A 55,193-nucleotide genomic window follows, 5' to 3' on the forward strand; every position below is an offset into this window, starting at 1 on the left:
CATAAACGTCCTGCCTGACCGGCTACTGCTGTTCAGCGGCGCTGACGGCGATCATCAGGTGGGGGAGTTTCAAGTGACCATACCCGGGGGATTTTGACCGACCCACGGGGTGACACGCCTGATGGACTGACCCGTGCGATCACCAAGCTCCAGCAGAGGATCTCGATGGCGCCGACGGGCGAAGCAACCGAAGGCCTGCTGCTGCGGATGCGCAAGATGGAGGATCTGAAGCCGTGGGGCTCGATCGTGTACGGGCCCGATAGCAGCAAATGGGGCATTTCGTGGAACCACGCCTCGCGGCGCGCGGCGGTGGCGGACGCGCGCGGCAATTGCGCCGGCGCCAAATGTCCGATCGAGCTCTCCTTCTACGGCAACCGCTGCGGCGCGTTCGCGATATCAGACAAGTCCTGGTCGCTGGTCCAGCGCGACAGCATCCAGCACGCCAGGGATGCCGCGCTTGACGAATGCGGCAAGGCTGGCAAAGCTTGCCGCATTATCGGATCCGTCTGCGCCGACGGCTCCGGCCGCTGATACCTTTTTCATTTCGGATTGTTTCCTCATGCCCAATGCCGTCGTCCGCAAGATCACCCTTGCGTCCCTCCTCAACCTCGCCCTCGCCTCGTCGTCCGCATTCGCACAGTCCGGCAGCGCCGGCGGCTCGATCGGCAACGACGAAAAGTCGTTGTCCGGCTCGCGCCAGGATACTTCTTCAGGCCGCTCGGCCGAACCGGCCGCGCCCTCACGCCGGAGCAAGCCGGCGACCGAGGAACGCTCGTCGCCTCGGCGAAGCGGAGGTGGCGGTGGAGGCGGCGGCGGTGGTTTCGACGGTGCCTGGGCGGTCGTCAGCGTTGGTTGCGGCGGCAGCACGAGCGGCGCTGTCGTCGTGAGCTCGGGCAAGATCATCGGCGAAGGCGTTCGCGGAACCGTCGGCCCGGGCGGCTCGGTCAGCACGTTCGGCCAGGGCCAGGGCGTGACCTTTACCAGCACGGGCCGACTCTCGGGCCGCAGTGGTTCCGGAACGTGGCGCCGCTCCGACGGCTGCGGCGGAACCTGGAGTTCGGCGAAGCAATAGCCCTCGAAAACGCCTGAATTCGCGGCGGAACGAACGCAGCGCAGGCCCGATTCAAGCCACATCCTCTCCGGATTTGCGGCTCATTGCCACCCAAGTCTTTGATGACAAAGGGAGGGTAAAGAGTTGCGTCATGCGTAATCGGGAGACCAGGATGGGCAACCGCACCGCGAAATTCATATCTGCGCTTGTCGGCAGCATCATCGCCGGCGCGCCACTGGCCGCCGTGTCGCAGAATGCGCCGGAGGCAACGAGCACGGCAAATGCCGCCAGCGACTGCCTCGCCTCGCCAAAGGGCGTCGCGCCGCAGGGCCAGCATTGGTACTATCGCGTGGAGCGCGGGACCAAGCGGCAATGCTGGTATCTGCGCGCCGGAGGCGGCAAGGACAGCGCCAAGGACAGCGTCAAGGCCGTGCAGACCGCGCAGGCTGCGCCCGATGCACCGACGGCAGATTCAGCAGCGCCGCAGCAGCGCCCGGTGCAGGACGCACGCGCGGAATATCTGACGCCGCAGGGCAATGCCGCGCCGGCGACGCCGAATGCGCCCGCGCCAGCGAAACCGGCGCCGACGCAACAAGCTGCAACTCCCTCCGCCGACAGCGACGCGCAGCAGCCCGCGGTCGCCACGCGCTGGCCCGATGCCTCCGCCGCGACCACGTCGCCCGAGCCGCAGACTGCGCCCGCTCCTGTTGCCTCGCCTGCACCGCCGAGCACAAAGCCGTCAAAATCCCCTGCCCCGGTCACGCTTGCCACGGCAGATGCCACCACCGACAAAGCGACCGGCTCGCTCCAGACGCTGCTGCTCGTGATCGGTGGCGCGCTGGCGCTCGCCGGCCTCCTCGCCAGCATCATCTATCGCTTTGCGGGCAGACGACGCGTCCGCGTCCAGGCCGCTGACCATCGCCGCGTCAACTGGGACAATCGGGAGCCGCACGACGACGGCCGCGCGCCCTGGCTTGAGGCGACGCCCGCTGCCGCGCCGCGCGCACAGCAGCCGCGCCCGGTGGATTTCGATGCCGCCCGTACCCAGGCGGCCGCGCGTCCCCAAGCTGCCCGGCGCGAAGCCGCGCAGCCCGAGGCCGCGCAGATCAAGGCCGCGCAGCTCAAGGCGATCGATCACGCGATCGATGCCGCCGATCAGCGAGCGCCCCAGGTCCGCCACGAGGTCGCAGAGCTCGACGAGGCCAACATGTTCAACGGAGAGTTCGAGATCGAGGCATCGGCGCCCCGGCTCGCGGCCAACGACATCAATGGCAAAGGGGCGGCCGATCGCGATGACGATCTGCAGATCGAGGACGCCGTCGACGTCGACGTGATCACGGCGATGCTGGAACGGCTGGCGGAGGAAGGACCGCGTCTCGCGAAGCCTAACCTTGAAGCTGGCCTTGCAAACCTCGTACGAAACCAACGAGGCCAGTCCGCCGCTCGCGCTTGAGGCGCTCGGCCTTCAGGATCGACTGCACCTCGGCAAACGCCTCGTCGACCGCGTGGTTGATGACGATGTAGTCGTACTCGGCCCAGTGGCTCATCTCGTGGCTGGCGCGGCTCATGCGCTTGCGGATCACCTCGTCGGAATCCTGCGCGCGCGAATGCAGCCGCTTCTCGAGATCGGCGGCCGAGGGCGGCAAGATGAACACGCTGACGACGTCCGCGCGCGCCTTCTCGCGGAGCTGCTGCGTGCCCTGCCAGTCGATGTCGAACAGCACGTCCTGCCCGGCCGACAGCGCCGCCTCGACCGGCGCACGCGGCGTGCCGTAGCTGTTGTCGAACACCGTCGCCCATTCCAGCAATTCGTCGCCCTTCACCATCGCGTCGAACCTGGCCTTGTCGACGAACAGATAGTCGCGACCGTCGACCTCGCCGGGCCTCATCGCCCGCGTGGTCGCGGAGACCGACATCCGCAGGCCAGTCATGCGCTCGATCAGCAGACGCGACAGCGTCGTCTTGCCCGCGCCCGACGGCGAGGACAGCACGAACATCAATCCACGCCGCTCGACACCGTCAGTTCCATGACCGCCCGTCGTCATCGATCACTCCAGATTCTGGACCTGCTCGCGGAATTGCTCGACCACGTTCTTCATGGCCAGGCCCGTATTGGTCAGCTCGATGTCGTTCGACTTCGAGCAGCAGGTGTTGACCTCGCGGTGAAACTCCTGTGCCAGGAAGTCGAGCTTGCGGCCGATCGGCCCGCCCTTGCCGATCAGCTCGCGCGCCTGCGCGATGTGGGAGGCGATGCGGTCGAGCTCCTCGCGGATGTCGGCCCTGGTGGCGATCAGGATCGCCTCCTGCATCAGGCGGTCGGAATCGAAACGGTCGGAGGTGTCGAGCAGGGTTGTGATCTGCTCGGCGAGCCTCGCCTTGATCGCCTCGGGCTTGCGGCCCGGCGCGGCTTCCGCCTTCCTCGCCAGCACCTCGACCTCGTCAACCCGCTGGGTCAGGATCTGCCCGAGCGACGTGCCCTCGCGCTTGCGCATCTCGACGAGATCGGCGAGCGCCTTGTCGAAGGCCTCCGCGGCCGCGGCACGCGCGGCCTTGTCCTCCTCCTCGTCACCCTCGGGCTCGGCGACCTCGACGACGCCCTTGATGGCGAGCAGGCCATCGACACTCGGCGCGACCGCGTCGACCTTGCCGGCGATCATCGCCGCGGCCTTCAGGACGGCGTTGAGTACGTCCTCGTTGACGCGGACGGAGGCTGCGGCGTTGGCGCGCTTGACGTTGAGATTGGCGTAGACAGTGCCGCGCGACAGAAGCTCACCGGCGCGCTTCTTGGCGTGGGCCTCGAGCTCGTCGAACCCCTGCGGCAACCGCACCCTGAGGTCAAAGCCCTTGGCGTTGACCGACTTCAATTCCCACTCGAACGTATACGGCCCGCTAGCGCCGTGGCTTCGGGCAAAGCCGGTCATGGACGACAGCGCCATCAGGTCAATTTCTCCGGACACAGGATTCGCGAGGCCCATCAGGCCACGCGAATCTTAAGACTATTTTGCAGGAAAGTGGAATCCGCAAAGTCCCGCAGGCAGGTCTGCGCGAACTAGCGCTGGACCACCGGCGGCGACGGCTGCACCGCGCCCTGGCGGGCGGGCGCGGGATTGGCGGGGCGAGTGGCTGGCGGCTTTTTCTGCTGATTGGGCCGCGCCGGCGTGGTCGCAGTCGGCGGATCCGCGGCAGCGCCGGGCGCGGCGGCCGCCGGCGGCTGCGCATCCTCGGCCGGCTCGACCGTGTCGTTCTGGATCTGCTTTTCCATCGCGCGGAGCTTGGCGACGTTCTTCTGATGCGCGTCGTAGGTTTCGGTGAAGGCATGCCCGCCAGTGCCGTCGGCGACGAAATAGAGGTCGCGGGTGCGGGCCGGGTTGGCGGTGGCTTCCAGCGAGGCGCGGCCGGGATTGGAGATCGGGCCGGGCGGCAGTCCCTCGATCACATAGGTGTTGTAGGGCGAAGGCTGCGTGATCTCGCTGCGCTTGATCGGTCGGCCAAGCGTACCCTTGCCGCCGACAAGGCCGTAGATGATGGTCGGATCGGACTGCAGCTTGATTTTCTGCTTGAGCCGGTTGGCGAATACGGCAGCGACACGGCTGCGCTCGTCCGGCTTGCCGGTCTCCTTCTCGACGATCGAGGCCAGCGTCACCAGTTGCTCCGGCGATTTCACCGGAATGTCCTGGCTGCGGCGCTCCCAGATCTCGGCCAGCACGCGCTTGTGCGCCTGTTGCATGCGCTGGATCACCTGATCGCGCGGGGTCCCGCGCGGGAACTTGTAGGTCTCTGGCAGCAGCGTGCCTTCGCGCGGCAACTCGCGCACGCTGCCGGTGAAGATGTCGTTGTCGGACAGCCGCGCCACGATCTGCTCGGAGGTCAGGCCTTCCGGGATCGTGACGGAATGCTGCACCACCTTGCCCTCGACGATGGTGGCGATGACGTCGCGCAAGGAGGCGTTCTTCTGGAACGAATACTCACCCGGCTTCAGGTCCGAGCTCGCCTTCAGCGCGGCGACGCTGGCGATGAACACCCACGGATTGACGTCGGCCACGCCTTCCCGGTTCAGCGTCTCGGCGATGTCGCGCTTGCCGGCCCGCTGCGGGATGTTGACGATCTTGTCTTCCTTCAGCGGCCCCGGCGCCTCGAGCAACTGCCGGCCGTAATAGTAGACGCCGCCGGCGCCCAGCATGGCGATCAGCAAAAGGGTGATGATGGCGTTGCCGACGATCACGAAGGGATTGCGCGCCCGGTCCGATCGCCTCGGCGGCGGCGGAACCTGCTCGGGCTCCAGCGCTGCCCGCGGACTCCGGGGCGAAATGGGCGGCCTTTCACTCATCGAAGCAACCTGAATCCTGCCGGTTCAATCGCGGCCAGACAATCGCTTGCCGAGCCAGATGCACGCGCCCACGGGGTATGACTATCGCTGAATACGGCAAAACGGTGGATTCGTTTCAAACGCAAACTAATGAATCAGGCGGCGGAAGATCACCGACGCGTTGGTACCGCCAAAACCGAAAGAATTCGACAACGCGACATTGACCTCGCGCTTCTTCGCAATGTGCGGCACGAGATCGATCGCAGTCTCGACCGACGGATTGTCCAGATTGATGGTCGGCGGCACGACATTATCGCGAATCGCGAGAATGGCGAAGATCGCCTCGATCGCGCCGGCGGCACCGAGGAGATGGCCGGTCGAGGACTTGGTCGAGGACATCGCGACCTTGGAAGCGGCGTTGCCGAGCAGCCGCTCGACCGCACCGAGCTCGATCTCGTCGCCGAGCGGTGTCGAGGTGCCGTGGGCGTTGATGTAGTCGAGATCGGATGCCGTGAGGCCGGCGCGCTTGAGCGCTGCCGACATGCTGCGGAAGCCGCCATCGCCATCGGGCGACGGCGAGGTGATGTGATAGGCATCGCCCGAAAGACCGTACCCGATCACCTCGGCGTAGATCTTGGCGCCGCGGCGCTGGGCGTGCTCGAGTTCTTCCAGGACGAGGACGCCGGCGCCCTCGCCCATCACGAAGCCGTCGCGGTCCTTGTCGTAGGGACGCGATGCCTTCTCGGGCGTTTCGTTGAAGCCGGTCGAGAGCGCGCGCGCGGCGTTGAAGCCGGCAATGCCGATACGGCTGATCGGCGACTCGGCGCCGCCGGCAACCATGACGTCGGCATCGCCCAGCGCAATCAGACGGGCGGCGTCGCCCACCGCATGTGCGCCGGTCGAGCAGGCCGTGACCACCGAATGGTTCGGCCCCTTCAGGCCGTGCGCGATCGAGACGTAGCCGGAGGCAAGATTGATGAGGCGGCCCGGAATGAAGAACGGCGACACCCGGCGCGGTCCGCGCTCCTTCAGGAGGATCGCGGTTTCGGCAATGCCGGTGAGGCCGCCGATGCCGGAACCGATCATGGTGCCGGTCGCACACTTGTCCTCTTCGGTCTCGGGATGCCAATTGGCATCATCGAGCGCCTGGCCGGCCGCGGCCATGCCGAAGATGATGAAGTCGTCGACCTTGCGCTGGTCCTTCGGCTCCATCCAGGTATCGGGATTGAACGTATCGTTCGTGCCGTCGCCGCGCACAACGGTGCAGGCGTATTTGGTCTGAAGATCGGAGACATCGAAGCTCTCGATCCTGCGTGCGCCGCTTTCGCCGTTGAGGATGCGTTTCCAGGTCGGTTCGACGCCGCAGCCGAGCGGCGACACCATGCCGAGACCAGTGACGACAACCCGCCTCATGTTCGAAAACTCCGCATCGAAAGATTCACGGCCAATAACAAGAAACCGGCTGACCGCTGGTCAGCGGCCCGTCCGGTTTCAATGTTGTCCCCGCGAAAATGAAGAGCCTTAGCTCTTCGCGTTCTTCTCGAGAAACTTCGTGGCGTCGCCGACGGTGAGAATCGTTTCCGCGGCGTCGTCCGGAATCTCGCAACCGAATTCTTCTTCGAACGCCATCACCAGCTCGACGGTGTCCAGACTGTCGGCGCCGAGGTCGTCGATGAAGCTCGCAGCGTCGACAACCTTCTCGGGTTCAACACCAAGGTGTTCGACCACGATCTTCTTAACCCGCTCGCCAATGTCACTCATTGCATAACCTCGTGTTGTTCCCTGTAGACCCGACCCCCCGGGACGATACGAGCCGTCGTGGTCGTTGACTGCCTTCGCTTAAGTACTTTGATTGGCCCCATCTTAACCGATGCAGGCCCGGCGAGACGGCCAAGGCTCCGCATCGCCAATATACAGGGTTTCAAAAACCTGCAATGGCGTTCTTTGCCCATCCGTTGAGCGTCCGGTTATCATACTTCAACTGCCTTGACTACAAGCCTCATTTCGCACCGGAAACGGCCGTTTGCCGCATCCCGCACTGCCCATGTGGGCAGTGCGGAAGGAGACGTCAGATCATGGCCATGCCGCCGTTGACGTGGATGGTTTGTCCCGTGACGTAGGCCGCTTCGTTCGAACTCAGGTAGACGGCGGCGGCTGCGATGTCCTCCGGCGTCCCCAGGCGGGCGGCCGGAACCTTGGCCAGAATCGTCTCGCGTTGCTTGTCGTTGAGCGCATCGGTCATCGGCGTCTTGATGAAGCCCGGCGCAATGCAGTTCGCGGTCACGCCGCGCTTGGCGTATTCGGCACCGAGCGTCTTGATCATGCCGATCAGGCCGGCCTTCGATGCCGTGTAGTTGCCCTGCCCGGGATTGCCGGTGACGCCGACGATCGACGTGATGGCAATGATACGACCGAAGCGCTTGCGCATCATCAGCTTGGTCGCGGCGCGCGCCAGGCGGAAGGTCGAGGTCAGATTGATGTTGATGACCTCCTCCCAGTCCTCGTCACGGAGCTGGACGAAGAGATTGTCACGGGTGATGCCGGCATTGGCGACGAGAATGTCGACCTGTCCCATCGCGGCTTCCGCAGCGGGCACCAGCGCCTCGACCTCGTCGGCCTTGGAAAGATTGCAGGGCAGCACATGGGTACGCTCGCCGAGCTTGCCGGCAAGCTCATCCAGCACTTCCTTGCGCGTTCCGGAAATCGCAACGGTAGCACCCTGCGCGTGCAGCGCCTGCGCGATCGCGCCGCCGATGCCGCCGGTCGCGCCGGTGACGAGCGCCTTTTTGCCAGTCAGGTCGAACATTGAAAAACTCCTTCAGGCCTGCTTCGTAGCGGCCAATGCATCCTTGGCAGCGGCAATGTCGTTAGGACCACCGACCGACACGCCGACAGCGCCGTCCGCAATGCGCTTGACGAGACCCGACAGCACCTTGCCAGCGCCGATCTCGAAGAAGCGGTTGACGCCCTGCCCTGCCATATAGGCAACCGACTCGCGCCAGCGCACCGTGCCGGTGACCTGCTCGACCAGGCGGCGACGGATCTCGTCGGGATCGCTGATGGCGCTCGCCAGCACGTTCGACACCAGCGGCGCCGCCGGCGCCTTGATCGTGACCTTCGCCAGCGCCTCCGCCATGGCGTCGGCGGCGGGCTGCATCAACTTGCAATGGAACGGTGCGGACACCGGCAGCAGCATTGCGCGCTTGGCGCCCTTGGTCTTGGCGATCTCGACGGCGCGATCGACCGCAGCCTTGTCGCCGGAGACGACCACCTGCCCGCCGCCATTGTCGTTGGCGGCCTGGCAGACCTGGCCCTGTGCCGCCTCGCCTGCGACCTCCATCGCGGCCTCGTAGTCGAGACCAAGGAGAGCGGCCATCGCGCCGGCGCCGACCGGCACGGCTTTTTGCATTGCGAGACCGCGGGTGCGAAGCAACCGCGCGGTATCCGAGATTGTCAGGCTGCTGGCCGCAGCCAGCGCCGAATATTCACCGAGCGAGTGGCCGGCGACGAAGGCCGCGTCCCGCCCCACGGAAAATCCGGCTTCAGCCTCCAGCACGCGCAGGGTGGCGACGGATACCGCCATCAGCGCCGGCTGGGCGTTCTCGGTAAGCTGGAGCGTTTCTGCAGGACCATCCCAGATGATCGCCGTCAGCTTCTCCCCAAGCGCGGCATCGACCTCGTCGAACACGGCGCGCGCCACCGGAAAGGCGTCGGCTAGGGCCTTGCCCATGCCAACCGCCTGGGACCCCTGCCCTGGAAATGTGAATGCTGCCGTCATCGGCGCTCCCTGCTTGTCGGGCATGATCCCTGCGAGAACCGGCAGCCGATGACGCACGGCCTTAGGCCATGGTTCCGGATCATACTCCAAAGGGGGCCGTAGACACTGTCCGGGCCCGGAATGTCAAGCCAAGATAGGAACTTCGCCCGGGATTCAACGGGGAATGCTGGCGCTAAAATCCACCATTGGTCTGATTGGCGTCGACCGCCGCCCCTGCCTGCGCGCGGCGCGCGCTGTTCACGAGTTGCCCCGGCCGGTCATCCCGGTCCGGCTTCGCGGTCGCCAGCCGCAGCACCGCGGCGTAGCCCGGCTGCACCTCCATGCGGCCGGCGTGCCGGCTCGCACTCAGCAGGCGATGCACCTTCGGCAGATTGTAGCAGGGCACGTAGAACAACAGATGATGCTCGAGGTGATAGTTCACGTAGTACGGCGCGATGAACAACCGCTCGAGGAAATTCGCATGCGTGGTGCGAGTGTTGCGCAAGGGATCGCTGCTGTCGGGCACGACGGCGTGCTCGGCGATGTTGCGGATGCGGGTGATGACCATCATCCAGGTCAACAGCGGCACCAGCCATAAAAGCGGATAGGCCCACCACACGCCGGCCGCCGCGAGCGCTGCGAACATCGCGGCATTGGCGAGGCATTGCGGACCGAGCTTCTCCCAGAAATGCGCCGCGCGCTGCCGCAACGTCCAGTCCTTCGGCCCGAGCGCATTGAGCAGTTGCGCCTTGCGCTGCTGGTAGCCGGTCTGCCCGGTGATGTCGCGAATGAACTTGCGGCGATAGCTCAGCCTGGTGATCGGAAACGGCGCCGACAGCACGAGATCGGGGTCGTCCTCCTGCTGGGTGCGTCCGTGATGCTGAAGGTGATAGCGCCGATAGCTGCGCGTCTCCGCGAAGAGAGGATAGGCGCAGAACCATTGGCTCAGGGCCAGATTGGTCTTCTCGTCAGCGGACAGGCAGCCATGCGCGCCGTCATGCATCAGGATTGCGAGCCCGAGCTGGCGCGAACCGATGATGGCAACGGCGAGAATGTAGGTAATCGGGTTGGGCCACCACGCCACCAACACGATCGATGCGATAATGAGTGCCCAGGCGTGGGCGATCAGCGCGACGCCTTTCCAGGTCACGCGCTGGCGCACGTCGGCGAGCTGGTCGTCGGTCAGGAAATCGCGGGCACGCATGCGAAGTGCGGTCATGGCCTAACCCTCCTCATTCGGACTGCCAGATGCGTCGCGCTCGTCGACCAGACGGAGCCGCGCCGTGTCGCTGGCTGATTTCGCCTGCTCGCCGAGCACACGCAGCATCTCGGCGCATAATTCATCCGGCGACCGGCCCATGGCGTATCCCTCGAGAATGACGCCGATGGCGACGGCCCAGAACCGCCGCGAGCTTTCGTCGGGCGCACGCAGGGAGCGCCAGCCGTGCCGCGCGACCTGGCTCGCATAGGCGCGTGCGCCTTCACCGTGCAGGCGCTCGATGGTGCGCTCGACCAGCGGCGCAAGATCCTGGCGCCGCCGGGTCAGCGTCAGCGCCTCGGCGAAGAAGGCGACCGAATCGCTTGCCGTCACGGTCTCTGCCAGCGCACGGGTGTAGTCCCGCGGCGTGCGCGCTTTCAGCGCCGCCTGCTCCGTCGCCCGCGCCAGATACAGCAGCTCGCGGCAGGCGCATTCCACGAACAGCGCCTCCTTGGTGCGGAAGTAATAGGTGATCTGGCTCGGGAACGCGTCCGCGGCGGCGGCGATGTCGGTGATGGCCGTGCCGGACAGCCCCCGCTCCCTGAACAGCGGGCTCGCCGCATCCAGCAGCAGCGACCGCATTTTGCGGCCGGCCGAACGTGTGGCCCGTGCAGCATGCTTGGGGTCGCCAGCCGCCTCTAACGGCTCATGGACCGACTTTTCCGCCATTGGGGTCCTCTGCGTTGATTTCTTTGTATGCTATACAAACAAATAAATCAAGCTGATGTGGTGCGGGGGATCGGTCCCGCTCCCCGCACCGGAACCATCCGGGGCCGAAAGCACGGCCTCCAACCTTGCAAAGCCGGCCAAAATCCGTATAAGCGCGCCATCCGCAGACCCCGGCCGGGAGCTGAACGGACGGTCTCAGCAAATCATTCGTGATTTTGATATGGCAGGGCCAGTCGGCCCGTCGTCCCGTGTTTCCGCCTTCTGAGCTTAATCCCAGAGTCCTTTCCGAAGGCCTCTTAAGGGCTTGACGCCGGGCGATGCGCCAACATGAGGAAAGGACCATTATGGCTCTCTATGAGCATGTTTTTCTCGCGCGCCAGGACGCGAGCACGCAGCAGGTCGAAGAGCTGACTGCGCAGATGACCGGCATCGTCGAGGGTCTCGGCGGCAAGGTCACCAAGACCGAGAATTGGGGCGTTCGCTCCCTTACCTACCGCATGAACAAGAACCGCAAGGCGCATTTCGTGCTGCTCAACATCGACGCGCCGTCCGCGGCGATCGCCGAGATCGAGCGCCAGGAGCGCATCAGCGAAGACGTGATCCGCTATCTCAGCGTCCGCGTCGAGGAGCTCGAGGAAGGCCCGTCGGCGATGATGCGCAAGGCCGACCGTGACCGCGAGCGTGACGACCGTGGCGGCGGCTTCCGCGGCGATCGTGAAGGCGGTGGCTTCCGTGGCGACCGCGAGGGTGGTTTCCGTGGCGGCGATCGCGACGGTGGTGGCTTCCGCGGTGACCGCGGTCCGCGCCGTCCGCGCGACGAAGCTGAAACGACAACGCCGGATGCGGAGTAAGATCAATGGCTGAAGCTGGTGCACGCCGTCCGTTTTTCCGTCGTCGCAAGAGCTGCCCGTTCACGGGCGCAAATGCTCCGAAGATCGACTACAAGGACTCCAAGCTCTTAATGCGCTACGTCTCCGAGCGCGGCAAGATCGTGCCGAGCCGCATCACCGCGGTGTCGGCCAAGAAGCAGCGTGAGCTCGCCCGCGCCATCAAGCGCGCGCGCTTCCTGGGCCTGCTGCCCTACGTCATTCGCTAAGACGAATTCGGCCGGCGGCGACATCGCCGCCGGCCGCGCTTTTTTGGTTTCATAAGGCTTCCGGGTCGTCCGGTCGCCGATGGTTGGGGCGAGATGCCTCTAACCGCTCGAAGGGAGCGGGACAGCTGATGATGACTCTTGGACTGATAGCCCTGATCGCCGGCGCTGCGTCGGCCCTGATGTTCGCCTCGATCGTGTCGGGCGCGCTGATCTCGCTCGTCCTGTTCTATCTCGCGCCGCTGCCGCTGATGGTCGCCTCGATCGGCTGGGGCCCGCTTTGCGCGAGCCTCGGCGGCATCGCCGCTGCGATCGGCCTCGGCGCCCTGTTCGGCCTGCCCTACTGCATCGCCTTTGCCGTCACCGTCGCGCTGCCCGCGTGGTGGCTTGGCCATCTCGCCCTGCTCAGCCGGCGTCTTGGACCCGTCGCGCCGGAAGCCGCCACCGAGCCGCCGGCCGAGCCCGAACTCGAATGGTATCCGGTCGGCCGCATCCTGCTGTGGATCGCGGGCTTCGCCGCGCTGACCACGATCGCCGCCCTGCTCACGCTCGGCACCGATGCCGAGACCATCACCGCCACGCTGCGGCGCGGCTTGATGCGCCTGCTCCGCACCGCCGACCCGCAGACATCAGGCGAAGCCGGTCAGTTCGTCGACGCACTGGTGCTGATCGCCCCGGCCGCCGCCACCATCGTCGCGATGATGACGCTCACCCTCAATCTCTGGCTCAGCGCCAAGATAACGGCGACATCGGGCCGCCTGCTGCGTCCGTGGCCGGACATGATGACGGCCGAGCTGCCGCCGATGACGCTGGTGGCGCTCTGCATCGCGCTCGCGTTCTGCTTCACCGGCGGGTTGCTCGCGATGGTCGCGCAGATCACGACGGCGGCGCTGATGATGGGCTATGCGCTGACCGGTTTTGCCGTGCTGCATACGCTGACGCTGGCGCTGAAGAGCCGCACATTCTGGCTCGGCTCGACCTATGCCGTCGTCGTCGTGTTCGGCTGGCCCGTCATCGCGATGGTGATCCTCGGCCTCGCGGATGCCGTGTTCGGCTTCCGCGAGCGCTTCCTGCGCAGCCGCCAGCCACCGCCGCTGCCGACCTCTTAAGTTCAACCCCAAAACCCAACTCACTCAACACTTCAAAGGAGAACGAATATGGAAGTCATTTTGCTGGAACGCGTGAGCAAGCTCGGCCAGATGGGCGAAGTCGTGAAGGTTCGCGACGGCTACGCCCGCAATTTCCTGCTCAAGCGCGGCAAGGCGCTGCGCGCCACCGCCGACAACCGCGCCAAGTACGACGGCATGAAGGCCGAGCTCGAGGCTCGCAACCTCCAGTCCAAGGGCGAGGCGTCCAAGATCGCCGAGAAGATCGAGGGCAAGAACATCATCGTGATCCGTCAGGCCTCGGAAGCCGGCCAGTTGTTCGGCTCGGTCACCGTGCGTGACGTCGTCGTGGCGTTCGAAGCCGACGGCGTTTCGCTGGCCCGCCCGCAGGTGCAGCTCGACGCGCCGATCAAGACCATCGGCAAGCACACCATCACCGTCGCGGTTCACCCCGAGGTCGAGGTCGAGGTCAGCGTCACGGTTGCGCGCAGCCAGGACGAAGCCGAGCGCATCAACCGCGGCGAGGACATCTCGACCCGCAACGAGGACCGCGATGCGGCCGCCGAGGCGATCGCCGCCGCCGGCGAGTTCTTCGATCCGGAAGCCCAGCACGACGACGAGCCGGCGCCGGCTGCAGACGAGACCGAGAAGTAAGACCCGCGTTCGCGCGAGGCTGCGAAGCCCGGCCGCCTCAGGCGGCCGGGCTTTTCGTTTTCGCGGCGACGTCCTCGCTCAGCATCGCGATCGAGGCGAGCGCAGTTGCCGTGTGCTTCTCGACACCGTCGTTGACGCAAAACACGTCGGCCGCGACCACCGAGACCCTGGCGGCCCGGCTTGATCACCCTGGCCCGGCAGATCAGTTTCTCGCCAACCGCCGGCGATAACAGATTGAGCTTGTATTCCGCCGTCAACGCCGGCTGGCCGCGCGAGGTCGCCGCGGCGATCGTCGTGGCGTTGTCGACCAGGAAGGCGGTGACGCCGCCATGGAAGAAGCCGTGCTGCTGGAGCAGCTCGGGCCGGCGCGCAACCGCAATCGTGCAGGTCCCGCGCGACAATTCCGAGAGCTCGGCGCCCACCAGGTTCATAAAACCCTGCCGGCCGACATTGGCGTGGATGCGCTCGGCTACGGCTGCGAATTCGGGATCTGCTTCGGCTCGCATGCGGCTTCTCCTTATTGCTTGTGGATGCGATCGGGCGGCCGCAGTGCACGGTTGGCACAGGCGACAAGCGTGTCGGCTTCGCTGCGCGGATCGGCGCGGTCACGTCCCGAGAGAAAGGCGCGGCAGAAGATCTGGGCAGGGCCGATGAGCTGGCTGACGAACATCACCGGCGTCATCGGCAAAAGCTCGCCGCCGGCAACCAACGGCGCGCGCCAGCACTCGATGCCTTCGGCAAGGCGCGCATTCTGCGCGCGCTGGGCGTCGCGGACGTCCTCGCTCCATTCGCTGCGCGAGATCTCGAAGAGATACCGGGCCTCGCGCCGACTCGACACCACCCAGTCGAGATGGGCCCGGATCAGCCGATCGATGCCCTGCCCGGCACTCGGCATCGGATCGAGCGCGGCCAGCACTGCGGCGTGATAGTGCCGCAGCACCTCCAGGAACAGCGCACCCGCCAGTTCCTTCTTCGATCCGAAGACATGAAAGAAGCTGCCGTTGGAGGCGCGTGCCCGGGCGCGGATCGCGGCCACCGTCGCAGCCTCGAAGCCGACACGGTCGAATACGAAAAGCCCGGCCGCCAACAGGTCGTCACGCACGCTCGTCGTCATCGACGCCTCCTAGAGCATAACTCTAGAGCATTGCTCTAATCGCGGTCAAGACGATGCGAAGGCCGCGATGCGGGCGGCCTTCGCAAATCGACGGAAAATCTGGCTCGCTTAGCGCGAAATCGGCGGTGTGGGCGCACCGGACGAGTCGGCTGGCGCCGCGGGCGGGGCCGCAGCGGTCGCGGGCGCCGCAGGCTCCTGCGGCTTGGTTGCCGGCTCGGAGCTCGCAGCAGGCGCGACCGGCTTGGGAGCAGCCTCCTCCGCCGGCTTGGCCTCGGCGGGCTTCGCGGCGGCAGACGGTGCAGCCGGCGTGACCTGCGGCACCGGATCGGGCCGCAACGCCGGCGTATCGCTGCCGCGCGGCTCGACCTTGGCACTATCCGGCCTGGCCTCAGCGGGCTTCTCCGCCGGCTTGCTCTCGGGCTTCGCCTCGTCACGGCCGGGCTCGACCTTGGCCGTGTCGGGCTTGGCCATATCCGGCTTGGTCTCGGCCTTCGGTTCGCTCTTTTTGTCTTCAATGGCCGGCGCGGCGGCGTCGACCTTCGGTGCTTCCTCGGTCCCGGGCTTGGCGCGACGCCTAGCTTTGCGTCCCTCCGGCGCTGCCTGGCCCTCGGGCCTCGCACCTTCCTTCGATCCTTCCTCGGGTGGCCGTGCCGCGCGCTTCTGACGAGCGCCCTCGGGCGCGACAGCGGCAGCCTCGCCGTCCGGCTTGGCGGCGTCCTGGGAGCGCTGGCGGCGCCCCTGATGCTCCGGAGCGGTATTGACTTCCTTCTCCCTGGCGGCGCCGTCCCTTTTGTCCTTGCCGTCCTTGGCCTGGTAGCGCGTGTCGGTGGCACCGTTGGAGACGAGATAGGACGCGAGCACGCCGGCCATGTCGGAGCTGGTCGTGTAGTGCTGGCGCAGGAAGCCCGGCAGCGAGCCCGGCGCCACCGTCTTCAACAGGCCGCGCGGGCTCTTGTGGCAGGCACTGCAGGTCTGCGCGAAAAGCTGGGATGGGGCCTTGCCGGCCTCGAGGTTCGTCGCCTGCGCAAGGACGGTATCGGTCGCGCCGAAGCCGATCAGAAGCAATACCGTCGCGAGGCTGAGCGCTCGGCTCGACATTCCCATCATCTCCATTGAATTTACGCGAGTGCAGCCGGCATAAGGCGCGGCGGCGGGTCACCTTTTAGCGGATTGAGCCGCGAATGGAAGCAGCCTCCACACGCAAGGATGTGATTAAGCGCTTTTGGAATATCGGCTGTGATCACAGCGCAATAGCGCTGCAGCTCGTTCGAATGCCGGTGGCCTCGCGAGACGACGCGCCGCCCGTCGGAAGCGGCACATCGTCGCAAAGTCACGACGCCGCAGACGCCCGTCATCGTGCGCGCGAAGGCGGCGCCGAACCCGGGCCTGACGCTGGTTGGTGAATGAATCCTAATGACGCAGGGTCGAGATCTGGGACGATCGGAGAGAGGCTGTTAACGCCAGTTGCGCCCGCAGGTCCGCGAGGGTCTCGGGCGAGACCGGCTCGCGCCGCACTTCGGGCCGCTCGGCGTGCTGCATGGCCGCGATCAGCCCCGACAGCCAAAGCCGGCTGGCCGCCTCGCTTCGCCAGTTCTGGTGCTGCCGTTCTGGCCGCATCGCTCGCCTCGTTCCCTGGTGGCGGGAGACAACCCCCAGCCCGCCTTCCTGTTCCGGGTCGTACCCCGAAAGAATCCGAGGACATGTGATCTGTTTCACATAAGTCTCGTCGGGCCCGGCTTAGACCGTCGCCATGAGCAAGCGGACCCAAACCTCATTCGACGTGCAGGACGACCTCCGCACCGATTACGCCCTGATCGCCACCGGCGTCGGAGCGGCCCTGGTTGCGCTGATCTACCTCCTGCTGGTCTGAATCCGAACCCAAAGCTCCCGGCGTGCGTCATTTCGCGCGCTTCTTGATACGTCTGCGCCCCAATCCATTAGGTTCATGTCACCCGGAGTTTTCCGCGGCGCGGTCACGGCGCCTTCCGGGACGGGCGAGTTCCGCAAAAATCCGTCAAGCACGCCGCGTGCCGCGGCTGCCAATCATCCACCATTTTTACTCAGCGGTTGATAGCGGCCAGCTTTTGCTTCCGCTTTGGCCTGAGGCGGCGCTTTATCCCGGCCCCGTATCCGCCCCAGAAAATTGCTAACGCTCGACCATGGCCCTGACTGATTCGAACGTCCTCAAACTCGCGCCCGAGCCCGGAACTCCGGCGTATCGGAGCGCGCCGCATAATATCGAGGCGGAACAGAGCCTTCTCGGCGCGATCCTGGTCAACAACGACGCCTTCTACCGCGTCTCCGACTTCCTCGAGCCGAAGCATTATTTCGAGCCGCTGCATCAGACCATCTACGAGACCGCCGCCAGCCTGATCCGGATGGGCAAGATCGCCACGCCCGTCACGCTGAAGACGTTCCTCCCCGCCGACACCGATGTCGGCGGCATGACCATCGGGCAATATCTGGCGCGGCTCGCGGCTGAGGCGACCACCATCATCAACGCCCAGGACTATGGCCGCACCATCTACGATCTGGCGCTGCGACGCGACCTGATCGGCATCGGCGAGGACATGGTCAATGTCGCCTATGACGCACCGGTCGACTTCGCGCCGCGGGCGCAGATCGAGGACGCCGAGCGCCGCCTGTACGAGCTCGCCGAATCCGGCCGCTATGACGGCGGCTTCCAGAAATTCTCGCAGGCGTTGGCGGTCGCGGTCGATCTCGCGGCCAAAGCGTTCCAGCGCGATGGAAAGCTGTCCGGCATCTCGACCGGCATGCGCGACCTCGACACCAAGATGGGCGGCCTCCAGCACTCCGACCTCATCATCGTGGCGGGACGCCCGGGCATGGGCAAGACTTCGCTGGCGACCAACATCGCCTACAACGTCGCCAAGGCCTATGTCGGCGAGGTCCAGGCTGACGGCACCATGAAGGCCGCCAATGGCGGCGTGATCGGCTTCTTCTCCTGCGAAATGTCGGCCGACCAGCTCGCCACGCGTATCGTCGCCGAGCGCACCGGCATTCCCTCCTCCCACATCCGCCGCGGCGGCATCTCGGAAGCCGATTTCGACAAGATCCGGGAAGTCTCGATCGAGCTGCAGTCGCTGCCGTTCTATGTCGACGCGACCGGCGGCCTGTCGATCGCGCAGCTGATGGCACGCGCGCGCCGGCTGAAGCGGCAGAAGGGCCTCGATCTCCTCGTGATCGACTACATCCAGTTGCTCTCCGGATCCGGCAAGCGGAGTGACAACCGAGTACAGGAAATCACGGAGATCACGACCAGCCTGAAGGCGCTCGCCAAGGAGCTCAATGTTCCGGTCATCGCGCTGTCCCAGCTCTCACGCCAGGTCGAATCCCGCGACGACAAACGGCCGCAGCTCTCCGACTTGCGTGAATCCGGATCAATCGAGCAAGACGCCGACGTCGTGCTGTTCGTTTACCGCGAGGAATATTACCTCGCGATGAAGGAGCCGCGCCCCGGCACGCCCGAACACGAGAAGTGGCAGCTTGACATGAGTCTTGCGCACGGAAAGGCCGAGGTCATCATCGGCAAGCAGCGTCACGGCCCGACAGGCACCGTCGATTTGGCGTTCGAAGCCTCGGTCACGCGGTTCGGCGACCTCGCGCCTGACAGTCAGTTGCCGGTTCGCAGCGGCAACGACTACTGAGTTCCTTGAACCAGACCGGCCTCTTGCGTAAAACGGCGCCATGACAATGGCGTCCGACCCGAAAATGATCCCGCAATCCGGCCTCCTCTCCGCGGAGGCCAATCAGGCTGCCGCGCTCGCAGCCTATGGCGGTGTGCTCACCGTCGATCTCGACGCCATCATCGCCAACTGGCGCAAGCTCGAGAAGACGGCCGTGCCGGCCGAATGCTCGGCCGTGATCAAGGCCGACGCCTATGGCTGCGGCGCCGCGCAGGTCTCGCGGGCCCTGAGCAAGGCCGGCTGCAAGACCTTCTTCGTCGCCACCATCGAGGAAGCGCGCACAGTGCGCGAAGCCGTGCCGGAGGCCGCGATCTACGTGCTCGGCGGCTATTTTCAGAACACCGGCGAGCACTACGCCAAGATCAATTGCCGGCCGGTGATCGGCGATCTCAACGAGCTCGCCGAATGGGACGTGTTCTGCCGCCGCACCGGCTGGACCGGGGGCGCAGCTGTTCACATCGACACCGGCATGAACCGGCTCGGGCTGACGCTTGCGGACGCGCAGGCCATCATCCCCCGCATCAATGCCGGCGATCACGGCATCACGCTGGTGATGAGCCATCTGGTCTCGGCCGAGCAGCTCAACAGTCCCGTGAATGCAAAACAGCTGGCAACCTTCCGCAGTATCGCCAGCGAATTTTCCGGCGTGCCGGCTGCGCTTGCCAATTCCTCCGGAATCTTCCTCGGCGCGCCCTTCCAGTTCGACCTGGTGCGGCCGGGCGCAGCGCTCTACGGCGTCAACCCGACGCCTGAGGCCGACAACCCGATGCAGCCCGTGGTCGACCTCAAGGCGCGCATCGTGCAGACCCGCAATGTCGAGCGCGGCGAGAGCGTCGGTTATGGCGGTACCTGGACCGCGCGGCGGCCGACAAAGCTCGCGATCATCGCGGTCGGCTATGCCGACGGCTATTTCCGCGCCGCCAGCTCCAATGACGGCACCCGCGGCGCCGAAGTCGTTGTCGCCGGCAAGCGCTGCCCGGTCGCGGGCCGCGTTTCGATGGACCTGATCGCGATCGACATCACCGACTTACCCCCGAATGCGGCGCGGCGCGGCCACATGGTGACGCTGCTCGGCGAGGGCATCACCGTCGACGAGCTCGCGCATCATTTCGGCACGATCGGCTACGAGGTGCTGACCAGCCTCGGCCACCGCTATGCCCGCATCTACAAGGGCGGCATTGAGGTGGAGCCGCTGGTCAAGCCGGAGCCCGCACCGACGGCCGAGCAGCCGCCCTCCCCGCCGCCGATCGAGCAACCCGCGAGCCCGCCGCCGCTGCCGTCCTAATCGACACTCTCGTGCCCCGGACGCAGCGCAGCGCTCCTTCAGCGGTGCGCTGCAGAGCCGGGGCCCATCTCTCAACAGTGAACCGTTCGGTCCCGGCTCTGCGCAGCAGCGTTTCACGCTGCGCCGCGTCCGGGACACGAGGTGGGCGCCTTACTTCTTCCGGCTGTCCAGCGCCGCCTTGCACGTCGCGCTGAGCTGATCGCGCTTGGCGTTGAGGCAGGCGATGATCTTGCCACCACCGGGCGCGATGCCGGCGCAGAATTTGTCATAGTCCGCCTTGCACGCGCCGCGTGGATCGGACGATTGTGCCGAAGCCGCTCCGGAGATCGCGACAACGACGACGAAAGCAGCAAAGCTCAACTTGGACATTGTATCTCCGGTGACGGAAGGCAGGAGCCGATAGCTCTACATGAAGATCGCGACATTCAACATCAACAACATCAACCGCCGCCTGCCCAATTTGCTGGCATGGATGCGCGCGGCGAAGCCCGATGTCGTCGCGCTTCAGGAATTGAAGGCAAGTGATGGCGAATTTCCGGCGGCGGCCATCGAAAAGGCCGGCTACGGCGCGGTATGGTGTGGACAGAAGACGTGGAACGGCGTCGCCATACTCGCCCGCAACGCCGAGCCCATTCTCACGCGCGATCGCCTGCCGGGAAAGCCTGATGATCGCGAAGCCCGCTACATCGAGGCCGCCGTGCGCGGAATCATCGTCACCAGCATTTACCTGCCAAACGGCAATCCGCAGCCGGGGCCGAAATTCGACTTCAAGCTCGACTGGTTCGCGCGCCTCAAGCGCCACGCCAAGACCTTCATCAAGCAGGATCTGCCCGTGGTGCTCGCCGGCGACTACAACGTCGCGCCTGATGAGATCGACATCTATCCGACGCGGTCATGGGACAAGGATGCGCTGATTCAGCCGAAGAGCCGCGCGGCTTTTGCATCACTGGTCGATCAAGGCTGGTGCGATGCGATCCGCGAGCTGTATCCGGAGAAACGCATCTACACGTTCTGGGACTACAAGCGAAACCGCTGGCCGCGCGATGCAGGCCTGCGGCTTGATCATCTGCTGCTCAGCCCCGCCCTCGTCTCGCGGCTGGCCAAGGCCGGCGTCGACAAGAAGGTGCGCGGCGAAGATGGTGCGAGCGATCACGCGCCGGCGTGGGTGGTGCTGAAGGAGCGTTGACGGTGCCGTAGGGTGGGCAAAGGCGCTCTTGCGCCGTGCCCACCATCTTCTATCGCGAGCAAGGTGGTGGGCACGCTTCCGCCTTCGCTCTTCGAGCTACGGCGGACAAGTCGCTTTGCACACCCTACAAGATCGCGCCAGATCAACGCCCGTAATATTCCTGCACCGTATCCCACGCCGCCTTTTGCAGCAGTTGAGTCGTCTCCGCATCCAAGCCCATCGTGTAGGAATTGCCGACCGGCGAGCGCCCGGTCAGCGCGGCGAGCGTCACGCAGGTTGCCAGATACGTGCCCGCCGGACTCGGGTGACGCTTGTCCGGCGCATACAGATTGAGTTCCGGCTGGAGCTTGCGCACGCGCGCGAAGGCGAGGCCTGCGGGGATCACCAGCGCATCATTGGCATTGCCCGCGGTCGTATAGGCCTCGGCGAGAGCCTCGGTCATCTCCGGCTTGTCGGCATAGGCCCAGGACATAAAAAACACGGGCCGCATGCCGTGGGCCCGGACGATCTCGCTGTCCTTCTTGGCGAAGGTCGCGAACGCATCCTTCAATTGCGGGTGGATCGGGCACTGGCTGCAATCCATCATGACGACGGCATCGAACTGCCTGCCCGGCTTGTTGAAGACGACGTTGTTCTGATCGTCGAAGGAATAGGCGCCGATGCCGCCCGGCCGCAGCAGATTGTCCATGTCGTGCCAATCGAGGCCGGAGCCGCCGATCGTGGCCATGGTGTTGCGGTACGCCGCCTTGTTCTCGGCATCCGCAGCCCGCTCCATGAAGGAGAGATGCCCGGGCATGCCGTTGTTGTAGTAGAAGAAGCTGTTGCCGACGAACAGCGCAGCCTTGGGGAAGTCAGGGCCCGATGTCGTGACCTTCGGTTTGGTCTGCGCCTGCGCATTGAAGCCGGCTGCAACGGCCAGACACATTGCGAGCATCACTCGCGCAAAAAGACGCATCAATGGCTTCCTCCCCTTTTTCTCTGGGGCCGGACCAAATCAGCTTTTCAAAATCGCCTCAAGTCACAGACGCGCAGCGGACATGCGCGAGCCCTGCATGCTCACCATAAATTCCTGCCGTCGATCATGTTCACCGGCACGGCATCGAGATCGAAATCGTCGAACAGGCGCGCGTTCACGGCAACCTTGGGATTGTCGAAATCGGCCTTGCCGGTCGACCAGTCAGGCGACTCCGAATAGGTGCCGCAGCCGCAGCTCGCGCAGAAATGATGTTTGACTGTGCGACTGCCCCAGAGATAGGTCGCGACATTCTCCGGCGGCGACAGCAGGCGAAATTGTGCCGGCGTGTAATAGGCCCACAACGCGCCCCGCTTGGCGCAGAGTGAGCAGGTGCAGCGCGTCACGCTCGCCGGCACCTCCGTCACCTCGAACACCGTCTCACCGCAATGACAGCTTGCCTCGATCGGCATGGACCCGCTCTCCGTTTTGTCAGGAGATGGTCGTAGCCTGCCCCTGCTGCCAACATGCTGTCAGCAGCGCAACTCCGTCACGGAGCCTCATTCGCGGACAGCCGCCTCGCGTTCGCGGCCACGTGCTCGCGATAGCGCTGGACGATCGCCGCCGGGGTTGCTCCCGCAAGCAGGCTCGCGGCCGCTTCGAAAGCCGCGACGATCTTCTCGCTGACCATCAGCGCGGCCTCCTGCCGGGCGCCCTCGTCGCCATGGCTGAGCTTCTCGCAGCGCAGCCGCACCACCTCGCTCGCTTCGACCGCGAGCATCGCGCCCGCATACCAGGGAAAGCCGTTATCGGATCCGCTGAGCGCCGCATGGCGGTCGAGGGCAGAGAAAGAATGGTGATCGGGCATCGCGGACCTCAAGTTCTTTGAGTGAACGCTCCGATCAATACGCTTCAAATTTGAAGGATCCGGCCGGGGAACTGATTGGATTGGCCGCGCCTGCGACACCCGCAATTAACCAAGGCTCTTGACGCCGACGCTCTGGTTAGCCTACTGGTCTGACCAAGATCAGACCAAAAAGAGACCGGGATGGAAGTGAAGCGAGCCACTGAGGGCGAAAAAGGGTTCGAGAAGGTGTTCGCCTTCCTGCGCGAACGCCTGCTTGCGGGCTCGCTCAAGCCCGGCGACCGCCTGATTTCCGAGCGCGAGCTGGCAACCCTCCTTGGCGTCAGCCGGCCGATCGTCCGTGAGGCGCTGCGCGCCCTCACCGTGCTCGGCATCGTCGAAATCCGCGACCGCATCGGCACCGTGGTGACGCAGCCGGACGTCTCGGTGCTGAACGACTTCTTCACCTTCGCGCTCGCCCAGCAGGCGGACATGCTCGATGACGTCATGCAGGCGCGCGTCGCGATCGAGTGTCAGGCGATCCGCCTCGCCTGCGAGCGCGCCAACATCGCCGATTTCGAACGCCTGCAGCGTGCGCTCGCGAAGATCGGAGAGACGATCGACGAGGCGGATGCCGGCGGCATGGCCGACTTCGAATTCCATCGCGCCATCGTCGTGGCATCGCATTCGGAAACGCTGACGGTCTTGCACGGTTCGCTGGCGGGACTGCTGACGCATTCGCATCGCAGCCGCCGCGAGCTGGTGCAGGCCTTCCCGTCGATGAAGACGTATTTGATCGACGACCACCGGCGCATCTTCGACGCGATCATCGCGCGCGACCCCGAGCGAGCGGATGCGACGCTGCGCAAGCATTTTGCCATTGGCGACGAATACCGCAGGCGCGCGGTCGTCGGCGACATCGACAAGACCAGCGCCTCAGGCTGATCGCGGCAGGCCAACAAGCAAGAAACCAATCAACCAAGAAACGGACGACTGACATGGGACGGAACGACAAGGGCAATGTCGGCTTCATCGGCATCGGCACGATGGGCCGCGAGATGGTGCGCAACCTCCTGGTGGCCGGGCATGCGGTTCGCGTCTTCGATCTGAACGAAGCCGCCTTGGCCGACAGCGTCAAGGAAGGCGCAGCCGGCGCCAACAGCCCCGCCGACGCAGCGCAAGGCGCCGACATCGTCATCACCATGCTGCCCGACACGCCCCATGTCGAAGCGACTATCTACGGCGAGAACGGCCTCCTGAAGTCTCCCCCGCCCGGCAAGCTCATCGTCGACATGAGCACGATCTCGCCGGTCGCCGTCCGCAGCATCCATGCCGACCTGCAAAAGGTCGGCGTCAGCTTCATCGACGCGCCGGTCTCCGGCGGGCCGGTGGGCGCCAAGAACGCTGCGCTCTCGATCATGGCCGGCGGCGATGCGGCTGCCTTTGCGCAGGCAGAACCGTTCTTCCGTGCAATGGGCACGACCATCACGCATGTCGGCGCGTCCGGCGCGGGGCAAACCGTCAAGCTCTGCAATCAGCTGATCTGCGGTATCAACATCCAGGCGATCTGCGAGGCGCTCGCGCTCGGGCGCGCGTCTGGCATCGATCTCAATCTGCTGCGTCGCGTTCTGCTCGGCGGCTCCGCCGCCTCCTGGATGCTCGACAAGCTCGGCCCCGCAATGATCGCGGGCGACGTCTCCGCCGGCTTCCGGATCGATCTCCAGCTCAAGGACCTCCGCCTGGTGCAAGAGCACGCACAGGCGCTGAGCGTGCCGTTGCCCGGAACCGCGCTCGTCACCAGCCAGTACGTGGACGCACGCGCGCATGGCGAAGGCAGCAACGGCAACCAGGCGCTGTTCCGCGTCTATGACCGCATGACCAACCAGGTGACGGGCTGAAGCCGATACGATGAGCCTCCAACTCGACTTTCCCGCGGTGCTGGAGCGTTGGCCAAGTTTTCTGGCCGGCGCGGCGCTGACGCTGGAGTTGGCAGCCTTCGCGACGGTGCTCGGCGCCCTGTTCGGCACGCTCGCAGCCGTCGGCCGCGGCTCCCGAAGCCCGCTGATCGCGGGCGCCTGCAAAGTCTATGTCGAGACCATCCGCAACACGCCGCTGCTGGTCCAGATCTTCCTGGTCTATTTCGGCCTCGCCAGCCTGGGGCTGAAATTCTCCGCCTTCACGGTGGCCGTGGCCGCGTTGACGATCAATGTCGGCGCCTACACCGCCGAGATCATGCGCGCCGGTTTCGAAGCGATCCCGCGCGGACAGATCGAGGCCGCCGAGGGGCTCGCGCTGTCGCGACTGCAGATCTACTGGCACATCATCCTGCTGCCGGCGATCGAGAAGGTCTATCCGGCACTGACCAGCCAGTTCGTGCTGTTGATGCTGGCCTCCTCGGTCTGCTCGCAGATCTCGGCGGAGGAACTCACCGCCGTCGCCAACTACATCCAGTCGGACACCTATCGCGCCTTCGAGACCTACATCATCGTCGCCGTGCTCTACGTCATCCTGTCACTGGTGATGCGCGCGGGCTTCTGGGGCCTCGGCCTCATGCTGTTTCCGCGCCGGCGCCGGCTCGGCACGCCGTTGTGAGATGACCATGGGCGGACATCTCAACATCAATCATCTGATGTTCCTCGGCCAGGGCGCGCTGTGGACGATTGGCCTGTCCGTGATCGCGCTGATCGGCGGCGGCGTCGTCGGCTTCGTGATCGCGCTCGCACGCATCTCGCCGCTCAAATCGGTGCGGATCGCCAGCGGCGTCTATGTCCAGCTGATCCAGGGCACGCCGCTGCTCGTCATCCTGTTCCTCGGCTATTTCGGCCTCGCCGCGATCGGCCTCAAGGTCTCGCCGTTAGCGGCCGCCGGCGCCTCGCTCACACTCTATGTCTCGGCCTATCTCGGCGAGATCTGGCGCGGCTGCATCCAGTCGGTGCCGAAGCCGCAATGGGAGGCCGCCGAAGGCCTCGCGCTGAGCCGGACCCAGCGCATGATGAAGGTGATCCTGCCGCAGGCGATCCGCATCGCGACGCCGCCGACCGTCGGCTTCATGGTGCAGATCATCAAGAACACCTCGCTCGCCTCGGTGGTCGGCTTCGTCGAGCTGATGCGGTCGGGCCAGATCGTCAACAACTCGCTGTTCGAGCCGTTCGCCATCTACGCCATCATCGCCGTCGTCTATTTCGCCATGTGCTATCCCCTGTCCCTGTTCAGCCAGAAGCTGGAACGGCGGATGGGGCGTGGCAGGTCCAACCTCGCACCAGCCTGACATGCAGCAAAACCCCTCCTCCTCCGAACCGATCGTGTCGCTCCGCGATGTACAGAAGAGCTTTGGCCCGCTCCGGGTGCTCGATGGCGTCTCCTTTGCCGTCGAACGCGGCGAGGTGCTGGCACTGATCGGCCGCTCCGGCTCCGGCAAGAGCACGGCGCTGCGCTGCATCGACCGCTTCGAGAAGGTCGACGGCGGCGAGATCGTCGTGTGCGGGCATCGCGTCGATCGTCCCGATGTCGATCTGCGCGCGCTGCGCCAGGACGTCGGCATCGTGTTCCAGAGCTACAATCTGTTTCCACATCTCACCATCGAACAGAACATCACGCTTGCCCCCTGCGCCGTGAAGGGCATGGCCACCTCGCAAGCCAGGGATCTCGCCCGAAAAGTGCTCGCGCAGGTCGGGCTCGAGGAGAAGCTACACGCCTATCCCGAGCAGCTCTCGGGCGGACAGCAGCAGCGCGCGGCGATCGCCCGCTCGCTCGCGATGCAGCCGAAAGTGATGCTGTTCGACGAGGTCACCTCCGCGCTCGATCCCGAGCTTACCGGCGAGGTGCTGAAGGTGATCGAGCAGTTGGCCGCGGACGGCATGACGATGGTGATGGTCACCCACGAGATGGGTTTTGCCAAAGGCATCGCCGACCGGATCGTCTTCATGCATCGCGGCAAGGTCCACGAGACCGGCCCCGCCTCGATCCTGACGTCGCCGGCGACGCCCGAACTCACGCAATTCGTGGGCACTGGAAACTTAAAATCATAACAGGAGAGGAGAACCAAGGATGACAAACAAGACACTGCTGGGGACCGCCGCCGCGCTGTTCGGCCTCGTCATGATATCAGCCACGCCGGCGTCGGCCGACCTGCTCGACGACATCACCCAGGCCAAGAAGATCCGCATTTCGACGGACGTCGCCATTCCGCCCTCGGGCATGATGGACAGCAGCATGAAGCCGACCGGCTCCGACGTCGAAGTGGCGCAACTGCTCGCCAAGGATTGGGGGCTCGAGCTCGAATTCATCCAGACCACCGGCGCGACGCGCATTCCCAACGTCCTGACCGGCAAGGCCGACATCATCATCTCGACCCTGTCGGTAACGCCCGATCGCGCCAAGGTCATCGACTTCACCAAGCGCTATGCGACGCTGCAATCCGATGTCGGCTGCCTCAAATCCTCGACCGTCAAGGACTGGCCCGACCTGAAGGACAAGTCGATCGGCGTCTCCCGCGGCACCACGCAGGACACCACCCTGTCCAACATGAAGGACAAGGACCTCAAGATCTCGCGCTACGACGACGACGCCACGATGGTGACGGCGGCCGTCTCCGGCCAGGTCGACTGCGTCGCCTCGTCGGCGACGATCATCAACCAGATCGGGGTGAAGAACCCGTCGCGTGTGTTCGAGTCCCGGATTCCGCTGGCGACCTTCGACCTCGCGATCGGCCTGAAGAAGGGCGAGCAGCGCCTGATGGACAAGCTCAACGCCTGGATCACCGAGAACGTCAAGAACGGCAAGCTCAACGCGATCTACAAGAAATTCCACGGGGTCGAGCTGCCGCCCGACATGCGCAGCTAAGACCAGGAACAATCGTGACAGCCGCACACGGCTGTCACGACCCATGCAAAATCAAGAAGGACATCACATGCGTCTCGTCATCGGATCCGACCACGCCGGCTGGCCGCTCAAGCAGACCGTTATCGACCACATCCGCAGCCTCGGCCACGACGTCGTCGATGTCGGCTCCCATGACGACAAGCCGGTGGATTTCCCCGACATCGCGCGGGCCGTTGCGCAGAAGGTGACGTCAGGCGAAGCCGCACGCGGCATCATGGTGTGCGGCACCGGCGTCGGCGCCTCGATCGCGGCCAACAAGATGAAGGGCATCCGCGCCGCGGTCTGCCACGACGTTCATTCCGCCCATCAGAGCGTCGAGCATGACGACGTCAACGTCATGTGCATCGGCGCGCAGATCGTCGGCGCCTGGCTCGCCGTGGATCTGGTCTCGTCCTACCTCTCCGCCGAATTCTCGACGGACGAGGATTTTCGCCGCCGCGTCGAGAAGCTCCGCATCATGGACGAGCAAGGCTGACGGCCGGCCCGGATCGCATGCGGTGAGCGATCGGTTCCCTCGCCTGGAATGGATCGCCCGCATCGCCGGCCACGGCTAAACTCTCCCGATTCGTGGAGAGCACCTTGGCCTTTCTCTTCGTCCTCACCGTCGGCCTCATCGCCGGCACCGTCTCAGGCATCGTCGGCACGGGGTCGTCGATCATGCTGATGCCGGTGCTGGTCTATGCCTATGGGCCGAAGGAAGCCGTGCCGATCATGGCGGTCGCCTCCGTGATGGCGAATTTCTCCCGGATCCTGGCCTGGTGGCGCGAGGTCGACTGGCGGGCCTGCGCGGCCTATTCGGTGACGGGCATTCCGGCCGCCGCGCTGGGCGCGCGCACGCTGCTCGCGCTCCCCTCGCACGCCGTCGATCTCGCCATCGGCATCTTCCTGATCGCGATGGTGCCGGTGCGGCACTGGCTGGCGCGGCACGATCTCAAGGCCAATCTCTGGCACCTCGCGATCGGCGGGGCCGTCATCGGTTATCTCACCGGCATCGTGGTCTCGACCGGCCCGCTCAGCGTGCCGCTGTTCCTGTTCTACGGCCTGTCCAAGGGTGCGTTCCTCGCAACCGAGGCGGCCTCCTCGCTCGGCCTCTACTTCGCGAAGTCCGTGACCTTCGAACGTTTCGGCGCGTTGACGCAGGATGTCTTCATCAAGGGCCTGATTGCGGGCTCCTCGCTGATGTCGGGCGCCTTCATCGCGAAACGCTTCGTGCTGCATCTCAAGCCGGAGATGTTCCGCCTAGTGATGGACGCGATCATGATCGCGGCCGGGCTCTCCATGCTCTGGAACGCAACGCAGCCGTAATCGCGCTCAGGCGGCGAATTCGGGCGCGATCGACGGGCCGTCGGCGAGGACGCGGCTCGTCTCAGTGGGCACCGCCTGCTCTTCGAGCCATTGCAGCACGGCGTCGAGCGGCTGCGGCCGATGGTAGTGATACCCCTGCCCGAGCATCACGCCCATCTCGCGCATGGCGTCGGCCTGCTCGGGCCGCTCGATGCCTTCCGCGACGAGCGTCAGCCCCAGTGTGCCGGCGAGCGAGGCGATGCCGCCGACGATCGCCTTGTCTTCCGCGCTGTCAGGGATCTCGCTGATGAAGGCCTTGTCGATCTTGACCTTGTCGAGCGGGAACCGCCGGAGATGCGCGAGCGAGCTGTAACCGGTGCCGAAATCGTCGAGCGCGATGGTTGCGCCCAGGCGCCGCAGGCGGTGCAGCGTCTCGGAGGCGCTGGCGATGTTGTTGATCAGCGAGCCCTCGGTGATCTCGAGCTCCAGCAATGATGCCGCAACGTTGAAGCGCGCGCATGTCGCGCGCAGCTCGGCGGCGAGCGAATGGTCGGCAAGCTCGGACGGCGGCAGATTGATCGCGATCCGGATCTGCGGCCTGCCGGCGGACGCCAGTCGCTGCAGCGCGCGACAGGCATCGGTCAGCACGTAGCGCGTCAGCCGTGCATTGTTGCCGCTGCGCTCGATCAGCGGCAGGAATTCGCCGGGACCGATCAAGCCAAGTTCGGGATGGCGCCAGCGGATCAGCGCCTCGAGGCCGACAACGGCCTGGCTCTCGAGGTCGACCTGGCTTTGATACCAGACCTCGAACTGCCCCTCGGCGAAGCCTGCGGGGATGGCGAGCTCGAGATCCCGGCGGCGGCGATAGTCGCGCTGAAGCGCTTCGTCGAGCACGGCGACCGTGCCGGGCGCCTTGCTCTTGGCATGGTAGAGCGCGATGTCGGCGAGCGCCGGCAAATGCGACAGCTCGGGATCGCCGGCGCGGCGCACGGCAAGGCCGATGCTGGCACGCGGCACGACCTGCTTGTCGTGCAGCCGGATCGGCTCGGAAATCGCATCGAGCAGCTGGCGCGCGAACGCCTGGGCGGTCGCTTCATTGCTGACCTCGGGGCGGATGACGACGAATTCGTCGCCGCCGAGCCGGGCGACCCAATCCTGCGGCTCGACCGCATCGCGAAGGCGTTCGGAGATGTGCACCAGGAACTTGTCTCCGGCATCGTGGCCGAAGGTGTCGTTGATGCCCTTGAAGTCGTCGAGATCGATGAAGCAGAAGGCGATCAGCGAATCCGGCGAGCCGGCGTCGCCGCTCAGGGTCACCAGATGCTCGGACAGCGAGCGGCGGTTGGGCAGGCCCGTGAGCGGATCGTGCGCGGCCATGTGCCCGAGCCGGTCGAGCGCGCCCGACGTCGTGTGCTGCATGGCGTTGAAAGCACGCGCGAGCTGGCCGAATTCGTTCGTCGATTTGATGTCGGCCGGATAGGCGCGCCCGTCCTGCTTGCTGCGCTGGATCGCCGACATGATCGCGGTGAGCGGCTTGCCGATGAAGATGTTGGCCGAGATCCGCATCGCGATCAGGGTGGCAAATGTTGCGAGCAGGCCGACCACCAGCAGCAACATCAGCCGGCTGCCCGTGTCCGCGTAGACCGTCGCATAGGAATAGGCGATCGCGATACGACCGGCCTGCACGGCGATGTTGCCGTTGCTGTAGCGGATCGGACGCGAGACTTCCGATACCGCCTGGTCCGCCGGCCGCGCCACCACCCGCGCGATCGCGACGCCGGTGTCGTCATAAACGGCCGCCGCGGCAATGGTCTCGTCGTGCATGATCTCGTTGAGGACGCTCGTGACCTGATCGTAGCGCATCTTCCAGAGCGGCTCGGCGATCAGTTCGGCGCGGCTCTCAGCCGTGCGGGCAATGCGCGCGTCGAGCTGCCTGATCTGCGACCAGAAGCTCGATGCCTCGACGCCGGCGGAGGCGAGCAGCTGCACAACCAGCAGCACCGGCACGGTGGCCCAGATCATCGCGCGGACCACCGAGCGCGAGCGCGACGGCGCCGTCGCCTGCTGCCTGCGATCCGGATTGGTCATGTCGTCGCCGTTTCGCATCAGTCAGCAGCGCCTTCCGGAAGCGTCAGCGAAGAGATGAGCGCATCGATGGAGAAATCGTACTGGCCGCAGCGCCCTGCCCTCGCCCTGAAGCGCGCGAAATCGATCCGATCAAAGGCGCGCGTCTTGATGAGGTCTCCGACCGATGCGAGATTGTCGCGCGTGATCGCAGACGTCCTGGCCTCGACGCGGGGCGATGCGGTCGCGAAGTCGCAGCCGTCGGCGTAGTCGCGCAGGAGGACGATCGACCAGCCGCCGAGCAGGAAATGTCCGCCATCGGTCATGAGCAGACGGCCCGCCTTGATCTCGCGCAGGGCGTCCTCCGACCAGTTGAGGCCGACCAGCTGGATGTTTCGACCGGGCGTGAGGCCGGCAGCGACCCCCGCCCGAAGCGCGCCGAGCGCCATCGGATCGTTTCCGGCCCAGATGCCGGCGGGCCGGATCTCCTTGCGCGCGGCCCAGCCCAGATAATTCCTGGTGACCTGCTCTGCCTCCGACTGGGTCCAGTTGGCGAACAGCATCCGGTCCACCACCACGTCGGGCGCGGCGTCCACCGCGAGCTTGAGACCGGCGTTGCGGGCGATCGAGGCCGGCGTGATCTCGTCGCCGCCGATGCCGAGAATGTGGATCTTGCCGTCCGGGCTCTGCCATTTCTCGGCGCGCGCCGCGTTGATCAAGGCATTGGCCATCCTCGCGCCCGCGGTCTGGAGATCGGTCGTGATGTCGCCGAGCCAGGTCTTGAGCTTTTGCCGGGGCGGTCCGAGGCGCGCCGCGTCGTCGCCGATCAGCGTGTTCGAGAGCAGCAGCGTCTTGACCCCGGCGGCCTCGGCCGCCTCCAGGATGGGAACGGCAGCGGATTCCTCGTTCGACAGGACGAGGAAGTCCGGCTTGTCGGCGCGTGCCACCACGCCGAAGCCAAGCTCCTGCATGGTGCGGTAGTTCCGCTCGCTGGTCAGCACCTCGACATGCGCGTCGAGCTTGCGGCCCGCGGCCTGCATGGTCTGCGCAACCATGTCCCAGTAGACCTCGCCGGTCTTGCCGGGGTTGACGAAAACGATGTTGAGACGCCCGGCGTCGGCCGCAACGGCGCCGCCAACCGGCAGAAGAAGGCCGCAGGCCATGCCCACGGCGAGCATTATCCGCAAGACTACCGTCATTCGTTTCGCCATCCCGTATCGGTTTCGAAACTGGACCCGCGTCCGCTAACATTTGGCAAAGTCCGGAACGGCGCGGCGGCGTAGAGCTAACAAAGGGTGTATCGGCTGCGGTGAATTGGGCTAATTGGGGTGCTGGCGATCACCGTCTCCACATGTGATTCCGTGCTATCAGCAAATCTGGAACCTCCGACTCGCTGTCCCCATGGCCAAGAACACGCTTTCCTTCGTCTGCCAGAACTGCGGCGCGGCCTATAACCGCTGGCAGGGCAAGTGCGAGTCCTGCGGCGAGTGGAACACACTTGCCGAGGAGGACACGACCGGCAGCGTACCGGTCTCGATCCGCTCCAAGCGCAAGGGGCGCACATTCGCGCTAGAGAGCCTCGCCGGCAAAAGCCCGGACGCACCGCGCCTGTCCTCGGGCATGACCGAGCTCGACCGCGTCACCGGCGGCGGCTTCGTCCGCGGCTCGGTGCTACTGGTCGGCGGCGATCCCGGCATCGGCAAGTCGACGCTGCTGACGCAGGCCACCAGCATGATGGCGCGCGCCGGCCACCGCATCGTCTACATCTCCGGCGAAGAGGCGGTCGCCCAGGTGCGCCTGCGCGCCGAGCGGCTCGGCCTGTCGGACGCACCGGTGCAGCTCGCGGCCGAGACCTCTGTCGAGGATATTGTCTCGACGCTGTCGGAAGGCGCGGTGCCGCGGCTGATCGTGATCGACTCGATCCAGACCATGTGGACCGACACGGTGGAATCCGCGCCCGGCACGGTCACCCAGGTGCGCGCCTCGGCGCAGGCGCTGATCCGCTTCGCCAAGAAGACCGGTGCTGCCATCATCCTGGTCGGCCATGTCACCAAGGACGGCCAGATCGCCGGCCCCCGCGTGGTCGAGCACATGGTCGATGCGGTGCTGTCGTTCGAGGGCGAAGGCTCGCAGCAATTCCGCATCCTGCGCGCCGTGAAGAACCGCTTCGGCCCGACCGACGAGATCGGCGTGTTCGAGATGACCGGCCTTGGCCTGCGCGAGGTCACCAATCCATCCGAGCTGTTCCTGTCCGAGCGCGATCTGGGCACGCCGGGCACCGCAGTCTTCGCGGGCATCGAGGGCACGAGGCCCGTTCTGGTCGAATTGCAGGCCTTGGTCGCCCCCACCTCGCTCGGCACCCCGCGCCGGGCCGTGGTCGGCTGGGATCAGAGCAGGCTCTCCATGGTGCTGGCGGTGCTGGAGGCCCATTGCGGGGTCAAGCTGTCCGGCCACGACGTTTATCTGAACGTCGCGGGCGGCCTGCGCATCCACGAGCCCGCGGCCGATATGGCCGCCGCGGCCGCACTGGTTTCATCCCTGGTTAATGCGCAGTTACCCACCGATGCCGTCTATTTCGGCGAGATTTCGCTCTCCGGCGTCATCCGCCCGGTGGCGCAGACCCCGGCCCGGCTCAAGGAAGCGGTCAAGCTCGGCTTCAAGCGCGCCGTGCTGCCCGAATCGGCCCGGGGCGGCGATGCTGGCGGCGACGCCGGACTGTCCCTGAACGCGATCAACAGCCTGACAACGCTGGTGGCCGAGATCGCGGCCCGGGGCTCCCGCCGCGGCGACTCGAACCCGCCGGCGGAGAAAAATGCCACACCGGCAAGATTCCGCCGTGGAGAGGGTTAGGCGGAGGTGACGTCCTCCGCCCCCACCGCTATACAGCCGTCACAAAAGCAGCATGGGATTGCGTGGTTGCGGCCTTGCCGGGAACGCCGTCTGGCCCTCACTTAGGGCCACGGCCAAACACCGATTCGCTGAGCACCTTTGAAGTACGAGCGGACCCGACCAGCCGATGCCAGTAACACTCCTCGACCTGATCCTGCTCGGTGTGATGCTGATCTCGGGCCTGCTCGCGATGGTCCGCGGCTTCATGCGTGAAATCCTGTCGATCGCGGCCTGGGGCGCCGCGGCGATCGTGACGCTGTACTCGTTCTCGAAGCTGCTGCCGACCGCAAAGACCTATTTCAACAACGACACGGTCGCGAGCGTCGTCGTGGTCGCCGGCGTGTTCGTGGGCACCCTGGTCGTGGTCTCCGTGATCACGGTCCGGATCTCCGACATGATCCTGGATTCGCGCATCGGCGCGCTGGATCGCACCCTTGGCTTCCTGTTTGGCCTCGCTCGCGGCCTTTTGATCGTCGTGGTCGCGTTCCTGTTCTTCACCTGGCTGGTGCCGGACAAGCAGCGCCCGGACTGGGTCACGGGGGCAAAGTCCCGGGTGGTGCTCCAGGGAACCGGCGATTGGCTGATGGCCCTCTTGCCTGACGACCCCGAGAACACCATCTTGAAGAGATTCAAGAAAAACAAACCAGATGATGATCAAGCTGATTCCGAGCAGCAGCCTTCGGGCAGTGGCGACGGATACAGTAAACCTGCTCGTGACAGCCTCAAGAAGCTGATCGAGAAACCTGCGGCGCGTTGATTAGGCCCTAAAGAGAGGCGCGGACGAGATGCGACACCCTGACCAGGACGCCCAACGTGATCTCGGCCCAGCCGCGCTAGAGCTTCAGGACGACCTGGAGGGCGACACGCTCCGCGAGGAATGCGGCGTCTTCGGCATCTATGGCCACCCTGACGCCGCCGCCATCACCGCGCTCGGTCTCCACGCCCTCCAGCATCGCGGCCAGGAGGCCGCCGGCATCGTCTCCTACGACGGCAGCCGCTTTCACTCGGAACGCCGCCTCGGCCTCGTCGGCGACACCTTCTCCCGCCGCGAGGTGATCGACCGCCTGCCCGGCAACATGGCCGTCGGCCATGTCCGCTACTCCACCACCGGCGCCACCATCCTTCGCAACGTGCAGCCGCTGTTCGCCGAGCTCAATGCCGGCGGCCTTGCGGTCGCCCACAACGGCAACCTCACCAACGGCCTGACGCTGCGCCGCGAGCTCGTGAAGAACGGCGCGATGATGCAGTCGACCACCGACACCGAGGTGATCCTGCATCTCGTCGCGCGCTCCAGGCGCAGCCGCTTCATCGAGCGCTACATCGACGCCCTGCGCGAGATCGAGGGCGCCTATGCGTTGGTTTCGCTGACCAACAAGAAGCTGGTCGGCGCGCGCGATCCACGCGGCATCCGCCCGCTGGTGCTCGGCGAGCTCGACGGTTGCCCGATCCTGACCTCGGAGACCTGCGCGCTCGACATCATCGGCGCGCGCTTCATTCGCGACATCGAGCCCGGCGAAGTCATCGTGTTCGACGAGAACGGCCAGGACATCCACAAGCCGTTCCCGCCGATGGCGCCGCGCCCCTGCATCTTCGAATACATCTATTTCTCCCGTCCGGACTCCATCGTTCACGGCCGCTCGGTCTACGAAGTGCGCAAGGCCTTTGGTGCGCAGCTCGCGCGCGAGAGCCATGTGCCGATCGACGTCGTCGTCCCGGTGCCGGATTCCGGCGTGCCCGCCGCGGTCGGCTACAGCCAGCATTCCGGCGTGCCGTTCGAGCTCGGCATCATCCGCAACCACTATGTCGGCCGCACCTTCATCCAGCCGACGCAGGCGATCCGCGAGTCCGGCGTGCGGATGAAGCATTCGGCCAACCGCGCCGCGATCGAAGGCAAGCGCATCATCCTGATCGACGACTCGCTGGTGCGCGGCACCACCTCGAAGAAGATCGTGCGCATGATGCGCGATGCGGGCGCCAAGGAAGTGCATTTCCGCCTCGCCTCGCCGCCGATCCTCTATCCCGATTATTACGGCATCGACCTGCCGGATCGCGGCGGCCTCCTGGCCGCGACGCATTCGCTGGAGGAGATGCGCGAGATCATCGGCGCCGACTCGCTCGCCTTCCTGTCGATCGACGGCATGTATCGCGCCATGGGCGAGCCCGGCTGCGACCCTGCCAATCCGAAATTCTCGGATCATTGCTTCACCGGGGCGTATCCGACCCACCTCACCGACCAGACCCAGACCGAACAGCAGCCACGGCAATTGTCGCTGCTGGCGGAGGCAAGCTGAGGCGGGGCCGCGACGATGCAGCCGATCATCGCCATTCTCTGCGGAGGGCTTTTGGTCGGCTTCATCGTCTTCACCTTCAGGCAGGGCATGAAGGTGCCGCCTGACGGCTCGGGGAACGGCCCGAACAATAGTACCAATATCCAATAGGGCTGCGGCGGGCGCTCGAGGGCAGAAATTCCGGGCTTGTCCCGGCCATCCACGCCTGTAAAACCCCGCCATGACAAATCGCCTCGCCAACCGCATCGCTCTCGTCACCGGCGCCTCGCGCGGCATCGGCTTCGCCACGGCCAGGGCGCTGGCCAAGGCGGGCGCGCATATCGTTGCGACGGCGCGCACGCAGGGCGGGCTGGAAGAGCTCGATGACGAGATCCGGAAGGACGGCGGCAGCGCCACGCTGGTGCCGCTCAATCTCACCGATTCCGACGGCATCGCGCGGCTCGGCGCCGGCCTGCACGAACGCTACGGCAAGCTCGACATCCTCGTCGGCAATGCCGGCGTGCTCGGCCCCTCCTCGCCGGTCGGCCACATCGAACTGAAAGCCTTCACCGACGTGATGTCGGTCAACGTCTCCGCGAACTTCCAGCTGATCCGCTGCATGGAACCGCTGCTGCGGCAGTCCGATGCCGGCCGCGCCGTGTTCATCACCTCGGGCGCCGCCAACAAGGCCACCGCCTATGTCAGCCCCTACGCCGCCTCCAAGGCCGCGCTGGAAACGCTGGCCCGCGCCTGGGCGCAGGAAACCGCGAACACGCCGCTCCGTGTCAACCTGTTCAACCCGGGCCCGATCCGCACCCGGATGCGCGCCACGTTGATGCCGGGCGAGGATCCGGCGACGCTCGACACACCCGAGCAGGTCGCCGAATTCATCGTGCCGATGTGCGGGCCTGATTGGACCGAGACCGGCAAGTTCTACGACTACAAGACCCGCACGCTGATGAGCTTCCGCTCGCCGGCCTGATTGACTCGCGCGCCTCCCCGCGATTGACTGCCCGCGCTCAAGCGGCGGCAAGCCGCAAGCCAAAAAAGGGAGGTTGCCATGGCGCCGTGGCATGATCGCGCAGGGCTTGTTCGTACAAGGCTCGGCCGTGCGCTCGTACGGGTCTCTCACGCCTTCTCCATCCTGATCGCAGCCATCGCGTTTGTGCTTCCAGGCACGGCGACGGCGGGCGACGTCCCGACCTTCGCGGTCGATGCCTCCTGGCCAAAACAGCTGCCGAACAACTGGATCCTCGGCCAGGTCGGCGGCATCACCGTCGACTGGCAGGGCCATATCTGGGTGATCCATCGCCCGCGCTCGCTCACCGATGACGAGAAAGGCGCGAGCCTCAATCCGCCGCGCTCGAAATGCTGCGTGTCGGCGCCTCCCGTGCTCGAATTCGACGCCGACGGCAATCTGCTGCGGTCGTGGGGCGGTCCGGGCGAAGGCTATGAATGGGTCGGCCGCGAGCACGGCATCGAGGTCGACGAGCGCGGCTTCGTCTGGGTCGGCGGCAACGCCGACAACGACAACGCCATCTTGAAGTTCACGCTCGACGGCAAGTTCGTCGCCCAGATCGGCAAGATCGCGCCGAGCCTCGGCAGCAACGACACCACGCAGCTCGGCAAGCCTGCCGAAACCGCGATCGACAAGGAGGCAAACGAAATCTACGTCGCCGACGGCTACGGCAACCGCCGCGTCATCGTGTTCGATGCGACGACGCTCGCTTACAAGCGGCACTGGGGCGCCTATGGCAACAAGCCCGATGACAACAAGCAGGCGGCGTATGATCCCAAGGCGCCCGTCTCCCAGCAATTCGGAAATCCCGTCCACTGCGTGAAGCTCGCCAATGATGGTCTCGTCTACGTCTGCGACCGCATCAACAACCGCATCCAGGTGTTCAGGAAGGACGGCACCTTCGTGAAGGAGTTCTTCTTCGAGAAGAACACCCTTGGCAACGGCGCGGTGTGGGACGTCGCGATCTGGCCCGATCCGAAGCAGACCTATTTGCTCAGCGCCGACGGCGAGAACAACGAGATCAGGGTGATCAAGCGCGACGACGGCAGCGTGGTCGGCAGCTTCGGGCACAACGGCCGCAATGCCGGGCAATTCCACTGGGTGCATGCGATGGCGGTCGACGCCAAGGGTAACGTCTATACCGCCGAGGTCGACACCGGAAAGCGCATCCAGAAATTCAAGCTGACGTCGGACGCGCTCAAATAGCGTCTCAACACACTTTGCCCAAAGGTTAACCGACGGATGACGCTACGCCGCAGCGTCATCCGGCTTTAGGCGCATTGCCGCCGGCCGTGGGACACGGTAGAGCGATCAGCCGGAACAAGGCTCCGCAAGAGAGCCGTCCGCATATTTGACATTGGAGGAAACCTTTTATGACGACGACGCTCGCGCGCCGCTATGCGGCCCTTCTGGCCTGTGCCACCTTCGGTTTTGCAACATCCGCCTACGCGCAGGACAAGACCGTCAAGATCGGCGTGTTGAATGACATGTCGAGCCTTTATGCCGACATCGGCGGCCCGAACTCCGTGGTCGCGATCAAGATGGCCGTCGAGGATTCCGGCCTGCTCAAGAAGGGCTGGAAGATCGACGTGCTGAGCGGCGATCACCAGAACAAGCCGGACGTCGGCGTCAATCTCGCGCGGCAGTGGATCGACAACGAGAAGGTCGATGCGATCGCCGATACGCCGAACTCCGGCGTCGCGCTTGCGGTCAGCAACCTCGTCAAGGAAAAGAATGCGGTGCTGCTGAATTCCGGCGCCGCCTCTGCCGACTTGACCGGCAAGGCCTGCACGCCGAACACGATCTCCTACACTTACGACACCTACATGCTCGCCAACGGCACCGGCAAGGCGCTGACCAAGGCCGGCGGCGACACCTGGTTCTTTCTCACTGCGGATTATGCCTTCGGCCACGCGCTGGAACGCGACACCACGGCCGTCGTGACGGCGAACGGCGGCAAGGTGCTGGGCAGCGTCAAGCATCCGATCAACAGCTCGGACTTCTCGTCCTTCCTGCTGCAGGCCCAATCGTCCAAGGCCAAGGTGGTCGGCCTCGCCAATGCCGGCGGCGACACCACGAACTCGATCAAGCAGGCGGCCGAATTCGGCATCGTATCGGGCGGTCAGAAGCTCGCGGCACTGCTGCTGTTCATCAACGACGTGCATTCGCTGGGCCTAAAGACCGCGCACGGCCTGACCTTCACCGAGTCCTTCTACTGGGACATGAACGAGCAGACCCGGGCCTGGTCGAAGCGCTTCGCCGCCCTGGCCAGCAAGAACGCGATGCCGTCGATGACCCAGGCCGGCAACTACGCGATGGTGCTGCACTATCTCAAGGCGATGGAAGCGCTCGGCGGCAACCCGCATGACGGCGCCAAGGTCGTCGCCAAGATGAAGGAGCTGCCGACCGACGATCCGCTGTTCGGCAATGGCCCGCTGCGCCAGGACGGACGCCGTCTCATCCCGGCCTATCTGTTCGAGGTGAAGAAGCCCGAGGAGTCGAAGGGCCCGTGGGACTACTACAAGCAGATCGCCACGATCGCGGCGGAAGACGCGGCCAAGCCGCTCAAGGACAGCGAGTGCCCGCTGGTGAAGAAGTAAGACAGTCGACGCTGCCGTAGGGTGGGCAAAGGCGCGTAAGCGCCGTGCCCACCTTCTCTCCGCGAGTTGACGAGGTACCGGTGGGCACGCTTCGCTTCGCTTCGCCCACCCTACGAAACCGTCTTCGTAGTCACCAGCGTCCGCATCGCCATCGCGACACATACCACCATCAAGCCTGCCGCAAGCAGAAATGGCGCGCCGGGCAGATGCCACGGCGCGCTGGCGCCGATGAAATAGGAAAACGTCAGCGTGAACAGGAACGGCCCGACGAGCTGCGAGACGCTCTGCACGCTCGCGGTCGCGCCCTGCAACTGGCCCTGCTGATCGGGCGCGACCAGTCGCGTCATCAGCGATTGCATGGCGGCCCCCGAGATGCCCCACAGCGACATCACGGGAATGCCGATCCAGAACAGCGGGCCGGTCGGCGCCGCGCCGAAGATCACGAAGCCAAGCGCACCACAGCACAGACCGAGCACCAGCGCATTCCGCTCACCGAGCACGCGCACGATCGGGCCGATGGCGAGCCCCTGCACCACCATGGCGCAGATGCCGACCATCGCGAGCGTCAGACCCACGGTCTTGGAATCCCAGCCGTAGCGATAGGTCGCATAAAGCACGAAGGTCGAGGGCAGCACGACATGCGCGACCTGTGCGATGAAGTTGACGATGGATAACGCGGCCAGCGCCGCGTTGGACCGCAGCAAGTGCAGCGCTCCGACCGGATTGGCGCTGGTCCAGCGGAACGGCGCGCGCCGCTCCGGCGCCAGCGATTCCGGCAGGACGAAGAGCCCATAGAGCGCATTGGCAAAGCTCAAAGCCGCCGACGCCCAGAACGGCAGCCGCGGATCGATATCGCCGAGCAGGCCGCCGAGCGCCGGGCCCAGGATGAAGCCGGCGCCGAAGGCAGCTCCAATCCTGCCGAAGACGGCCGCGCGCCGCTCCGGCGGCGTGATATCGGCGATATAGGCAAAGGCGGTGGAAATGCTCGCCGAGGTGATGCCCGAGATCACGCGGCCGATGAACAACCAGAGCAGCGACGGCGCGAGCGCCATCAGCACATAGTCGGCGGCGAGCCCGAAATTCGACAGCAGCACCACCGGCCGCCGTCCGAAGCGATCCGACAGCGCGCCGAGCACCGGCGAGAACACGAACTGCATCAGCGCCCAGGCGGTGCCGAACAGGCCGAAGATGCGGGCCGCATGTGCGGTGTCGTTGTCGACGAAGCTCTCGATCAGCTTCGGCAGGATCGGCATGATTACGCCGAGCGCGAGCATGTCGAGCAGGATGGTGACGAAGATGAAGGCGACGGCACCACGCCGGACCGGCGCAGCGCTTCGCGCCGTCGCCTCGCCGGCATCGTTGCTCACGACGGTCGCTTGCGCTTGTGGGCGAAGGGGTTGGCCTTTTCGCGCAAGGTGATGCGCACCGGCGTACCCGGCAGCTCAAAGGTCTCGCGCATGGAATTGGTCAGGTAGCGCAAATAGGACTGCGGCACCGCGTCCGCGCGCGAGCAGAACAGCACGAAGCTCGGCGGACGCGCCTTGTTCTGCGTGATGTAATTCAATTTGAGCCGTCGGCCGGACACCGCCGGCGGCGGATTGGCCTGCACGGCCTGCTCGAACCAGCGATTGAGCGCGGAGGTCGGCACGCGCCTGTTCCAGACGGCGTAGGCGTCCTGGATCGCCTGCATCAGCCGATCGATACCCTCGCCCATCAGACCTGATACGGCAACGATCGGCACGCCCTTGATCTGCGGCAGCCAATGGTCGGCATCCCGGCGCAGGCCCGAGATGGCGCCGCCGCCCTTGGTCTCCATCAAATCCCATTTGTTGACGGCGAGCACGACCGCGCGGCCCTCGCGCTCGATCAGATCGGCGATGCGCAGGTCCTGCTCCTCGAAGCGGTTCTGCGTGTCCATCATCATCACGACGACTTCGGCAAAGCGCACCGCGCGCAACGCGTCGGCGACCGAGAGCTTCTCCAGCTTTTCCTCGATGCGCGAGCGACGGCGCAGGCCGGCGGTATCGAACACGCGAAAATCGCGGCCCTTCCAGTTGATCTCGACCGCGATGGAATCGCGCGTGGTGCCGGCCTCCGGGCTTGTCAGCAGGCGCTCCTCGCCGAGCAGATGATTGATCAGCGTCGACTTGCCGGCATTGGGCCGGCCGACGATGGCGACGCGGATCGGACGCGTCGCGGCCTCCTCCTCGGTCAGCGGCTCGTCGTCCTCGGCTTCATCTTCGTCGACAGGCTCCGGCATCAACTCGCGGAGGGCGTCATACAACTCGCCCATGCCCTCGCCATGCTCGGCCGAGATCTGGATAGGATCGCCGAGGCCGAGCGCAAAGGCCTCCATCGCGCCGGCATCGCCATGCTTGCCTTCGCTCTTGTTGGCGACCAGCAGCACCGGCTTGTCGGCCTTGCGGGCGAAATCGGCGAAGGCGCGGTCGGTGGGCGTCAGGCCGATGCGGGCATCGATGACGAAGAACAGCGCGTCAGCCTGTGCGATCGCGGCCTCGGTCTGCTCCTGCATGCGCGCGGTCAGCGAGCCCTTGGCGCCCTCGTCGAGGCCGGCGGTATCGATGATGGTGAATTCGAGATCGCCGAGCCTGGCCTCGCCTTCGCGGCGGTCGCGGGTGACGCCCGGCAGGTCATCGACGAGCGCCAGCTTCTGCCCAACCAGGCGGTTGAACAGCGTCGATTTGCCGACATTGGGCCGGCCGATAATAGCAATCGTGAAGGACATCGTCATTCGTGCGCTGCGAAGGCCGCGCCTGTCAATGTAATGAAGGGATCAGCGCGAAAAGCTGCCGCTCGGCATCGGTGCCGGGAAAGCTCCCTGCGATTGCTGCTGGGTGGTCTGGGTCGGTTGCGCCTGCTGGACGGGTTGATCAGGCGGCGGGGCGGTGGTGCGTTTGCGCACGATCTTCTGCTTGGGCGGCGGAGCGGCAGTGGGCGGCGCGGCCTCCGGCTGGGCCTCGCCGTCGACCTCGCCCGCCGGCGCCTCAGCGGGCGCGGCCGCGGTGCTGGCAGGCTGTTTGGTCTTCTTCGCCTTGGCACCCTTTGCCGGCTTGGCCTCGGGCGGCGGCTCGGCGGGCAGAGCCGCGACGGCCGGCGCGTTCGGGTCCGGCTGCTGCTGTGCGCCCTTGTACATCTCCCGCGGCACGCCCTGCTCGAGGCCCGGAACGCCCTCCGGGAAGACCGGCTTGCGGTCGCCCGGCAGCTTCTTCTTGGTGTCGAGGAAGTCGAGCATGTCGCTTGGATCGAAGCTGGAGCAGCCGCCCAGGATGCCCGTGAAGGCGATCAGGACGGCGGCTGCGATCAAGCGTGGCGTGCGGCGCATCTTGTGTCTCGTCTACGTCAGAGAGCCCGAAGGTCAGCTCTTGGTCAGCTTTTGGGGACGGGCGGCAGCAGGGCCTGGAGCGCCTCGGCGCGTGAGCGCAAACCGGGCGGCGTTTCGCCGTCCTCGGCAATCGCGTCGAGCCATTTGCGGGCCGCGGTCATGTCGTTGTTGCGCCAGGCCGACAGCGCCAGCAACTCGCGGGCGCTATGGCGGAACGTGGATTTGGGCGCGGCGGAGGACTCCAGCCGCTGCTGCATGTCGGCATAGGACGCGCTGTCGACCAGCAAGCCGGCGGCGCGGAGCTTCGCCAGATCCTGCCACTCGCCACCGATGCTGCGATCGGCGGCGATGTCGTCAAACATCTTGGCGGCCGCCTTGGGGTCGCGGGGCGCTGCCTCGGCCGCGGCACGCAGCCGCGCTAGGGTGCGATAACCCGAGGGAGCCTTGGCGGCGAGCTCGGTGAAGGCGGCCTCGGCCTCCGCGTGCTTGTCCTGGTCGGACAGCTCAGCGGCCTTCTCGAAGGCGGCGCCGGCCTCAGCGGCTTTCTTGCCCTCCAGATACTGGTAGCCGCGCCAGCCGCCGACGGCGGCCACGATCAGCACCATCAGGGCAATGAAGACAATCGAATACTTGTCCCACAGCTTCTTGAGCTGTTCGCGACGTACTTCCTCGTCGACTTCGTCAAATAATTCAGACACTTATGCTAATCCCATGCCCGTCCGGGTGCGCGCGCCAATGCGTTCGCGTCAGGAATCCCGTCCCCCACGTGGCGGCGGGGTACCCTAACGATATGGCGGTGGCAAGGCAAAGCGAGCCCAATCAAGGCGTTAACCACCCGGAACAGCCCGGAGTCGCCTGCCCGGCTCAGGTTCCCAGGAGCTCCCGCAGCTGCCGCTTCAGCACCTTGCCATTGGCATTGCGCGGCAGCGGCTCGGGGGTGATCGCCATGGTTTCGGGGACCTTGTAGTCGGACAGCCGCTCCGCGCACCAGGCGCGCAAGGCTTCGCTCGCCACCGGCGCGCGCGTCACCACCACGGCGTGGACGCGCTCGCCCAGCACTGGGCAGGCCTTGGCAATGATCGCGCTCTCGACCACGGCGGGGTGGCCGGCCAGCACGGACTCGACCTCGGCCGAATAGATCTTCAGGCCGCCGCGATTGATCATGTCCTTCTGCCGGTCGAACACGCGGACAAACCCCGCCGCATCGACCGAGCCGAGATCGCCGGAATGCCAGAATCCGCCCGTGAAGCTTTCGGCCGTCGCCTTCGGGTTATTCCAGTAGCCCTTGATGACGGAGGCGCTCTGGATCCAGAGCTCGCCGATCTCGCCAGCGGGCAGCTCGCGCCCGTCCGCTCCCATCGCGACGATGCGGGCACCGGGACACGGCAGGCCGACACTGTCGATGTGGCTCGCGGTCAGCTCGCCCGGCATGATCGTCGAGGGCGACGTCGTCTCGGTCGAGCCGTAGCAGTTCGCGAGCTTCAGGCCGGGAATCGTCGCCTTGAGCTTCTCGATGGTCGCGACCGGCATCGGCGCGCCGCCAAAGCCACCGATGCGCCAGCTCGAGAGATCGTAGCTGTCGAAATCGGGCTGGAGCAGGCAGAGATTGTACATCGCCGGCACCATCACCGTGTAGGTGACGCGCTCGCGCGCGGCGAGCTTGAGATAATCGGCAGCCTTGAACTCCGGCATGATGATCAGCGCGCCGCCGCAGCGGATCATGGTCGTGATGTTGGCGACGACGCCGGTGACGTGGCCGAGCGGCACCGCCGCGATCGAGCGGTCCGCTTCCGTCAATTGCAGGCAGGAGACGAACACCATCGAGGAATGAACGATGTTGCAATGGGCGAGCATCGCGCCCTTCGGCTTGCCCGTCGTGCCCGAGGTGTAGAGGATCATCGCGGTGTCCTCCTCGCCGATCTCGACCGGCGCCGGTGCCGGGACGTTGTCGGCGAGCACGGCGAAACGCGACAGGGCCTGATCGCTGTCGATGGCGATGCGGTGGATGACATCGGGGACGTGAAGCGCATCGGGCAGCCGCCCGGTGAGCCCTGCTTCATGGATCAGGATCTTGGCGCCGCAATCGGCGAGGACATAGGCGATCTCGGGCTTCTGCTGGCGCGTGCCGAGCAGCACCGTCACCAGCCCCTCATGCGCGGCGGCAAACAGCAGCAGCGGAAATTCGATGCGATTGCCGAGCAGGATCGCGACGCGATCGCCACGCTGCAGGCCGAGCTTGCGAAAGCCGGCCGCGATCCGCGCGGCCTGCTCCACGGCCTGCCGCCAGCTCAACCGGACATCGCCTGCGATCAGCGCTTCGCCGTCCGGATTGCGGGCGCAAGCGTCCGCGATCATCGCCCACAGGCTCGCCGGCCGGTCGCAGAAGGCCGGCACCACCCGATCGCCAAAGCGCGCCTCGAAACGCATCGGAGGGATCTGAGATTGCGACCAGTCCATCGGAATGCCCTCGGCTTGTTGCTTTGTCACGTTCCGCGCACGGCTGCGCGGAACAGTCTTGCGCTGATCGGCTGTCGTTAGCCCCCCATGACGGGAACGCCGATCACAACCGGGTGGAACGCGAAGGCCAGCGCGAGATAAGCGACGACACCGACTGCAACGGCGATCAAATCATTGGTGACCCCACCGACCGGAATAGGCGGGCCGCCGCCATCGGTGCGATGCTTCAGCGAGATGCGGTCGTACACGGCCCAGCCCAGGAACGAGCCAAACAGGATGATCGAGCCGAGATCGCCATTGGCGAGCAGATGTGCGGCCGCCCACAATTTGATGCCCGCCAGCATCGGATGCTTCAGCGTCGCATAGATGCGCCCGCGCAAGTAGGAGGCCACCACCAGAATGACAGCGGGCAGCATCAGCGCGACTGCAATGTGCTTGAATGCGACCGGCGGCTCCCAAACCGGGATCATTCCGGCAGCGCGATAATGGGCAAAGCCCCAGATGATCAACGCCAGTCCCGCAAGCGAGACCGCGGCATAAACGATCTTGTAGGTCCCCTCGCCCAGTCTCGCGATCGCTTGCGCGCGCGCCTCTCGTTTCGTTGTGAAAACATGGGCCGCAAAAAACAGCATCAGCCCCAGGATCATGACCAGCAGACCCACGACATCCTCCCCTCAACCAGCGCCCCCGCACATGGCGTATCATCGATTGGGCGCAGGTCGCAACTCTCACGCCTCATGGTCAGGCGTGAAGGCCCGGCTGCTGCAACAGCGCGGCCTTCATCCTGCGAGACGCGCGCAAGCGCGGTCCTCAGGACACGGGGATAGAGCTATTTTCCAAGCTCGCGATTATCGACATAGCGGATCGCGATCGGACGCCCAGCCAGCGCGCCCCCGAGGCCGCTGGTGAATTTGAGCGGCAGGCAGGCTTTCAGCGATGAATTGATCGCGTTGAGATAGGTCGTTCGGGTATCGGCCGGGACGCCCGCGGTCGCATAGGTCAGCTGCGGCGGACCGATCATGCCGCCCGCCTTGTTGAAGCTGAAACGCACCGCCATCTGCATGCCCGCGCGCGCATTGTCCGATGGTGGCGACCAGCAGGTGCGCAGCTCGGCGAAGAGATCGCCGATCGTATCGAGATCGTGATCCGGCTTTTGATATTTGGCGCGATCGGCCTCCGCCGGCACGGTTTCGATCGTGAGCTGGAGGTTCTGACCATAGGGATAATCGATCTCGGGAATGCAGGGGCCGGGCTCGAGCGGGCTGCAGTAGTACGGCGTGCAGGGCCGGCCGTCGAGCACGCTGCACGGCTCATGCGAAAACGGGATCGGATTGATCTGGCGGCGCTGCGCGTCGGCGGCAACCGTCGATATCGCCAGCAGGAGAAAAACCAGGATGCCGCGCCACATGATGCGAGCTCACAATGTCACACGAACCAACGTGGCATCGACAATGAACCCGTCAAGCCTGCGGCTGTTCACATGCTCGCGTTTAGCTCCGGTGTCGTCGCCCGGCTCGACCGGGCGACCCAGTACTCCGAGACGGCGGTGATGGAATCGAGAGGCTGCGGCGTACTGGATTCCCCGCCTTCGCGGGGAATGACAGCGGAGTGTGGCCTCTACCCCTTCTTCTTGACGTCCTTGACGTTCGTGAACTCGATGCCCGCGGCGCGTTCCCTGGCGTAGCCGAGATAGAACTCGTTTCTCGCCAGATACACGGGATCGCCGTCGACATCGTCGGCGATGCTCGAGGTGTTGGCGGCGATGAAAGTGTCGAGCTTCTTGCGGTCCTCCGAGGAGACCCAGCGCGCGAGCTGGAACTCGCTGACCTCGAACTCGACCGGCAACGAATATTCAGCCTCAAGGCGTGCCTTCAGCACGTCGAGCTGCAGCGCGCCGACCACGCCGACCAGCGCCGGTGCGCCGTCGCGCGGGCGGAACACCTGCACCACACCCTCTTCCGACATCTGCTGAAGCGCTTCCTTCAGCTTCTTCGCCTTCATCGCGTCGGTGAGACGCACGCGGCGGACGATTTCCGGCGCGAAGCTCGGTACACCGACGAAGGTGAAATCCTCGCCCTCGGTGAGGGTGTCGCCGATGCGCAGCGTGCCGTGATTGGGAATGCCGACGACGTCGCCGGCGAAGGCTTCGTCCGCGACCGAACGGTCCTGCGCGAAGAAGAATTGTGGGCTCGACAGCGGCATGCTCTTGCCGGTGCGCACGAGCTTCGCCTTCATGCCGCGGCTGAGCTTGCCGGAACAGAGGCGCGCGAACGCAATGCGGTCGCGGTGGTTCGGATCCATGTTCGCCTGGATCTTGAACACGAAGGCGCTCATGCGCGGATCGGTGGCCTCGACCTTGCGCTGGTCGCTCTCCTGCGCGCGCGGCTCCGGCGCGAACTTGCCGAGGCCTTCCAGGAGGTCGCCGACGCCGAAATTGCGCAGCGCGCTGCCGAAATAGACCGGCGTCAGATGGCCCTCACGAAAGGCCGCGAGCTCGAACGGTTTTGAGGCCTCGGTGACGAGCTCGAGCTCGTCCTTCACCGCGGAGACGTCGAGATTGGCGTTGAGCTTGGCCAGCTCCGCGATCTCGATCTGCTGGGCCGCGCCGGTCTTGGCGCCGCCGCCTTCGAGCAGGCGCACGCCGCCGTTGGCGACGTCATAGGTACCGAGGAAATCACGGCCGCGGCCGACCGGCCAGGTCATCGGCGTGGTGTCGAGCGCCAGCGTCTTCTCGATCTCGTCGAGCAGCTCGAACACGTCGCGGCTCTCGCGGTCCATCTTGTTGATGAAGGTGATGATCGGGATATCCCGAAGACGACAGACCTCGAACAGCTTTCGCGTGCGCGCCTCGATGCCCTTGGCGGCGTCGATCACCATGACAGCGGAGTCGACGGCCGTGAGCGTACGGTAGGTGTCCTCCGAAAAGTCCTCGTGGCCCGGCGTGTCCAGCAGATTGAACACAAGACCCTCGAACTCGAAGGTCATGACCGAGGTCACGACCGAGATGCCGCGCTCGCGCTCGATCTTCATCCAGTCCGAACGGGTGTTGCGCCGCTCGCCCTTGGCCTTCACCTGGCCGGCGAGATTGATGGCGCCGCCGAACAGCAGCAGCTTCTCGGTCAGCGTGGTTTTGCCCGCGTCCGGGTGGGAGATGATCGCGAAGGTGCGCCGCCGCGCCACCTCGGTGGCAAGCGGGGAACGGGCCGGCGAGTCGGCTGATATGGCGATGTCGGACATGGCGGGAGCGTTTGGCAGGGAAAATGGGCCTGATCAAGCCTCATGTGGGGATTGCGGAGCCCCTCGGCCAGCCCCATATCCGCTCCCGGGGAGGACGGCCTCCCCCCTCATCAGCATATCCGCCGCGGGGACGACCCTGCCTTGAATGGAGGGTCGTCATGGCTTGGAGCATCCTGTTCGTCGCCGGTCTTCTCGAGATTACCTGGGCGATCGGCCTGAAATACACCGAGGGCTTTACCAAGCTTGTTCCGTCCGTCATCACGCTCGCGGCGATGGCCGGCAGCGTCATCCTGCTCGGACTTGCTCTCAAAACACTGCCCGTCGGAACCGCCTATGCGGTCTGGACCGGCATCGGCGCGGTCGGCACCGCCGCGCTTGGCATCATCCTGTTCGGCGAGCCGGCCACCGCGTTCCGCCTCGCCAGCATTGGGCTGATCGTCGCCGGCATCGCCGGGCTGAAATTCGTCACCTGACGAAAATCTGGACCGCCCACCAGGTCAGCGCCGCGACAATGGCCGAGGCCGGGATCGTGATCACCCAGGCATAGACGATCGAGCTCGCGACGTTCCAACGCACCGCCGAGACGCGGCGGGCCGCGCCGACGCCGACGATCGCGCCGGTGATGGTGTGGGTGGTCGAGACGGGAACGCCGAGGAAGGTCGCCATGAACAGGGTCGCGGCGCCGCCGGTTTCGGCGCAAAAGCCCTGCATCGGCGTCAGCTTGGTGATGCGCAGGCCCATGGTGCGGACAATGCGCCAGCCGCCCATCAGCGTGCCCAGGGCCATCGCGGCCTGGCAGGACAGCACCACCCAGAACGGCACCGAGAATTCGCCGCCGAGATGCCCTTGCGAATAGAGCAGCACGGCGATGATGCCCATGGTCTTCTGGGCGTCATTGCCGCCATGGCCGAGCGAATAGAGCGAGGCGGAGGCGAATTGCAAGATGCGGAAGGCGCGGTCGACCGCGAACGGTGTCGAGCGCACCGAGAGCCAGGACACGATCGCGACCAGCATCATTGCAAGCAGGAAGCCGACCAGCGGTGACAGCACGATCGCCAGCACAGCCTTGGACAGGCCACTCCATACCGCCGCCGAGATCCCCGCCTTGGCCATGCCGCCGCCGACAAGACCGCCGATCAGCGCATGCGAGGAGGAGGATGGGATGCCGAGCCCCCAGGTCACCAGGTTCCAGACGATCGCGCCGACAAGGGCCGCGAAGATCACCTGGGCGTCGACCACCGCGGGATCGATGATGCCGGTGCCGATGGTCTGGGCAACATGCAGCCCGAACACCATGAAGGCGATGAAATTGAAGAACGCGGCCCAGAACACCGCGAATTGCGGCCGCAGCACGCGGGTCGAAACGATGGTCGCGATCGAATTGGCCGCGTCGTGCAGGCCGTTCAGGAAGTCGAACAGCAGCGCGACGGCGATCAAGCCGACGAGGACAGGAAGTCCGAGCGCAGCATCCACGGCGCGACCCCTGCCCTAAACTTGCTCTATGACGATGCTGTTGATCTCGTTCGCGACGTCGTCGAAACGGTCGGCCACCTTTTCGAGGTGGTCGTAGATCTCGACGCCGACGATGAAATCCATCGCGCTGCCATCACGATGCTTGAGGAACAGCTCCTTCAGCCCGATGTCATGGAGATCGTCGACCCGGCCCTCCAGCTTGCCCAGCTCTTCCGTGATCGCGGTCAACATCGCGACGTTCGGGCCGATCGACTGCATCAGCGGCAACGCGCGCCCCACGAGATTGGCGCATTCGATCAGGAGCCCGCCAATCTCCCGCATCGGCGGCTCGAAGGTGCGGACCTCGAACAGCATCACGGCCTTGGCCGTCTGCTGCATCTGGTCGATGGCGTCGTCCATCGAGGTGATCAGATTTTTGATGTCGCCACGGTCGAAAGGGGTGATGAAGGTGCGGCGCACCGCCGTCAGCACCTCACGGGTGATGTTGTCGGCGTCGTTCTCGAACTGGTTGACACGCTGGCAGTAGACCGGCGTCTCCTCGCCCCCGTTGAGCATGCCCTGGAGTGCGATCGAGCCCTGGATCACGGTCTGTGCATGGCGGTCGAACAGGTCGAAGAACCGTTCTTCCTTGGGCAGGAAAGCGCGAAACCATCGCATCATGGGGATAGGCTACCGGTTGGAAATGGCCCGGCCCGAATTGGCCGTCACAAAAGTGTCATAGACCATTTCCGCTCCGCGCGCGTGTCATCTCACGCCCGCGGAGCCGGATCATCCACCGGATTCGCACACCAATTAAATTGGTGTGATATCAAAGACTTATAGCGAGCGGCGGAAGTAATGGGCGATTTCGCCGATGACGCCGCGACGGAAGGTGAGCACGCAGACCACGAAGATCGAGCCCTGGATCACCGTCACCCACTGGCCGAAGCCGGCCAGATATTGCTGCATGGCGATGATCGCGAAGGCGCCGACCACGGGACCGAAAATGGTGCCGAGACCGCCGACCAGCGTCATCAGCACGACCTCGCCCGACATCGTCCAGTGCACGTCGGTGAGCGAGGCATTCTGCGCCACGAACACTTTCAGCGAACCGGCAAAGCCGGCCAGCGTGCCCGACAGGACGAACGCCAGGAACTTGTACTGATCGGTCCGGTAACCAAGCGAGATCGCGCGCGGCTCGTTCTCGCGGATCGCCTTCAGCACCTCGCCGAACGGCGAGTTGATGATCCGGTAGATCAGCAGGAAGCCGGCGAGGAAGCCGACCAGCACGACATAATAAAGAACCGTCGGCTTCGAGAGATCGAACACACCGAACATGCGCCCCTGTGGAATGCCCTGGATGCCGTCCTCACCATGGGTGAACGGCGCCTGGAGGTAGATGAAGTACAGCAGCTGCGACAGCGCCAGCGTGATCATCGAGAAGTAGATGCCCTGGCGGCGGATCGAGATGTAGCCAGTGATCAGCGAGAGCCAGAAAGCCGCGACGATTCCGACGAGGATGCCGAGCTCCGGCGGCAGCGCCCACACCTTCAGCGCATGCGCGCTGCAATAGCCGGCGGTACCGAGGAACATCGCGTGGCCGAACGACAGCAAGCCGCCATAGCCGATCAGGAGGTTGAAAGCACAGGCGAGCAGCGCGAAGCACAGCGCCTGCATCACGAAGAACGGGTAGATGCCGCTGAATGGCACTGCGGCCAGCAGCAGTGCCATCAGGACGAATACGATCATCTCGTCTCGAATGGCGCGCGGGGTCACCGGCAGCGTGTCGTCCGTCAAGGCTGTCATATCAGGCCGCCCTTCCCGTCAATCCCGTTGGCTTCACCAAGAGCACCAGCACCATCAGCACGAACACGACGGTGTTGGAGGCCTCGGGGTAGAAATACTTGGTCAGGCCCTCGATCACACCGAGCGCAAAGCCGGTGATGATGGAGCCCATGATCGATCCCATGCCGCCGATCACGACCACTGCGAACACGACGATGATGAGGTCGGCGCCCATCAACGGCCGCACCTGGTTGATCGGTGCCGAGAGCACGCCAGCGAGCGCCGCAAGGCCAACGCCAAGACCGTAAGTCAGCGTGATCATGCGCGGCACGTTGATGCCGAAGGCGCGAACCAGTGTCGGATTCTCAGTGGCGGCGCGCAGGTAGGCACCGAGCCGCGTCTTCTCGATCAGGAACCAGGTCGCGATACACACCACCAGCGAGAAGATGACGACCCAGCCGCGATAGATCGGCAGGAACATGAAGCCGAGATTCATGCCGCCCTTGAGCTGGTCCGGAATGGCGTAAGGCAGGCCGGAGGAGCCGAAATAGTTCTGGAACACGCCCTGCACGATCAGCGCGATGCCGAAGGTCAGGAGCAGACCATAGAGGTGGTCAAGCCCCGTCAGCCATTGCAGCATGGTCCGTTCCAGGATCATACCGAAGATGCCGACGATAATCGGCGCCAGGAGTAGCGCCCACCAGTAATTGATGCCGCCGAGGTTCAGCAGGAAATAGGCAACGAACGCGCCCATCATGTAGAGCGCGCCGTGGGCGAAATTGATGATGTTGAGCATGCCGAAGATCACGGCAAGCCCGAGACTGAGCAGCGCGTAGAACGAGCCGTTGATCAATCCCACCAGTAGCTGAGCGTAAAGAGCCTGCATCGATCCCGCACCCGGTCCCTTCGGCGTTCCCTGAAAATCGCCCGCAGGCCGGATGGCCTGCGGGCGGTTATCTTACTTCTTCAAGAGCGCGCACTTGCTCTCGGACAGCGGCGTGAAAGCCTGGTCGCCCGGCACGGTGCCGACCAGCTTGTAGAAGTCCCACGGCCCCTTGGACTCCGAGGGCTTCTTCACCTCGAACAGATAGGCGCTGTGGATGGTGCGGCCGTTCGGCTGGATCTCGCCCTTGCCGAACAGGTCGTCCTCCGTCGGCAACGACTTCATCTTCTCGACGACCTTGACGCCGTCATGGGGATTGCCGCCGAGCGCTTCCAGCGTTTTGAGATAGTGACGCACGCCCGCATAGACGCCGGCCTGCACCATGGTCGGAGGAGCGTTGTTCTTCATCTTGTCGGAGAAGCGCTTGGAGAAGGCCCGGGTCTTGTCGTCCATGTCCCAATAGAACGTCTCGGTGAAGTTGAGGCCCTGCGCGGTCTCGAGGCCAATCGCCTTGACGTCGGTCAAGAACAGCAGCAGCGCCGCGAGCTTCTGTCCACCCTTGACGATGCCGAACTCGGCCGCCTGCTTGATCGAGTTGGTGGTGTCGCCGCCGGCATTGGCAAGGCCGATGATCTTGGCCTTGGACGCCTGCGCCTGCAGCAGGAACGACGAGAAGTCGGGCGTGTTGAGCGGATGCTTAACGCCGCCGACGACCTTGCCGCCGTTGGCGGTGACCACGGCCGTGGTATCGCGCTCGAGCGCCGCACCGAAGGCGTAGTCCGCGGTCAGGAAGAACCAGCTGTCACCACCGGCCTTCACCAGAGCCTGGCCCGTGGTGTGGGCCAGCATGTAGGTGTCGTAGGTCCAGTGCACGGTGTTGGGCGAGCACTGCGCGTTGGTCAGATCCGAGGTCGCCGCTCCCGAGTTGATGTAGACGCCGTTCTTTTCCTTGACGACGTTGTTGACGGCGAGCGCCACGCCGGAGTTCGGCACGTCGACGATGACGTCGACTTTCTCGACGTCGAACCATTGCCGCGCGATCGCTGTGCCGATGTCGGGCTTGTTCTGGTGATCGCCGGAGATGATGTCGATCTTCCAGCCCTTCGCAGCAAGGCCGGAATCTTCAACGGCCATCTGGGCGGCGAGCGTCGAGCCGGGACCGCCGAGGTCGGCGTAGAGGCCGGACTGATCGGACAGCGCGCCGATCTTGACGGTCTTGTCCTGCGCGAAGGCTACGCCGGCGGTGGTCACGGCCAACGCCGTGCCGAGCAGAAACGATGCAATCGACTTTGTCTTCATGCTACTTCCCTTGTGAATTTTCTGTTGGCCGTTTGAGGCTTGGCCGTTCTAGACGCCGAGATAGGTGTGGAGCTTGTCCATGTTGGCGGCAAGCTCCGAATTGGAAAATCCGTCAATGATCTTGCCGTGCTCGACCACGTAATAGCGGTCGGCGACGGTGGATGCGAACCGGAAGTTCTGCTCGACCAGGAGAATGGTAAAACCCTCCTTCTTGAGCCGCGCAATGGTGTGGCCGATCTGCTGGATGATGACCGGCGCAAGACCTTCGGTCGGCTCGTCCAGCATCAGGAAGCTCGCGCCGGTGCGCAGGATGCGCGCGATCGCGAGCATCTGCTGCTCACCGCCGGAGAGCTTGGTGCCCTGGCTATTGAGACGTTCCTTCAGATTCGGAAACAGATCGAAGATCTGCTCGAGTGGCAATCCGCCCGGGCGAACCACCGGCGGCAGCAACAAATTCTCCCGCACATCGAGACTGGAGAAAATGCCGCGTTCCTCCGGGCAGAACGCGATGCCCATCCGCGCGATCCTGTCGGAGGTCGCGCGGATGATGTCCTGATTGTTGAACTTCACCGAGCCGGTCCGCTTGCCGATGATGCCCATGATCGACTTCAGCGTGGTCGTCTTGCCGGCGCCGTTGCGGCCGAGCAACGTGACGACCTCGCCCGCGTTCACGTCGAAATTGATCCCGTGCAGGATGTGGGACTCGCCGTACCATGCTTCCAGGTTGCGGACCTGGAGGATGTTACCGCCGG

At 65.2% G+C, this 55,193-nt stretch carries 57 protein-coding genes and 2 pseudogenes (1 of these 59 running past the window's edge); 26 read left to right on the top strand and 33 right to left on the bottom strand.

Going from position 1 to position 55,193, the window contains the following annotated elements:
* Nucleotides 1–99: 99 nt before the first annotated feature.
* From QJT78_RS15280 to QJT78_RS15290, 3 genes and pseudogenes are all read left to right on the top strand, one after another.
* A pseudogene (locus QJT78_RS15280) lies at nt 100–531 on the top strand (DUF4189 domain-containing protein); the annotation flags it as partial.
* Nucleotides 532–559: 28 nt separating this feature from the next.
* On the top strand, nt 560–1,072 hold the full coding sequence (locus tag QJT78_RS15285) for a hypothetical protein (RefSeq protein ID WP_028147735.1): 513 nt from the start codon (nt 560–562) through the stop codon (nt 1,070–1,072).
* A 130-nt stretch (nt 1,073–1,202) separates the two neighbouring features.
* On the top strand, nt 1,203–2,504 hold the full coding sequence (locus QJT78_RS15290) for a hypothetical protein (RefSeq protein WP_240537564.1): 1,302 nt from the start codon (nt 1,203–1,205) through the stop codon (nt 2,502–2,504).
* Here the strand turns inward: QJT78_RS15290 and gmk are convergent.
* The 9 genes from gmk to QJT78_RS15335 form a co-directional block, all read right to left on the bottom strand.
* Nucleotides 2,437–3,096 (bottom strand): guanylate kinase, encoded by a 660-nt coding sequence (gmk, locus tag QJT78_RS15295; RefSeq protein ID WP_028147733.1) that lies wholly within the window; start codon nt 3,094–3,096, stop codon nt 2,437–2,439. The genes QJT78_RS15290 and gmk overlap by 68 nt on opposite strands.
* Nucleotides 3,097–3,099: 3 nt before the next feature.
* Nucleotides 3,100–3,987, bottom strand: a complete 888-nt coding sequence (locus QJT78_RS15300) for a YicC/YloC family endoribonuclease (RefSeq protein WP_028147732.1) — start codon at nt 3,985–3,987, stop codon at nt 3,100–3,102.
* A gap of 113 nt (nt 3,988–4,100) precedes the next feature.
* On the bottom strand, nt 4,101–5,378 hold the full coding sequence (gene mltG, locus QJT78_RS15305; RefSeq protein WP_028147731.1) for an endolytic transglycosylase MltG: 1,278 nt from the start codon (nt 5,376–5,378) through the stop codon (nt 4,101–4,103).
* A gap of 126 nt (nt 5,379–5,504) precedes the next feature.
* Nucleotides 5,505–6,770, bottom strand: coding sequence for a beta-ketoacyl-ACP synthase II (gene fabF / locus QJT78_RS15310; protein ID WP_028147730.1), 1,266 nt, complete (start codon nt 6,768–6,770; stop codon nt 5,505–5,507).
* 108 nt (nt 6,771–6,878) lie between these two features.
* Entirely contained in the window at nt 6,879–7,118 is a 240-nt protein-coding gene (locus tag QJT78_RS15315; protein WP_008130699.1) for an acyl carrier protein, read from the bottom strand.
* 307 nt (nt 7,119–7,425) lie between these two features.
* Nucleotides 7,426–8,163 (bottom strand): 3-oxoacyl-[acyl-carrier-protein] reductase, encoded by a 738-nt coding sequence (gene fabG / locus QJT78_RS15320; protein WP_028147729.1) that lies wholly within the window; start codon nt 8,161–8,163, stop codon nt 7,426–7,428.
* Nucleotides 8,164–8,175: 12 nt separating this feature from the next.
* Nucleotides 8,176–9,135, bottom strand: a complete 960-nt coding sequence (gene fabD, locus QJT78_RS15325; RefSeq protein WP_028147728.1) for an ACP S-malonyltransferase — start codon at nt 9,133–9,135, stop codon at nt 8,176–8,178.
* A 172-nt stretch (nt 9,136–9,307) separates the two neighbouring features.
* Nucleotides 9,308–10,333 (bottom strand): fatty acid desaturase family protein, encoded by a 1,026-nt coding sequence (locus QJT78_RS15330; protein ID WP_028147727.1) that lies wholly within the window; start codon nt 10,331–10,333, stop codon nt 9,308–9,310.
* 3 nt (nt 10,334–10,336) lie between these two features.
* Entirely contained in the window at nt 10,337–11,041 is a 705-nt protein-coding gene (locus QJT78_RS15335; RefSeq protein ID WP_038942933.1) for a TetR/AcrR family transcriptional regulator C-terminal domain-containing protein, read from the bottom strand.
* A 344-nt stretch (nt 11,042–11,385) separates the two neighbouring features.
* Here QJT78_RS15335 and rpsF point away from each other — a divergent pair, with 344 nt between their 5' ends.
* From rpsF to rplI, 4 genes are all read left to right on the top strand, one after another.
* Complete coding sequence (rpsF, locus tag QJT78_RS15340) at nt 11,386–11,892, top strand: 30S ribosomal protein S6 (RefSeq protein ID WP_014495806.1); 507 nt, start codon at nt 11,386–11,388, stop codon at nt 11,890–11,892.
* A gap of 5 nt (nt 11,893–11,897) precedes the next feature.
* Nucleotides 11,898–12,137 carry a 30S ribosomal protein S18 gene (rpsR, locus tag QJT78_RS15345; protein WP_007592020.1) on the top strand — a complete coding sequence of 80 codons (240 nt, stop codon included), beginning with the start codon at nt 11,898–11,900 and terminating at the stop codon, nt 12,135–12,137.
* Nucleotides 12,138–12,265: 128 nt separating this feature from the next.
* On the top strand, nt 12,266–13,243 hold the full coding sequence (locus QJT78_RS15350) for a membrane protein (protein WP_028149709.1): 978 nt from the start codon (nt 12,266–12,268) through the stop codon (nt 13,241–13,243).
* Between the two features lie 48 nt (nt 13,244–13,291).
* A complete protein-coding gene (gene rplI, locus QJT78_RS15355) occupies nt 13,292–13,894 on the top strand; it encodes a 50S ribosomal protein L9 (protein WP_028149710.1) in 603 nt (200 codons plus the stop codon).
* 37 nt (nt 13,895–13,931) lie between these two features.
* Here rplI and QJT78_RS15360 read toward each other — a convergent pair.
* The 4 genes and pseudogenes from QJT78_RS15360 to QJT78_RS15375 form a co-directional block, all read right to left on the bottom strand.
* Nucleotides 13,932–14,400 (bottom strand): annotated as a pseudogene (locus tag QJT78_RS15360) (PaaI family thioesterase).
* A gap of 11 nt (nt 14,401–14,411) precedes the next feature.
* A complete protein-coding gene (locus tag QJT78_RS15365) occupies nt 14,412–15,008 on the bottom strand; it encodes a TetR/AcrR family transcriptional regulator (protein WP_028149712.1) in 597 nt (198 codons plus the stop codon).
* Between the two features lie 108 nt (nt 15,009–15,116).
* Nucleotides 15,117–16,106, bottom strand: coding sequence for a hypothetical protein (locus tag QJT78_RS15370; RefSeq protein ID WP_028149713.1), 990 nt, complete (start codon nt 16,104–16,106; stop codon nt 15,117–15,119).
* 312 nt (nt 16,107–16,418) lie between these two features.
* Nucleotides 16,419–16,724 (bottom strand): hypothetical protein, encoded by a 306-nt coding sequence (locus QJT78_RS15375; RefSeq protein WP_244433204.1) that lies wholly within the window; start codon nt 16,722–16,724, stop codon nt 16,419–16,421.
* 443 nt (nt 16,725–17,167) lie between these two features.
* Here QJT78_RS15375 and QJT78_RS15380 point away from each other — a divergent pair, with 443 nt between their 5' ends.
* Both QJT78_RS15380 and alr read left to right on the top strand, forming a co-directional pair.
* A complete protein-coding gene (locus QJT78_RS15380; protein WP_028149716.1) occupies nt 17,168–18,676 on the top strand; it encodes a replicative DNA helicase in 1,509 nt (502 codons plus the stop codon).
* Nucleotides 18,677–18,722: 46 nt separating this feature from the next.
* A complete protein-coding gene (gene alr, locus QJT78_RS15385) occupies nt 18,723–20,000 on the top strand; it encodes an alanine racemase (protein ID WP_038942931.1) in 1,278 nt (425 codons plus the stop codon).
* Nucleotides 20,001–20,150: 150 nt separating this feature from the next.
* Here the strand turns inward: alr and QJT78_RS15390 are convergent, their stop codons facing one another.
* Nucleotides 20,151–20,369, bottom strand: a complete 219-nt coding sequence (locus QJT78_RS15390; protein ID WP_014495816.1) for a cysteine rich repeat-containing protein — start codon at nt 20,367–20,369, stop codon at nt 20,151–20,153.
* Nucleotides 20,370–20,409: 40 nt separating this feature from the next.
* Between QJT78_RS15390 and QJT78_RS15395 the strand changes: the two genes are divergently transcribed.
* Nucleotides 20,410–21,186, top strand: a complete 777-nt coding sequence (locus QJT78_RS15395) for an exodeoxyribonuclease III (protein WP_028149718.1) — start codon at nt 20,410–20,412, stop codon at nt 21,184–21,186.
* 142 nt (nt 21,187–21,328) lie between these two features.
* Here the strand turns inward: QJT78_RS15395 and QJT78_RS15400 are convergent, their stop codons facing one another.
* The 3 genes from QJT78_RS15400 to QJT78_RS15410 form a co-directional block, all read right to left on the bottom strand.
* Nucleotides 21,329–22,144 carry a hypothetical protein gene (locus QJT78_RS15400; RefSeq protein ID WP_038942929.1) on the bottom strand — a complete coding sequence of 272 codons (816 nt, stop codon included), beginning with the start codon at nt 22,142–22,144 and terminating at the stop codon, nt 21,329–21,331.
* A gap of 98 nt (nt 22,145–22,242) precedes the next feature.
* A complete protein-coding gene (locus tag QJT78_RS15405; RefSeq protein WP_028149720.1) occupies nt 22,243–22,611 on the bottom strand; it encodes a GFA family protein in 369 nt (122 codons plus the stop codon).
* Between the two features lie 77 nt (nt 22,612–22,688).
* Nucleotides 22,689–23,006: a hypothetical protein gene (locus tag QJT78_RS15410; protein WP_028149721.1), complete on the bottom strand. Its 318-nt coding sequence runs from the start codon at nt 23,004–23,006 to the stop codon at nt 22,689–22,691.
* Between the two features lie 180 nt (nt 23,007–23,186).
* Here QJT78_RS15410 and QJT78_RS15415 point away from each other — a divergent pair, with 180 nt between their 5' ends.
* The 8 genes from QJT78_RS15415 (at nt 23,187) to QJT78_RS15450 (ending at nt 29,168) form a co-directional block, all read left to right on the top strand.
* A complete protein-coding gene (locus QJT78_RS15415) occupies nt 23,187–23,927 on the top strand; it encodes a FadR/GntR family transcriptional regulator (protein ID WP_038942928.1) in 741 nt (246 codons plus the stop codon).
* Nucleotides 23,927–24,880 (top strand): NAD(P)-dependent oxidoreductase, encoded by a 954-nt coding sequence (locus QJT78_RS15420; protein WP_335337537.1) that lies wholly within the window; start codon nt 23,927–23,929, stop codon nt 24,878–24,880. The genes QJT78_RS15415 and QJT78_RS15420 overlap by 1 nt, the downstream gene beginning before the upstream one ends.
* Nucleotides 24,881–24,890: 10 nt before the next feature.
* Nucleotides 24,891–25,574 (top strand): amino acid ABC transporter permease, encoded by a 684-nt coding sequence (locus QJT78_RS15425; RefSeq protein WP_028149723.1) that lies wholly within the window; start codon nt 24,891–24,893, stop codon nt 25,572–25,574.
* A gap of 7 nt (nt 25,575–25,581) precedes the next feature.
* A complete protein-coding gene (locus tag QJT78_RS15430) occupies nt 25,582–26,250 on the top strand; it encodes an amino acid ABC transporter permease (RefSeq protein ID WP_038942927.1) in 669 nt (222 codons plus the stop codon).
* Between the two features lies 1 nt (nt 26,251).
* Nucleotides 26,252–27,010: an amino acid ABC transporter ATP-binding protein gene (locus QJT78_RS15435; protein WP_028149724.1), complete on the top strand. Its 759-nt coding sequence runs from the start codon at nt 26,252–26,254 to the stop codon at nt 27,008–27,010.
* 19 nt (nt 27,011–27,029) lie between these two features.
* Nucleotides 27,030–27,824, top strand: coding sequence for a transporter substrate-binding domain-containing protein (locus QJT78_RS15440; protein WP_028149725.1), 795 nt, complete (start codon nt 27,030–27,032; stop codon nt 27,822–27,824).
* A gap of 67 nt (nt 27,825–27,891) precedes the next feature.
* Complete coding sequence (gene rpiB / locus QJT78_RS15445) at nt 27,892–28,338, top strand: ribose 5-phosphate isomerase B (protein WP_028149726.1); 447 nt, start codon at nt 27,892–27,894, stop codon at nt 28,336–28,338.
* A gap of 104 nt (nt 28,339–28,442) precedes the next feature.
* Nucleotides 28,443–29,168: a sulfite exporter TauE/SafE family protein gene (locus QJT78_RS15450; RefSeq protein WP_028149727.1), complete on the top strand. Its 726-nt coding sequence runs from the start codon at nt 28,443–28,445 to the stop codon at nt 29,166–29,168.
* A gap of 6 nt (nt 29,169–29,174) precedes the next feature.
* On the opposite strand, the gene QJT78_RS15455 is transcribed toward QJT78_RS15450, so the two are convergent.
* Entirely contained in the window at nt 29,175–31,253 is a 2,079-nt protein-coding gene (locus QJT78_RS15455; RefSeq protein ID WP_038942926.1) for an EAL domain-containing protein, read from the bottom strand.
* Entirely contained in the window at nt 31,253–32,410 is a 1,158-nt protein-coding gene (locus QJT78_RS15460; protein ID WP_240537562.1) for an ABC transporter substrate-binding protein, read from the bottom strand. The genes QJT78_RS15455 and QJT78_RS15460 overlap by 1 nt, the downstream gene beginning before the upstream one ends.
* A 202-nt stretch (nt 32,411–32,612) precedes the next feature.
* Between QJT78_RS15460 and radA the strand changes: the two genes are divergently transcribed.
* From radA to QJT78_RS15495, 7 genes are all read left to right on the top strand, one after another.
* Nucleotides 32,613–34,061 (top strand): DNA repair protein RadA, encoded by a 1,449-nt coding sequence (gene radA, locus QJT78_RS15465; RefSeq protein ID WP_028149730.1) that lies wholly within the window; start codon nt 32,613–32,615, stop codon nt 34,059–34,061.
* A gap of 166 nt (nt 34,062–34,227) precedes the next feature.
* Nucleotides 34,228–34,857: a CvpA family protein gene (locus QJT78_RS15470; protein WP_011086837.1), complete on the top strand. Its 630-nt coding sequence runs from the start codon at nt 34,228–34,230 to the stop codon at nt 34,855–34,857.
* 28 nt (nt 34,858–34,885) lie between these two features.
* On the top strand, nt 34,886–36,391 hold the full coding sequence (purF, locus tag QJT78_RS15475) for an amidophosphoribosyltransferase (protein WP_281460262.1): 1,506 nt from the start codon (nt 34,886–34,888) through the stop codon (nt 36,389–36,391).
* Nucleotides 36,392–36,406: 15 nt separating this feature from the next.
* Nucleotides 36,407–36,538: a hypothetical protein gene (locus QJT78_RS15480; RefSeq protein WP_264653533.1), complete on the top strand. Its 132-nt coding sequence runs from the start codon at nt 36,407–36,409 to the stop codon at nt 36,536–36,538.
* A 70-nt stretch (nt 36,539–36,608) separates the two neighbouring features.
* Nucleotides 36,609–37,349, top strand: a complete 741-nt coding sequence (locus tag QJT78_RS15485) for an SDR family NAD(P)-dependent oxidoreductase (protein WP_028149731.1) — start codon at nt 36,609–36,611, stop codon at nt 37,347–37,349.
* A 78-nt stretch (nt 37,350–37,427) separates the two neighbouring features.
* Complete coding sequence (locus tag QJT78_RS15490; RefSeq protein WP_028149732.1) at nt 37,428–38,591, top strand: hypothetical protein; 1,164 nt, start codon at nt 37,428–37,430, stop codon at nt 38,589–38,591.
* A 167-nt stretch (nt 38,592–38,758) separates the two neighbouring features.
* A complete protein-coding gene (locus QJT78_RS15495) occupies nt 38,759–39,985 on the top strand; it encodes an ABC transporter substrate-binding protein (protein ID WP_038942924.1) in 1,227 nt (408 codons plus the stop codon).
* A 110-nt stretch (nt 39,986–40,095) separates the two neighbouring features.
* Here QJT78_RS15495 and QJT78_RS15500 read toward each other — a convergent pair whose 3' ends face one another.
* The 8 genes from QJT78_RS15500 to QJT78_RS15535 form a co-directional block, all read right to left on the bottom strand.
* Nucleotides 40,096–41,352, bottom strand: coding sequence for a tetracycline resistance MFS efflux pump (locus QJT78_RS15500; RefSeq protein WP_038942923.1), 1,257 nt, complete (start codon nt 41,350–41,352; stop codon nt 40,096–40,098).
* Nucleotides 41,349–42,731: a ribosome biogenesis GTPase Der gene (gene der / locus QJT78_RS15505; protein WP_028149735.1), complete on the bottom strand. Its 1,383-nt coding sequence runs from the start codon at nt 42,729–42,731 to the stop codon at nt 41,349–41,351. Before der ends, QJT78_RS15500 begins: the two co-directional genes overlap by 4 nt.
* 48 nt (nt 42,732–42,779) lie before the next feature.
* Nucleotides 42,780–43,328 (bottom strand): hypothetical protein, encoded by a 549-nt coding sequence (locus QJT78_RS15510; RefSeq protein WP_028149736.1) that lies wholly within the window; start codon nt 43,326–43,328, stop codon nt 42,780–42,782.
* Between the two features lie 44 nt (nt 43,329–43,372).
* The gene (locus tag QJT78_RS15515) at nt 43,373–44,026 is read right to left on the bottom strand and encodes a tetratricopeptide repeat protein (protein WP_028149737.1); all 654 of its coding nucleotides are present in this window, start codon (nt 44,024–44,026) and stop codon (nt 43,373–43,375) included.
* Between the two features lie 166 nt (nt 44,027–44,192).
* Nucleotides 44,193–45,785, bottom strand: a complete 1,593-nt coding sequence (locus QJT78_RS15520) for a class I adenylate-forming enzyme family protein (protein ID WP_028149738.1) — start codon at nt 45,783–45,785, stop codon at nt 44,193–44,195.
* 77 nt (nt 45,786–45,862) lie between these two features.
* Nucleotides 45,863–46,447: an NnrU family protein gene (locus tag QJT78_RS15525; protein ID WP_028149739.1), complete on the bottom strand. Its 585-nt coding sequence runs from the start codon at nt 46,445–46,447 to the stop codon at nt 45,863–45,865.
* 167 nt (nt 46,448–46,614) lie between these two features.
* On the bottom strand, nt 46,615–47,193 hold the full coding sequence (locus QJT78_RS15530) for a hypothetical protein (RefSeq protein WP_028149740.1): 579 nt from the start codon (nt 47,191–47,193) through the stop codon (nt 46,615–46,617).
* A 209-nt stretch (nt 47,194–47,402) separates the two neighbouring features.
* Complete coding sequence (locus QJT78_RS15535; protein WP_028149741.1) at nt 47,403–49,022, bottom strand: peptide chain release factor 3; 1,620 nt, start codon at nt 49,020–49,022, stop codon at nt 47,403–47,405.
* 158 nt (nt 49,023–49,180) lie between these two features.
* On the opposite strand from QJT78_RS15535, the gene sugE reads away from it, so the two are divergent.
* Nucleotides 49,181–49,495: a quaternary ammonium compound efflux SMR transporter SugE gene (gene sugE / locus QJT78_RS15540; RefSeq protein WP_028149742.1), complete on the top strand. Its 315-nt coding sequence runs from the start codon at nt 49,181–49,183 to the stop codon at nt 49,493–49,495.
* Here sugE and QJT78_RS15545 read toward each other — a convergent pair.
* The 6 genes from QJT78_RS15545 to QJT78_RS15570 all read right to left on the bottom strand — a co-directional run.
* Nucleotides 49,488–50,495, bottom strand: a complete 1,008-nt coding sequence (locus tag QJT78_RS15545; protein ID WP_028149743.1) for an inorganic phosphate transporter — start codon at nt 50,493–50,495, stop codon at nt 49,488–49,490. The two genes, sugE and QJT78_RS15545, sit on opposite strands and share 8 nt — an antisense overlap.
* A gap of 15 nt (nt 50,496–50,510) precedes the next feature.
* Nucleotides 50,511–51,155 (bottom strand): DUF47 domain-containing protein, encoded by a 645-nt coding sequence (locus QJT78_RS15550; RefSeq protein WP_014495845.1) that lies wholly within the window; start codon nt 51,153–51,155, stop codon nt 50,511–50,513.
* Nucleotides 51,156–51,311: 156 nt separating this feature from the next.
* The gene (locus QJT78_RS15555) at nt 51,312–52,280 is read right to left on the bottom strand and encodes a branched-chain amino acid ABC transporter permease (protein ID WP_038942922.1); all 969 of its coding nucleotides are present in this window, start codon (nt 52,278–52,280) and stop codon (nt 51,312–51,314) included.
* Nucleotide 52,281: 1 nt separating this feature from the next.
* Nucleotides 52,282–53,145, bottom strand: a complete 864-nt coding sequence (locus QJT78_RS15560) for a branched-chain amino acid ABC transporter permease (protein WP_028149745.1) — start codon at nt 53,143–53,145, stop codon at nt 52,282–52,284.
* A gap of 72 nt (nt 53,146–53,217) precedes the next feature.
* Nucleotides 53,218–54,441 carry an ABC transporter substrate-binding protein gene (locus QJT78_RS15565; RefSeq protein WP_028149746.1) on the bottom strand — a complete coding sequence of 408 codons (1,224 nt, stop codon included), beginning with the start codon at nt 54,439–54,441 and terminating at the stop codon, nt 53,218–53,220.
* A gap of 48 nt (nt 54,442–54,489) precedes the next feature.
* On the bottom strand, nt 54,490–55,193 hold the 3' portion of the coding sequence (locus QJT78_RS15570) for an ABC transporter ATP-binding protein (RefSeq protein ID WP_038942921.1). Its footprint extends 43 nt past the window's final position; the window shows 704 of its 747 coding nt (coding positions 44–747); its start codon lies off the right edge, out of view; the stop codon is at nt 54,490–54,492.

Source organism: Bradyrhizobium sp. Mp27 (assembly GCF_029953005.1).
In the GTDB taxonomy this organism is placed as follows: Bacteria; Pseudomonadota; Alphaproteobacteria; order Rhizobiales; family Xanthobacteraceae; genus Bradyrhizobium; species Bradyrhizobium barranii.

Coding starts and splice junctions, on each gene's coding strand:
- QJT78_RS15395 (WP_028149718.1), top strand. CDS start 20,410: ATGAAGATCGCGACATTCAACATCAACAACATCAACCGCCGCCTGCCC.
- rpsR (WP_007592020.1), top strand. CDS start 11,898: ATGGCTGAAGCTGGTGCACGCCGTCCGTTTTTCCGTCGTCGCAAGAGC.
- QJT78_RS15370 (WP_028149713.1), bottom strand. CDS start 16,106: ATGTCGAGCCGAGCGCTCAGCCTCGCGACGGTATTGCTTCTGATCGGC.
- QJT78_RS15490 (WP_028149732.1), top strand. CDS start 37,428: ATGGCGCCGTGGCATGATCGCGCAGGGCTTGTTCGTACAAGGCTCGGC.
- QJT78_RS15330 (WP_028147727.1), bottom strand. CDS start 10,333: ATGACCGCACTTCGCATGCGTGCCCGCGATTTCCTGACCGACGACCAG.
- QJT78_RS15300 (WP_028147732.1), bottom strand. CDS start 3,987: ATGGCGCTGTCGTCCATGACCGGCTTTGCCCGAAGCCACGGCGCTAGC.
- QJT78_RS15485 (WP_028149731.1), top strand. CDS start 36,609: ATGACAAATCGCCTCGCCAACCGCATCGCTCTCGTCACCGGCGCCTCG.
- QJT78_RS15405 (WP_028149720.1), bottom strand. CDS start 22,611: ATGCCGATCGAGGCAAGCTGTCATTGCGGTGAGACGGTGTTCGAGGTG.
- QJT78_RS15495 (WP_038942924.1), top strand. CDS start 38,759: ATGACGACGACGCTCGCGCGCCGCTATGCGGCCCTTCTGGCCTGTGCC.
- QJT78_RS15555 (WP_038942922.1), bottom strand. CDS start 52,280: ATGACAGCCTTGACGGACGACACGCTGCCGGTGACCCCGCGCGCCATT.
- QJT78_RS15365 (WP_028149712.1), bottom strand. CDS start 15,008: ATGACGACGAGCGTGCGTGACGACCTGTTGGCGGCCGGGCTTTTCGTA.
- QJT78_RS15435 (WP_028149724.1), top strand. CDS start 26,252: ATGCAGCAAAACCCCTCCTCCTCCGAACCGATCGTGTCGCTCCGCGAT.
- QJT78_RS15350 (WP_028149709.1), top strand. CDS start 12,266: ATGATGACTCTTGGACTGATAGCCCTGATCGCCGGCGCTGCGTCGGCC.
- QJT78_RS15550 (WP_014495845.1), bottom strand. CDS start 51,155: ATGATGCGATGGTTTCGCGCTTTCCTGCCCAAGGAAGAACGGTTCTTC.
- QJT78_RS15480 (WP_264653533.1), top strand. CDS start 36,407: ATGCAGCCGATCATCGCCATTCTCTGCGGAGGGCTTTTGGTCGGCTTC.
- QJT78_RS15290 (WP_240537564.1), top strand. CDS start 1,203: ATGCGTAATCGGGAGACCAGGATGGGCAACCGCACCGCGAAATTCATA.
- QJT78_RS15315 (WP_008130699.1), bottom strand. CDS start 7,118: ATGAGTGACATTGGCGAGCGGGTTAAGAAGATCGTGGTCGAACACCTT.
- purF (WP_281460262.1), top strand. CDS start 34,886: ATGCGACACCCTGACCAGGACGCCCAACGTGATCTCGGCCCAGCCGCG.
- mltG (WP_028147731.1), bottom strand. CDS start 5,378: ATGAGTGAAAGGCCGCCCATTTCGCCCCGGAGTCCGCGGGCAGCGCTG.
- fabD (WP_028147728.1), bottom strand. CDS start 9,135: ATGACGGCAGCATTCACATTTCCAGGGCAGGGGTCCCAGGCGGTTGGC.
- sugE (WP_028149742.1), top strand. CDS start 49,181: ATGGCTTGGAGCATCCTGTTCGTCGCCGGTCTTCTCGAGATTACCTGG.
- QJT78_RS15535 (WP_028149741.1), bottom strand. CDS start 49,022: ATGTCCGACATCGCCATATCAGCCGACTCGCCGGCCCGTTCCCCGCTT.
- QJT78_RS15460 (WP_240537562.1), bottom strand. CDS start 32,410: ATGACGGTAGTCTTGCGGATAATGCTCGCCGTGGGCATGGCCTGCGGC.
- der (WP_028149735.1), bottom strand. CDS start 42,731: ATGTCCTTCACGATTGCTATTATCGGCCGGCCCAATGTCGGCAAATCG.
- QJT78_RS15560 (WP_028149745.1), bottom strand. CDS start 53,145: ATGCAGGCTCTTTACGCTCAGCTACTGGTGGGATTGATCAACGGCTCG.
- alr (WP_038942931.1), top strand. CDS start 18,723: ATGGCGTCCGACCCGAAAATGATCCCGCAATCCGGCCTCCTCTCCGCG.
- radA (WP_028149730.1), top strand. CDS start 32,613: ATGGCCAAGAACACGCTTTCCTTCGTCTGCCAGAACTGCGGCGCGGCC.
- QJT78_RS15390 (WP_014495816.1), bottom strand. CDS start 20,369: ATGTCCAAGTTGAGCTTTGCTGCTTTCGTCGTCGTTGTCGCGATCTCC.
- QJT78_RS15440 (WP_028149725.1), top strand. CDS start 27,030: ATGACAAACAAGACACTGCTGGGGACCGCCGCCGCGCTGTTCGGCCTC.
- QJT78_RS15430 (WP_038942927.1), top strand. CDS start 25,582: ATGGGCGGACATCTCAACATCAATCATCTGATGTTCCTCGGCCAGGGC.
- rplI (WP_028149710.1), top strand. CDS start 13,292: ATGGAAGTCATTTTGCTGGAACGCGTGAGCAAGCTCGGCCAGATGGGC.
- QJT78_RS15425 (WP_028149723.1), top strand. CDS start 24,891: ATGAGCCTCCAACTCGACTTTCCCGCGGTGCTGGAGCGTTGGCCAAGT.
- fabF (WP_028147730.1), bottom strand. CDS start 6,770: ATGAGGCGGGTTGTCGTCACTGGTCTCGGCATGGTGTCGCCGCTCGGC.
- QJT78_RS15335 (WP_038942933.1), bottom strand. CDS start 11,041: ATGGCGGAAAAGTCGGTCCATGAGCCGTTAGAGGCGGCTGGCGACCCC.
- gmk (WP_028147733.1), bottom strand. CDS start 3,096: ATGACGACGGGCGGTCATGGAACTGACGGTGTCGAGCGGCGTGGATTG.
- QJT78_RS15520 (WP_028149738.1), bottom strand. CDS start 45,785: ATGGACTGGTCGCAATCTCAGATCCCTCCGATGCGTTTCGAGGCGCGC.
- QJT78_RS15530 (WP_028149740.1), bottom strand. CDS start 47,193: ATGTGGCGCGGCATCCTGGTTTTTCTCCTGCTGGCGATATCGACGGTT.
- QJT78_RS15470 (WP_011086837.1), top strand. CDS start 34,228: ATGCCAGTAACACTCCTCGACCTGATCCTGCTCGGTGTGATGCTGATC.
- fabG (WP_028147729.1), bottom strand. CDS start 8,163: ATGTTCGACCTGACTGGCAAAAAGGCGCTCGTCACCGGCGCGACCGGC.
- QJT78_RS15380 (WP_028149716.1), top strand. CDS start 17,168: ATGGCCCTGACTGATTCGAACGTCCTCAAACTCGCGCCCGAGCCCGGA.
- rpiB (WP_028149726.1), top strand. CDS start 27,892: ATGCGTCTCGTCATCGGATCCGACCACGCCGGCTGGCCGCTCAAGCAG.
- QJT78_RS15455 (WP_038942926.1), bottom strand. CDS start 31,253: ATGCGAAACGGCGACGACATGACCAATCCGGATCGCAGGCAGCAGGCG.
- rpsF (WP_014495806.1), top strand. CDS start 11,386: ATGGCTCTCTATGAGCATGTTTTTCTCGCGCGCCAGGACGCGAGCACG.
- QJT78_RS15285 (WP_028147735.1), top strand. CDS start 560: ATGCCCAATGCCGTCGTCCGCAAGATCACCCTTGCGTCCCTCCTCAAC.
- QJT78_RS15565 (WP_028149746.1), bottom strand. CDS start 54,441: ATGAAGACAAAGTCGATTGCATCGTTTCTGCTCGGCACGGCGTTGGCC.
- QJT78_RS15415 (WP_038942928.1), top strand. CDS start 23,187: ATGGAAGTGAAGCGAGCCACTGAGGGCGAAAAAGGGTTCGAGAAGGTG.
- QJT78_RS15410 (WP_028149721.1), bottom strand. CDS start 23,006: ATGCCCGATCACCATTCTTTCTCTGCCCTCGACCGCCATGCGGCGCTC.
- QJT78_RS15510 (WP_028149736.1), bottom strand. CDS start 43,328: ATGCGCCGCACGCCACGCTTGATCGCAGCCGCCGTCCTGATCGCCTTC.